Origin of the sequence: Sporichthya brevicatena (assembly GCF_039525035.1) — a bacterium.
Taxonomy (GTDB): domain Bacteria; phylum Actinomycetota; class Actinomycetes; order Sporichthyales; family Sporichthyaceae; genus Sporichthya; species Sporichthya brevicatena.
Genome location: NZ_BAAAHE010000010.1, coordinates 52,400 through 106,436, shown reverse-complemented (window position 1 = coordinate 106,436; position 54,037 = coordinate 52,400). Strand labels below are relative to the sequence as shown.

65 protein-coding genes and 1 pseudogene (1 of these 66 only partly in view) are annotated in these 54,037 nt (G+C 71.1%); 6 read left to right on the top strand and 60 right to left on the bottom strand.

The genetic code is table 11. The features are described 5' to 3' along the window. Positions 1-698, top strand: the 3' portion of a protein-coding gene (locus ABD401_RS07390; RefSeq protein WP_344603148.1) for an isocitrate lyase/PEP mutase family protein. It extends 67 nt beyond the left edge of the window; the window shows 698 of its 765 coding nt (coding positions 68-765); its start codon lies beyond the left edge, outside the window; its stop codon occupies positions 696-698. Positions 699-717: 19 nt separating this feature from the next. Here the strand turns inward: ABD401_RS07390 and ABD401_RS07385 are convergent, their stop codons facing one another. The 7 genes from ABD401_RS07385 to groES all read right to left on the bottom strand — a co-directional run bounded on the left by ABD401_RS07385 (position 718) and on the right by groES (position 8,087). Next, positions 718-1,827 carry a GuaB3 family IMP dehydrogenase-related protein gene (locus ABD401_RS07385; protein WP_344603146.1) on the bottom strand — a complete coding sequence of 370 codons (1,110 nt, stop codon included), beginning with the start codon at positions 1,825-1,827 and terminating at the stop codon, positions 718-720. Positions 1,828-1,830: 3 nt separating this feature from the next. Continuing rightward, the gene (gene guaB / locus ABD401_RS07380) at positions 1,831-3,357 is read right to left on the bottom strand and encodes an IMP dehydrogenase (RefSeq protein ID WP_344603144.1); all 1,527 of its coding nucleotides are present in this window, start codon (positions 3,355-3,357) and stop codon (positions 1,831-1,833) included. A gap of 125 nt (positions 3,358-3,482) precedes the next feature. Continuing rightward, entirely contained in the window at positions 3,483-4,409 is a 927-nt protein-coding gene (locus ABD401_RS07375) for an anti-sigma-D factor RsdA (protein ID WP_344603142.1), read from the bottom strand. After that, the gene (shbA, locus tag ABD401_RS07370) at positions 4,409-5,008 is read right to left on the bottom strand and encodes an RNA polymerase sigma factor ShbA (protein ID WP_344603140.1); all 600 of its coding nucleotides are present in this window, start codon (positions 5,006-5,008) and stop codon (positions 4,409-4,411) included. Before shbA ends, ABD401_RS07375 begins: the two co-directional genes overlap by 1 nt. 51 nt (positions 5,009-5,059) lie before the next feature. After that, positions 5,060-5,671: a response regulator transcription factor gene (locus ABD401_RS07365; protein ID WP_344603138.1), complete on the bottom strand. Its 612-nt coding sequence runs from the start codon at positions 5,669-5,671 to the stop codon at positions 5,060-5,062. Positions 5,672-6,047: 376 nt separating this feature from the next. Further along, complete coding sequence (groL, locus tag ABD401_RS07360) at positions 6,048-7,661, bottom strand: chaperonin GroEL (RefSeq protein WP_344603136.1); 1,614 nt, start codon at positions 7,659-7,661, stop codon at positions 6,048-6,050. Between the two features lie 132 nt (positions 7,662-7,793). After that, complete coding sequence (groES, locus tag ABD401_RS07355; RefSeq protein WP_019875595.1) at positions 7,794-8,087, bottom strand: co-chaperone GroES; 294 nt, start codon at positions 8,085-8,087, stop codon at positions 7,794-7,796. Positions 8,088-8,270: 183 nt separating this feature from the next. On the opposite strand from groES, the gene ABD401_RS07350 reads away from it, so the two are divergent. Continuing rightward, positions 8,271-9,560, top strand: coding sequence for a THUMP-like domain-containing protein (locus ABD401_RS07350; protein ID WP_344603204.1), 1,290 nt, complete (start codon positions 8,271-8,273; stop codon positions 9,558-9,560). Here the strand turns inward: ABD401_RS07350 and rimI are convergent. From rimI to alr, 5 genes are read right to left on the bottom strand one after another with little or no spacing between them, the layout of a single operon-like run. After that, positions 9,523-9,984 carry a ribosomal protein S18-alanine N-acetyltransferase gene (gene rimI / locus ABD401_RS07345; RefSeq protein WP_344603133.1) on the bottom strand — a complete coding sequence of 154 codons (462 nt, stop codon included), beginning with the start codon at positions 9,982-9,984 and terminating at the stop codon, positions 9,523-9,525. The two genes, ABD401_RS07350 and rimI, sit on opposite strands and share 38 nt — an antisense overlap. A 5-nt stretch (positions 9,985-9,989) precedes the next feature. Beyond that, entirely contained in the window at positions 9,990-10,634 is a 645-nt protein-coding gene (tsaB, locus tag ABD401_RS07340; RefSeq protein WP_344603131.1) for a tRNA (adenosine(37)-N6)-threonylcarbamoyltransferase complex dimerization subunit type 1 TsaB, read from the bottom strand. Between the two features lie 15 nt (positions 10,635-10,649). Continuing rightward, the gene (gene tsaE / locus ABD401_RS07335; RefSeq protein WP_344603129.1) at positions 10,650-11,174 is read right to left on the bottom strand and encodes a tRNA (adenosine(37)-N6)-threonylcarbamoyltransferase complex ATPase subunit type 1 TsaE; all 525 of its coding nucleotides are present in this window, start codon (positions 11,172-11,174) and stop codon (positions 10,650-10,652) included. Beyond that, complete coding sequence (locus tag ABD401_RS07330; RefSeq protein ID WP_344603127.1) at positions 11,171-12,313, bottom strand: alpha/beta fold hydrolase; 1,143 nt, start codon at positions 12,311-12,313, stop codon at positions 11,171-11,173. The genes tsaE and ABD401_RS07330 overlap by 4 nt, the downstream gene beginning before the upstream one ends. Beyond that, positions 12,310-13,464, bottom strand: coding sequence for an alanine racemase (gene alr, locus ABD401_RS07325; RefSeq protein ID WP_344603126.1), 1,155 nt, complete (start codon positions 13,462-13,464; stop codon positions 12,310-12,312). Before alr ends, ABD401_RS07330 begins: the two co-directional genes overlap by 4 nt. 266 nt (positions 13,465-13,730) lie before the next feature. On the opposite strand from alr, the gene ABD401_RS07320 reads away from it, so the two are divergent. Continuing rightward, positions 13,731-13,865, top strand: coding sequence for a hypothetical protein (locus ABD401_RS07320; protein ID WP_019875585.1), 135 nt, complete (start codon positions 13,731-13,733; stop codon positions 13,863-13,865). Between the two features lie 27 nt (positions 13,866-13,892). Here ABD401_RS07320 and ABD401_RS07315 read toward each other — a convergent pair whose 3' ends face one another. The 44 genes and pseudogenes from ABD401_RS07315 to ABD401_RS07100 form a co-directional block, all read right to left on the bottom strand. Then, positions 13,893-15,377 carry an NAD(P)H-hydrate dehydratase gene (locus ABD401_RS07315; protein WP_344603124.1) on the bottom strand — a complete coding sequence of 495 codons (1,485 nt, stop codon included), beginning with the start codon at positions 15,375-15,377 and terminating at the stop codon, positions 13,893-13,895. 98 nt (positions 15,378-15,475) lie between these two features. Then, positions 15,476-15,823, bottom strand: a pseudogene (locus ABD401_RS07310) (holo-ACP synthase); the annotation flags it as partial. Positions 15,824-15,940: 117 nt separating this feature from the next. Then, entirely contained in the window at positions 15,941-17,803 is a 1,863-nt protein-coding gene (glmS, locus tag ABD401_RS07305) for a glutamine--fructose-6-phosphate transaminase (isomerizing) (RefSeq protein ID WP_344603122.1), read from the bottom strand. 154 nt (positions 17,804-17,957) lie between these two features. Next, positions 17,958-19,304, bottom strand: coding sequence for a phosphoglucosamine mutase (glmM, locus tag ABD401_RS07300; RefSeq protein ID WP_344603120.1), 1,347 nt, complete (start codon positions 19,302-19,304; stop codon positions 17,958-17,960). Positions 19,305-19,437: 133 nt separating this feature from the next. Continuing rightward, positions 19,438-19,932, bottom strand: a complete 495-nt coding sequence (gene rpsI / locus ABD401_RS07295; protein WP_344603118.1) for a 30S ribosomal protein S9 — start codon at positions 19,930-19,932, stop codon at positions 19,438-19,440. Continuing rightward, positions 19,929-20,372, bottom strand: a complete 444-nt coding sequence (gene rplM, locus ABD401_RS07290) for a 50S ribosomal protein L13 (protein WP_019875579.1) — start codon at positions 20,370-20,372, stop codon at positions 19,929-19,931. The genes rpsI and rplM overlap by 4 nt, the downstream gene beginning before the upstream one ends. Before the next feature lie 148 nt (positions 20,373-20,520). Beyond that, positions 20,521-22,155 carry an ABC-F family ATP-binding cassette domain-containing protein gene (locus tag ABD401_RS07285; RefSeq protein ID WP_344603115.1) on the bottom strand — a complete coding sequence of 545 codons (1,635 nt, stop codon included), beginning with the start codon at positions 22,153-22,155 and terminating at the stop codon, positions 20,521-20,523. Positions 22,156-22,176: 21 nt separating this feature from the next. Continuing rightward, positions 22,177-23,067, bottom strand: a complete 891-nt coding sequence (gene truA, locus ABD401_RS07280; protein WP_344603202.1) for a tRNA pseudouridine(38-40) synthase TruA — start codon at positions 23,065-23,067, stop codon at positions 22,177-22,179. Continuing rightward, entirely contained in the window at positions 23,064-23,657 is a 594-nt protein-coding gene (gene rplQ / locus ABD401_RS07275) for a 50S ribosomal protein L17 (RefSeq protein WP_344603113.1), read from the bottom strand. Before rplQ ends, truA begins: the two co-directional genes overlap by 4 nt. Positions 23,658-23,820: 163 nt before the next feature. Further along, positions 23,821-24,840 carry a DNA-directed RNA polymerase subunit alpha gene (locus tag ABD401_RS07270; RefSeq protein WP_344603111.1) on the bottom strand — a complete coding sequence of 340 codons (1,020 nt, stop codon included), beginning with the start codon at positions 24,838-24,840 and terminating at the stop codon, positions 23,821-23,823. Between the two features lie 76 nt (positions 24,841-24,916). Beyond that, positions 24,917-25,321, bottom strand: a complete 405-nt coding sequence (gene rpsK / locus ABD401_RS07265; RefSeq protein WP_019875574.1) for a 30S ribosomal protein S11 — start codon at positions 25,319-25,321, stop codon at positions 24,917-24,919. A gap of 72 nt (positions 25,322-25,393) precedes the next feature. Beyond that, a complete protein-coding gene (gene rpsM / locus ABD401_RS07260) occupies positions 25,394-25,774 on the bottom strand; it encodes a 30S ribosomal protein S13 (RefSeq protein ID WP_344603108.1) in 381 nt (126 codons plus the stop codon). 120 nt (positions 25,775-25,894) lie between these two features. After that, complete coding sequence (rpmJ, locus tag ABD401_RS07255) at positions 25,895-26,008, bottom strand: 50S ribosomal protein L36 (RefSeq protein ID WP_018682809.1); 114 nt, start codon at positions 26,006-26,008, stop codon at positions 25,895-25,897. A 48-nt stretch (positions 26,009-26,056) separates the two neighbouring features. Then, positions 26,057-26,278, bottom strand: coding sequence for a translation initiation factor IF-1 (gene infA / locus ABD401_RS07250; protein WP_019875571.1), 222 nt, complete (start codon positions 26,276-26,278; stop codon positions 26,057-26,059). Between the two features lie 129 nt (positions 26,279-26,407). Continuing rightward, positions 26,408-27,241: a type I methionyl aminopeptidase gene (gene map, locus ABD401_RS07245; protein WP_344603103.1), complete on the bottom strand. Its 834-nt coding sequence runs from the start codon at positions 27,239-27,241 to the stop codon at positions 26,408-26,410. Positions 27,242-27,250: 9 nt separating this feature from the next. Then, the gene (locus ABD401_RS07240; protein WP_344603101.1) at positions 27,251-27,904 is read right to left on the bottom strand and encodes an adenylate kinase; all 654 of its coding nucleotides are present in this window, start codon (positions 27,902-27,904) and stop codon (positions 27,251-27,253) included. Further along, positions 27,905-29,215 carry a preprotein translocase subunit SecY gene (gene secY, locus ABD401_RS07235; RefSeq protein ID WP_344603099.1) on the bottom strand — a complete coding sequence of 437 codons (1,311 nt, stop codon included), beginning with the start codon at positions 29,213-29,215 and terminating at the stop codon, positions 27,905-27,907. It lies immediately after the preceding gene. A gap of 81 nt (positions 29,216-29,296) precedes the next feature. Beyond that, positions 29,297-29,740, bottom strand: coding sequence for a 50S ribosomal protein L15 (gene rplO / locus ABD401_RS07230; RefSeq protein WP_344603097.1), 444 nt, complete (start codon positions 29,738-29,740; stop codon positions 29,297-29,299). Positions 29,741-29,744: 4 nt separating this feature from the next. Next, entirely contained in the window at positions 29,745-29,924 is a 180-nt protein-coding gene (gene rpmD / locus ABD401_RS07225) for a 50S ribosomal protein L30 (RefSeq protein WP_344603095.1), read from the bottom strand. 1 nt (position 29,925) lies between these two features. Further along, positions 29,926-30,555, bottom strand: a complete 630-nt coding sequence (rpsE, locus tag ABD401_RS07220; protein ID WP_019875565.1) for a 30S ribosomal protein S5 — start codon at positions 30,553-30,555, stop codon at positions 29,926-29,928. Next, positions 30,555-30,938, bottom strand: coding sequence for a 50S ribosomal protein L18 (gene rplR / locus ABD401_RS07215; protein WP_019875564.1), 384 nt, complete (start codon positions 30,936-30,938; stop codon positions 30,555-30,557). Before rplR ends, rpsE begins: the two co-directional genes overlap by 1 nt. A gap of 2 nt (positions 30,939-30,940) precedes the next feature. Then, complete coding sequence (rplF, locus tag ABD401_RS07210) at positions 30,941-31,480, bottom strand: 50S ribosomal protein L6 (RefSeq protein WP_344603092.1); 540 nt, start codon at positions 31,478-31,480, stop codon at positions 30,941-30,943. A gap of 18 nt (positions 31,481-31,498) precedes the next feature. Further along, positions 31,499-31,903, bottom strand: a complete 405-nt coding sequence (gene rpsH / locus ABD401_RS07205; protein ID WP_344603090.1) for a 30S ribosomal protein S8 — start codon at positions 31,901-31,903, stop codon at positions 31,499-31,501. 12 nt (positions 31,904-31,915) lie between these two features. Further along, complete coding sequence (locus tag ABD401_RS07200; protein WP_344603088.1) at positions 31,916-32,101, bottom strand: type Z 30S ribosomal protein S14; 186 nt, start codon at positions 32,099-32,101, stop codon at positions 31,916-31,918. Between the two features lie 12 nt (positions 32,102-32,113). After that, positions 32,114-32,692, bottom strand: coding sequence for a 50S ribosomal protein L5 (rplE, locus tag ABD401_RS07195; RefSeq protein ID WP_344603086.1), 579 nt, complete (start codon positions 32,690-32,692; stop codon positions 32,114-32,116). Further along, positions 32,692-33,009, bottom strand: coding sequence for a 50S ribosomal protein L24 (gene rplX, locus ABD401_RS07190; protein ID WP_019875558.1), 318 nt, complete (start codon positions 33,007-33,009; stop codon positions 32,692-32,694). Before rplX ends, rplE begins: the two co-directional genes overlap by 1 nt. A 3-nt stretch (positions 33,010-33,012) precedes the next feature. Then, positions 33,013-33,381, bottom strand: a complete 369-nt coding sequence (rplN, locus tag ABD401_RS07185; protein WP_344603083.1) for a 50S ribosomal protein L14 — start codon at positions 33,379-33,381, stop codon at positions 33,013-33,015. Positions 33,382-33,479: 98 nt separating this feature from the next. Beyond that, a complete protein-coding gene (gene rpsQ, locus ABD401_RS07180; protein WP_344603081.1) occupies positions 33,480-33,746 on the bottom strand; it encodes a 30S ribosomal protein S17 in 267 nt (88 codons plus the stop codon). Continuing rightward, positions 33,746-33,988 (bottom strand): 50S ribosomal protein L29, encoded by a 243-nt coding sequence (rpmC, locus tag ABD401_RS07175; protein WP_344603079.1) that lies wholly within the window; start codon positions 33,986-33,988, stop codon positions 33,746-33,748. Before rpmC ends, rpsQ begins: the two co-directional genes overlap by 1 nt. Continuing rightward, positions 33,988-34,407, bottom strand: a complete 420-nt coding sequence (gene rplP / locus ABD401_RS07170) for a 50S ribosomal protein L16 (RefSeq protein ID WP_344603077.1) — start codon at positions 34,405-34,407, stop codon at positions 33,988-33,990. The genes rpmC and rplP overlap by 1 nt, the downstream gene beginning before the upstream one ends. Before the next feature lie 3 nt (positions 34,408-34,410). After that, positions 34,411-35,235 (bottom strand): 30S ribosomal protein S3, encoded by an 825-nt coding sequence (gene rpsC, locus ABD401_RS07165; RefSeq protein WP_019875553.1) that lies wholly within the window; start codon positions 35,233-35,235, stop codon positions 34,411-34,413. Then, entirely contained in the window at positions 35,235-35,615 is a 381-nt protein-coding gene (rplV, locus tag ABD401_RS07160) for a 50S ribosomal protein L22 (protein WP_344603074.1), read from the bottom strand. The genes rpsC and rplV overlap by 1 nt, the downstream gene beginning before the upstream one ends. Positions 35,616-35,655: 40 nt before the next feature. Further along, the gene (rpsS, locus tag ABD401_RS07155; RefSeq protein WP_344603072.1) at positions 35,656-35,937 is read right to left on the bottom strand and encodes a 30S ribosomal protein S19; all 282 of its coding nucleotides are present in this window, start codon (positions 35,935-35,937) and stop codon (positions 35,656-35,658) included. Then, positions 35,937-36,776 (bottom strand): 50S ribosomal protein L2, encoded by an 840-nt coding sequence (rplB, locus tag ABD401_RS07150; RefSeq protein WP_344603070.1) that lies wholly within the window; start codon positions 36,774-36,776, stop codon positions 35,937-35,939. Before rplB ends, rpsS begins: the two co-directional genes overlap by 1 nt. A 2-nt stretch (positions 36,777-36,778) precedes the next feature. Beyond that, a complete protein-coding gene (gene rplW / locus ABD401_RS07145) occupies positions 36,779-37,084 on the bottom strand; it encodes a 50S ribosomal protein L23 (protein ID WP_019875549.1) in 306 nt (101 codons plus the stop codon). Beyond that, positions 37,081-37,734: a 50S ribosomal protein L4 gene (rplD, locus tag ABD401_RS07140; protein WP_344603068.1), complete on the bottom strand. Its 654-nt coding sequence runs from the start codon at positions 37,732-37,734 to the stop codon at positions 37,081-37,083. The genes rplW and rplD overlap by 4 nt, the downstream gene beginning before the upstream one ends. Next, complete coding sequence (gene rplC, locus ABD401_RS07135; protein ID WP_344603066.1) at positions 37,731-38,390, bottom strand: 50S ribosomal protein L3; 660 nt, start codon at positions 38,388-38,390, stop codon at positions 37,731-37,733. The genes rplD and rplC overlap by 4 nt, the downstream gene beginning before the upstream one ends. 21 nt (positions 38,391-38,411) lie before the next feature. Next, positions 38,412-38,720, bottom strand: coding sequence for a 30S ribosomal protein S10 (rpsJ, locus tag ABD401_RS07130; RefSeq protein WP_019875546.1), 309 nt, complete (start codon positions 38,718-38,720; stop codon positions 38,412-38,414). 183 nt (positions 38,721-38,903) lie between these two features. Beyond that, on the bottom strand, positions 38,904-40,097 hold the full coding sequence (tuf, locus tag ABD401_RS07125) for an elongation factor Tu (RefSeq protein WP_344603063.1): 1,194 nt from the start codon (positions 40,095-40,097) through the stop codon (positions 38,904-38,906). A gap of 90 nt (positions 40,098-40,187) precedes the next feature. Next, on the bottom strand, positions 40,188-42,290 hold the full coding sequence (gene fusA, locus ABD401_RS07120; protein ID WP_344603061.1) for an elongation factor G: 2,103 nt from the start codon (positions 42,288-42,290) through the stop codon (positions 40,188-40,190). A gap of 18 nt (positions 42,291-42,308) precedes the next feature. Continuing rightward, the gene (gene rpsG / locus ABD401_RS07115; protein WP_019875542.1) at positions 42,309-42,779 is read right to left on the bottom strand and encodes a 30S ribosomal protein S7; all 471 of its coding nucleotides are present in this window, start codon (positions 42,777-42,779) and stop codon (positions 42,309-42,311) included. Further along, complete coding sequence (gene rpsL, locus ABD401_RS07110) at positions 42,779-43,153, bottom strand: 30S ribosomal protein S12 (protein WP_019875540.1); 375 nt, start codon at positions 43,151-43,153, stop codon at positions 42,779-42,781. The genes rpsG and rpsL overlap by 1 nt, the downstream gene beginning before the upstream one ends. A 278-nt stretch (positions 43,154-43,431) precedes the next feature. Continuing rightward, the gene (locus tag ABD401_RS07105) at positions 43,432-45,324 is read right to left on the bottom strand and encodes a hypothetical protein (protein WP_344603058.1); all 1,893 of its coding nucleotides are present in this window, start codon (positions 45,322-45,324) and stop codon (positions 43,432-43,434) included. Between the two features lie 22 nt (positions 45,325-45,346). Then, a complete protein-coding gene (locus ABD401_RS07100; protein ID WP_344603056.1) occupies positions 45,347-46,786 on the bottom strand; it encodes a phospholipid carrier-dependent glycosyltransferase in 1,440 nt (479 codons plus the stop codon). 168 nt (positions 46,787-46,954) lie between these two features. On the opposite strand from ABD401_RS07100, the gene ABD401_RS07095 reads away from it, so the two are divergent. Together ABD401_RS07095 and ABD401_RS07090 are read left to right on the top strand one after the other, a co-directional pair. Next, positions 46,955-48,190 (top strand): bifunctional glycosyltransferase family 2/GtrA family protein, encoded by a 1,236-nt coding sequence (locus tag ABD401_RS07095; RefSeq protein WP_344603054.1) that lies wholly within the window; start codon positions 46,955-46,957, stop codon positions 48,188-48,190. Continuing rightward, positions 48,190-49,332 carry a mannosyltransferase family protein gene (locus ABD401_RS07090; RefSeq protein WP_344603052.1) on the top strand — a complete coding sequence of 381 codons (1,143 nt, stop codon included), beginning with the start codon at positions 48,190-48,192 and terminating at the stop codon, positions 49,330-49,332. The genes ABD401_RS07095 and ABD401_RS07090 overlap by 1 nt, the downstream gene beginning before the upstream one ends. Here the strand turns inward: ABD401_RS07090 and ABD401_RS07085 are convergent. Genes ABD401_RS07085 through ABD401_RS07070 form a run of 4 tightly spaced genes read right to left on the bottom strand, consistent with a single transcriptional unit; the run spans position 49,326 to position 53,140 of the window. Next, positions 49,326-51,260: a hypothetical protein gene (locus ABD401_RS07085; RefSeq protein WP_344603050.1), complete on the bottom strand. Its 1,935-nt coding sequence runs from the start codon at positions 51,258-51,260 to the stop codon at positions 49,326-49,328. The two genes, ABD401_RS07090 and ABD401_RS07085, sit on opposite strands and share 7 nt — an antisense overlap. 3 nt (positions 51,261-51,263) lie before the next feature. After that, positions 51,264-51,626: a hypothetical protein gene (locus tag ABD401_RS07080; RefSeq protein ID WP_344603048.1), complete on the bottom strand. Its 363-nt coding sequence runs from the start codon at positions 51,624-51,626 to the stop codon at positions 51,264-51,266. Next, complete coding sequence (locus ABD401_RS07075; protein WP_344603046.1) at positions 51,611-51,958, bottom strand: DUF4190 domain-containing protein; 348 nt, start codon at positions 51,956-51,958, stop codon at positions 51,611-51,613. The genes ABD401_RS07080 and ABD401_RS07075 overlap by 16 nt, the downstream gene beginning before the upstream one ends. 27 nt (positions 51,959-51,985) lie before the next feature. Continuing rightward, complete coding sequence (locus tag ABD401_RS07070) at positions 51,986-53,140, bottom strand: LLM class flavin-dependent oxidoreductase (RefSeq protein WP_425566079.1); 1,155 nt, start codon at positions 53,138-53,140, stop codon at positions 51,986-51,988. Positions 53,141-53,193: 53 nt separating this feature from the next. On the opposite strand from ABD401_RS07070, the gene ABD401_RS07065 reads away from it, so the two are divergent. Next, positions 53,194-54,027, top strand: a complete 834-nt coding sequence (locus ABD401_RS07065; protein ID WP_344603042.1) for an alpha/beta fold hydrolase — start codon at positions 53,194-53,196, stop codon at positions 54,025-54,027. The last annotated feature ends 10 nt before the right edge of the window (positions 54,028-54,037 follow it).

Sequence of the window (54,037 nt, the reverse complement as noted above, 5' to 3'; positions counted from 1 at the left end):
ACGCCTGGGACGCCGACACGGCCCGGCTCGTCGTCGAGGCGGGCTACCCCGCGGTCGCCACGAGCTCCGGGGCGGTCGCCGCCGCCCTCGGGTTCTCCGACCACGAGGCCGCACCGGCCGACGCCATGCTCGACGCGGCGGCCCGGATCGCGGCCGCCGTCGACGTCCCGGTCACGGTCGACGCCGAGGCCGGGTACGGCCTCGAACCGGAGGTCCTCGCGGACCGCCTGCTCGCCCTCGGCGCGGCCGGGTGCAACCTCGAGGACACCGACCACAAGACCGGCGAGCTGCGCCCGATCGCCGAACAGGCGGCGTTCCTGCGCACCGTGCGCCGTGCTGCCGGGCGGTCGCTGGTGCTGAACGCCCGCATCGACGTCTTCGTCGCGAGCTTCCCCGACCCCGCCGCCGACCAGTCCGCGTTCCTCGGCGACGCCCTGGACCGTGCCGCCGCCTACCTGGACGCCGGCGCCGACTGCGTCTACCCGATCCTCGTCCGGTCCGCGGACCTCGCGGCGCAGTTCGTCAGCGCCGCGAACGCGCCGGTGAACCTGCTCGCGCACCCGATGACGTTCCCGCCGGACGCGGCCCGGGCCGCCGGTGCGGCCCGGATCTCCCTCGGCACCGGTCTGTGGCGGGCCCAGCGCCTCTGGCTCCGCGAGCAGCTCGGGGAGCTCCGCCTCGGCCGCCTGCCGAACTGACCGGTGAGGTGACAGTCCGTCAGGACGAGATGACGACCTCGACGCGCTGGAACTCCTTGAGCTCGGAGTAGCCCGTGGTCGCCATGGCGCGGCGGAGGGCGCCGACGAGATTCATGGAGCCGTCGGGCTGGCGCGCCGGACCCTGGAGGATCTCCTCGAAGGTCCCGATGGTGCCGACGTGCATGCGGGTGCCGCGCGGCAGGGCGGCGTGGTGCGCCTCCGCGCCCCAGTGCCAGCCCTGGCCCGGCGCCTCGACGGCGCGGGCGAGCGGCGAGCCGATCATCACCGCGTCCGCGCCGAGCGCGAGCGCCTTGGTGATCTCGCCCGAGCTCGTCATGCCGCCGTCGGCGATGACGTGGACGTAGCGGCCGCCGGACTCGTCGAGGTAGTCGCGGCGCGCGGCCGCGACGTCGGCGATCGCGGACGCCATCGGCACCGAGATGCCGAGCACCTCCGCGGTCGTGTGCGCCGAACCGCCGCCGAAGCCGACGAGCACGCCGGCGGCGCCGGTGCGCATCAGGTGCAGCGCCGCCTGGTAGGTGGCGCAGCCACCGACGATGACGGGCACGTCGAGCTCGTAGATGAACTGCTTGAGGTTCAGCGGTTCGGCCCGGTGCGAGACGTGTTCGGCGGAGACCGTCGTGCCGCGGATGACGAACAGGTCGACCCCGGCGTCGACGACCGCGCGCCAGTACTGCGCGGTCCGCTGCGGCGAGAGCGCGGCCGCGGTGGTGATGCCGGCGTCGCGCATCGTCTTGATCCGGGCGCCGATCAGTTCTTCCTTGATCGGCTCGGCGTAGATCTGCTGCAGCCGCGCGGTCGCCGCGTGGTCGGGCAGCGAGACGATCTCGGCCAGCAACGCGGCCGGGTCGTCGTAGCGCGTCCACAGACCTTCGAGGTCGAGCACGGCGAGACCGCCGAGGTTGCCGATCCCGATCGCGGTCTCCGGGGAGACCACCGAGTCCATCGGCGCGACCATGATCGGCAGGTCGAAGTGGTACGCGTCGATCTGCCAGGCGACCGAGACCTCTTCGGGGTCGCGGGTCCGCCGGCTCGGCACGATCGCGACCTGGTCCAGACCGTAGGCCACCCGGCCGCGCTTGCCGCGGCCGATCTCAATCTCAGACACAGGTCACCGTGAGTGGTAGTTGGGAGCCTCGACGGTCATCTGCACGTCGTGGGCGTGGCTTTCCTTCAGACCGGCGGAGGTGATCCGCACGAACGTCCCGCGCTCGTGCAGCTCGGACACCGTACGCGCTCCGACGTACCCCATCGACGTCCGCAGGCCGCCGGCGAGCTGGTGCACGACCGCCTCGAGCGGGCCGCGGTAGGGCACCTGACCCTCGACACCCTCGGGGACGAGCTTGTCGTCGGAGTGCACGTCGTCCTGGAAGTACCGGTCCTTCGAGTACGACCGGGTCGCCCCGCGCGTCTGCATGGCGCCGAGCGACCCCATGCCGCGGTAGGACTTGTACTGCTTGCCGTTGATGAACAGGAGCTCGCCGGGGCTCTCCTCGACACCCGCGAGGAGGCTGCCGAGCATCACGGTGTCGGCACCGGCCACCATCGCCTTGGCGATGTCACCGGAGTACTGCAGGCCACCGTCACCGATCAGCGGGACGCCGGCCGGACGCGCCGCGAGCGAGGCCTCGTAGATGGCGGTCACCTGCGGGACGCCGATGCCGGCCACGACGCGCGTGGTGCAGATCGAGCCCGGGCCGATGCCGACCTTGATGCCGTCCGCGCCGGCGTCGATGAGCGCCTGCGCACCCTCGCGGGTGGCGACGTTGCCGCCGACGACGTCGATCTCCGTCGCGCTCGCGTCGAGCTCGCGGCGCAGGCGGGCGACCATCTCCAGGACCGCGCGGGAGTGCCCGTGCGCCGAGTCCACGACGAGGAAGTCGACGCCGGCCTCGACGAGCGCCATCGCGCGCTTGTAGGAGTCCTCGCCGACACCCACCGCGGCACCGACGACCAGCCGGCCGGAGGCGTCCTTGGTCGCGTGCGGGTACTTCTCGGTCTTCGCGAAGTCCTTGACGGTGATCAGGCCCTTGAGGCGGCCCGCGTCGTCGATCAGCGGAAGCTTCTCGATCTTGTGCTCGCGCAGCAGCGCGAAGGCCTCCTGCCGGCCGGTCCCGACCGGGGCCGTGATCAGCGGGGCCTTCGTCATCACGTCGCGGACGAGACGTGTGGAGTCGCTCTCGAAGCGGATGTCGCGGTTGGTCACGATGCCGAGCAGCACGCCGTCGCCGTCGACGACGGGCACCCCGGAGATGCGGTACCGGCCGCACAGCACGTCGACGTCACCGATGGTGGCGTCCGGGCTGATCGTGATCGGCTGCGCGACCATGCCGGCCTCGGAGCGCTTCACGACGTCGACCTGCTCGGCCTGGTCGCTGATCGAGAGGTTGCGGTGCAGCACGCCGACGCCGCCCTGGCGGGCCATCGCGATCGCCATGCGCGCCTCGGTGACGGTGTCCATCGCCGAGGAGATCAGCGGCACCTTGAGCGAGATCCGCCGCGAGAGCCGACTGGTCGTGTCGACGTCGTTCGGCAGGACGTCGGAGGCCCCGGGCAGGAGCAGGACGTCGTCGAAGGTGAGGCCCAACCGCGCGAACTTGGCCGGGTACTGCGTCGAGGGGTCCGAGGGGGAGGTCACGTGGGTGGGCACCTTCTCACTCGCAGCGGGGAGTGCCCTTCATGCTACCCGCGCGGATTTGTCCCCCCGGCCGCGCGCGGTGTGCCCTGGCTTACGGGCCCCACGGTCGGCTGCCGCGATCCGGGCTACTTGTCCCCGCCGAGGATTCCCTCGAGGATCGGCGCCCAGGTCGGCGCGCGCATCTCCTCGATCGGGAGGTCCGGCAGCGGCTCGAGCTTCTGCTCGGCGCGGTCGGCGACCTTGTCCTTCGCCTGCTTCAGGTCTTCCTTGGGTGACGTCGGAAGCTTGTCGGTCGGCTTCACCTGCGGGTCGAGGACGTCGCTGGGCTTGTGGTCCGGGCTGAGCACGCCCTCGCCCGGGACGACGTCGACGCGGTCGCCCTCACGCTCCGCCGGCACGACGGCCCGGTCGGCCTCGGCGGCCTCGTCGGAGAACGCCTGGTGCCAGCGGTCGCGCAGCTCGATCAGGTTGGCGCGCAGCGACGAGAACTTCTGCGGGTCCTCGGCGCCCTCGATGTTGGTGCGGGCCTTCTCCAGCAGGTCACGCGCCTGACGCAGGTCGTGGTCGGCCAGCGCCTTGTCGGCGGCGTTGAGCATGCGCGAGATTCGCTCGGAGTCCGACTTCTGCGGTGTGACCTGCTCGGTCACCGAACCGACGACGCGGCGGATGTTCTCCAGCGGCCCACCGTCGCCGGTGACCGCGGCCGAGACTCCGCCGATCCCGAGGACGAGCGAACCGACGGTGACGACGGCGGCCGCGCGGTGCGCGACGAGGAACTTCGCCCTCGCGCCGCGGCGCGGCAGGACGAGCGGCTCGGCGATCGGCGGCGCCGGCACGAGCGCGGGCGCGGCGGCGAAGATCTCCTCGGCGTGCGCCGGGGTCTCCTCCAGCAGCGTGGTGAGCGGCCCCGGGCGGGAGTCGATCTCGTGGACGTAGGCGGCCAGGAGTCCCGCGATGGGGTCGTCCGTGGTGTCGACACGTTGCCGGGCGCCCAGGGCGTCGAGCAACAGGTCGTCGGCGTGCAGGGCCGCGAACTTCAGTTCCTCGGACATCAGGCCGTGGCCTCCTCGGCGGACCCCTTGGCGGCCTCGTCGGCCGCCAGGGTGCGCAGTCGGTTGAGCGCGCGGTGCTGGGCGACCCGGACGGCACCGGGCGTCATTCCCAGCGCACGGCCGGTCTCCTCGGCGGAGAGCCCGACCGCGACGCGCAGCACGAGCAGTTCCTGGAGGTTCTCGGGCAGGCGCGAGAGCAGGTCGCGGGCGTGGGCGGCGTCGGCGGCCGCCAGCGCTGCCTCCTCGGGCCCGAGCGCGGTGTCCGTGCGCTCGGGGACGTCGGCGGTGGGGGTGGCGGCACGCATGGCGGCCCGCTGGACGTCGGCGACCTTGCGTGCCGCAATGCCGAACACGAAGGCCTCGAACGGGCGGCCCTCGTCCCGGTAGCGCGGCAGTGCGGTCAGCACGGCGATGCAAGCCTCCTGTGCCGCGTCGTCCGCGGCGTACTCGGCGCCGGGCAGGCGACCGAGTCGTCCCCTGCAGTACCGGAGCACCATCGGGCGGATCGTCGCGAGCAGCGCGTCCATGGCGCCGCGGTCTCCCGCAATGGCGGCCGCTGCCAGGTCGCGCAGATCGATCCGATCCGTCCGACTTCCCATCGGATCCGGATCGGACGGCGTTACGCCGGCGACCGCCATGTGACCATTTTGCTACCTCACGAGCCCTCGGCGCAGCGCGATGGCCACAGCGTGGGCCCGATCCGCGGCCCCGAGCTTGCGGAAAAGCCGTCTGGCGTGCGTCTTCACGGTGTCCTCGGACAGATAAAGTCCGCGGCCGATCTCCGCGTTCGACTGCCCCTCGCACATCCCGGCGAGGACCTCGAGCTCACGCTCGGTCAGCGCCGGTGGCGGACTGTGATCACCGTCACCGTCGGTTCCGGCCCCGTTGCTGTGCGGCTCGGTCAGCGCCTGGCCGACGGCGACCCGCACCTCGGCCCGCGAGGCGTCCTTCCGCAGGTAGCCGCGAGCCCCCGCGGCGACGGCCGCGACGACCGCCGCGTCCGGGTCCTCGGGACGCGTCAGCAGCAGCACGCGGGCGGACGGGTCGGCCGCGCGGATCCGGCGCACCGCGCCCGCTCCCCCGCGCTGCGTCAGCGCCGCGTCCACCAGGACGAGGTCCGGCGGCTGCGCCCGGACGTGCTCGATCGCCTCGTCCTCGGTGGCCGCCATGACCACCTTCTCCACACCCTGCACCCCGTTCACCGCGCGCCGCAGCTGCTCGCGGATCAGCGGGGAACCGTCACACACCAGGACAGTCGACATGGCACCTCCTGGGCGGAACGTATCGCCCGGTTCCAGGGGGACACGGGTTATTGCGCCATTCCGGTTAAGGGGTGTTTCGCACTCGGCTACCGGGGATCCGGACAACTCCGGGCGAATCCGGACAAACGCGCAGACCGAATCGGGAGAGTCCGGACTTAACGCAACGACCCGGCCCCCTCCGGGGACCGGGTCATCTGCTGCGGGCCGGGAACGCTGCGAGGGCCGCGGGCCCGCCGCGTGAAGGTCGCCGGCGCCGGAGGAGCGAGCCACTGACCGGGCGTCAGCCCGGCCAGTGCCTCGCGACCGGAGGAGCTGGCGACCGCAACGGCGGCGGCCCCGCGCCCCGAGCGCGACGCGCGCGGAGCGCGCCAATGAATCAGTGGCCGTGGCCGTGGCCGTGGCCACCGGCGTCGGGGGCCTCCTCGGCCGGCTTCTCGGCGACCAGGGTCTCGGTCGTCAGCAGCATGCTGGCGATCGAGGCCGCGTTCTGGACCGCGGAGCGGGTGACCTTGACCGGGTCGATGACGCCCTGCGCGAGCAGGTCGCCGTACTCGCCCGTGGCGGCGTTGAAGCCCTTGCCCGACTCGCGGACCTTGGCGACGACGACGTAGCCCTCGTGGCCGGCGTTCTCGGCGATCCAGCGCAGGGGCTCGTCCACCGCGCGGCGGACGATCTGCACACCGGTTGCCTCGTCGCCGGTCAGGCCGAGGTTGCCGTCGAGCACCGCGGACGCGGTCACCAGCGCCGCGCCACCGCCGGAGATGATGCCCTCCTCGATCGCGGCGCGCGTCGCGGAGACGGCGTCCTCGATGCGGTGCTTGCGCTCCTTGAGCTCGACCTCGGTGGCCGCACCGACGCGGACGACGCAGACGCCGCCGGCGAGCTTCGCGAGGCGCTCCTGGAGCTTCTCGCGGTCCCAGTCGGAGTCGGTGTTCTCGATCTCCGCGCGGATCTGCGAGACCCGGGCGGCGATGTCGTCCTGGTTGCCCTGGCCCTCGACGATCGTGGTGTCCTCCTTGGTCACCACGACGCGGCGGGCCTGGCCGAGCACCTCGAGGCCGACCTGGTCCAGCTTGAGGCCGAGCTCGGGGCTGACGACCTCCGCGCCGGTCAGCACCGCGATGTCTTCGAGCATCGCCTTGCGGCGGTCACCGAAACCGGGCGCCTTGACGGCGACCGAGGTGAACGTGCCGCGGATCTTGTTGACGACGAGCGTCGACAGGGCCTCACCCTCGACGTCCTCGGCCACGATCACCAGCGGCTTGCCGGCCTGTGCGACCTTCTCGAGGATCGGGAGCAGGTCCGCGATCGAGGAGATCTTGCCGGAGTTGAGCAGGATGTAGGCGTCCTCAAGGACGGTCTCCATGCGCTCCGCGTCGGTGACGAAGTACGGCGACAGGTAACCCTTGTCGAACTGCATGCCCTCGGTGAACTCGAGGTCCACGCCCATCGTGTTCGACTCCTCGACGGTGATGACACCGTCCTTGCCGACCTTGTCGAACGCGTCGGCGATCAGGTCACCGACGCTGCGGTCCTGCGCGGAGATCGTGGCCACGTTGGCCATGTCGTCACGGGTGTCGACGCTGCGCGAGTTCTCGAGCAGACGCTCCGAGAGCGCCTTGGTCGCCGCGTCGATGCCCTTCTTCAGGCTCATCGGGTTCACGCCGGCCGCGACGGTGCGCAGACCCTCGTGGACCATCGCCTGCGCGAGCACGGTCGCCGTGGTCGTGCCGTCACCGGCCACGTCGTTGGTCTTGGTGGCGACCTCCTTGGCGAGCTGCGCGCCCAGGTTCTCCCACGGGTCGTCGAGCTCGACCTCACGCGCGACGGTGACGCCGTCGTTGGTGATCGTCGGAGCGCCGAACTTCTTGTCGATGACGACGTTGCGGCCCTTCGGGCCGAGCGTCACCTTGACGGCGTTGGCGAGGGCGTCAACGCCCCGTTCGAGGCTGCGGCGTGCGGCCTCGTCGTACTGCAGGATCTTCGGCATCGCCGGGACTGTCCCCTCTGACTACGTCTGATGTCAGCCCGCCGGACGCGACCGCCCCGGGGCCCGGCGCTTCGAACGGAGCACGGTGGGCCGACCGGGGCGGACGGAGTTCAGCGAACTGGATTGCTGCGACTACTTGCTGATCTTCGCGAGCAGGTCGCGCGCGGAGAGGATCAGGTACTCCTCGCCGCCGTACTTGACCTCGGTGCCGCCGTACTTGCTGTAGAGCACGACGTCGCCGACCGCGACGTCGAGCGGAAGGCGCTGGCCCTCCTCGAAACGACCCGGGCCGACCGCGATGACCTCGCCCTCCTGGGGCTTCTCCTTGGCGGTGTCCGGGATGACGAGGCCCGAAGCGGTCGTGGTCTCAGCCTCGAGCGGCTTGACGACGACGCGGTCCTCGAGCGGAGTGATCTTGGTGGTCATTCCTGCTGACCTTCCCCTTCTTACGAACGTGGGGTCACCTGAATGCGAATGGGTGTCCAGTGGACGCGTTCCGGACTGCCGTCGCGGGGGTCAGGCCGGGGTGCGAATGTGTTGGCAGACTCCAGGGGAGAGTGCCAACGCCGACCCTATGCAAGCGTTAGCACTCAGTCAACTTGAGTGCCAATGCCAGGGCCAAGAAATTCAGCAGGAGGCGTCGCCGTGGATCTCGCCGCGTTCGGCGCCCTGCGAACCCCGGCCGGAGCCGCCGTGCTGGCCGAACTCGCGGCCGCGGGCCCACTTGACGACGCCGCCGCGCTGCGCCTCGGGACGCGGCTGCGGCGCGACCACCCGGCCGAGTTCGTCGCGGCGGCCCTGACCCAGGCCCGACTGCGGGAGCGTGCCGTCGCCAAGTTCGGGCCCGCCGCGGCGCGGATGTGGTTCACCCCCGCCGGACTGGAGCAGGCCACCCACCCGGTCGTCGCCGCGCACCGGGCGGCCCGCGTCGCCGCGGCGCTCGGCCCCGGGGCGACGGTGTTCGACCTGTGCTGCGGGATCGGGACGGACTCGCTCGCCCTGCGCGCCGCGGGCCTGGTCGTCACCGCCGTCGACGCCGACCCCCTCACCGCCGCGGTGGCGGCGGCCAACCTCACCCTCGACTCCCCCACTGGAGATGACATCTCCAGTGCCGGGGTCGTGGTGGGGGACGTCCGGGAGGTCGACCTCGGGGACGCGGCGGTGTTCGTGGACCCGGCCCGGCGGGCGGCGCGGGGCCGGGTGTTCGACCCGGACGCCTACGCGCCGCCGTGGTCGTTCGTGCGGGAGCTGCTGCGCCGGCCGGCGACCGTAGCGAAGGTGGCCCCGGGCATCCCGCACGACCTGCCGGAGCCGGAGGTCGCGATCGAGTGGGTGTCCCTGCGCGGCGAGGTGAAGGAGGCCGCGCTGTACTCCCCCGGGCTCGTGGCCGGTCCGGCCGACGGCGCCCGGCGGCGCGCCACGCTTCTGCCCGGCGGGCACACCCTGAGCGCGGTCGGCCCCGACTCCGCCGACGAGCCGCCCCCGGTCGGCGACCCCGGCCGGTTCCTCTACGAACCCGACGGCGCGGTGATCCGCGCCCACCTGGTCGGCGCCGTCGCTGCCGCCGTCGACGGCCGGCTGCTGGATCCGACGATCGCCTACGTCACCGCGGACGCTCTCGTCCCCACGCCGTTCGCGACGGCGTACGAGGTCACCGACGTCCTGCCGTTCTCGGTGCCGCGGCTGCGGGCGGTTCTGCGCGAGCGCGGGGTGGGTGTCGTGGTCGTGAAGAAGCGCGGGGTGGACGTCCTGCCCGAACAGCTGCGCCGCGACCTGCTGAAGGGATCGCGCGGTTCGGCCGCGGCGACCGTGGTGGTGACCCGACACGGCAAGGGCCGGATCGCGCTGCTGGTGCGGCCGGTCAGCCCGCCGCCGCCGGATCCAGCGCCCGCCGCATGATCAGCGCCCCGACACCGTCGGCGTAGTAACGCGGCCGCTCGGCGATGCGCTCGAACGCACGCTTCTCGTAGAGCCGGATCGCGGCCGGGTTGTCGGCCCGCACCTCGAGCAGGACCTCGGAACATCCGCGGTTCTGAGCCTCCGTCAGCAGAGCGTCGAGCAGGACAGCGCCCAACCCGGCTCCCTGGCGGTCCCGGCGCACCGCAACGGTCTGGACGTCACCGGTGCCGTCGATCGCCGCCAGCCCCACGTAGCCGACGATCTCCTCCCCCTCCACCGCGGCGCGGTACCAGCGGGTCTCGGGGATCCCGGCGAGCTCGCCCCAGAAGGTCTCCGCCGACCACGCGTCCACGCCGAACAGGTCGGCCTCGATCGCCGTGAGCGTCTCCACGTCCCACCAGCGGATCGGGCGCAGGTCCGCCACGGTGGTCAGCCCCCGACGCGCTTGCGGGCCCCGGGCTCGACGGCGTCCGGCTTGCGCAGGTACAGCGGTTCCAGCGGGAGCGTCTCCCGGCCGGCGGCGACGTACTCGGCGACGATCTCGGCCAGGTCGGCCGGGTCGGGGTACAGCGGGGGCCGCGCGCCGGGGAACGCCGCCGGGTACAGCACGCCGCCCTCACCGACGACCGGGCCGGAGTAGGGCACCTCGCCCGGCTTGTCGACCGCCGGGCCGGAGATCCGCTGCCCGTCGGCGTAGGTGGCCCAGTAGACCTCCTTGCGCCGGGCGTCCGTCGCGACGACGAACTCACCGTCGACGGTGCGGGCGGCCGCGCGGGCGAGGACGTCGAGCGAGCAGATCCCGTGCGCCGGGACGCCGAGCGCGTGCGACAGGGCGCGGGCCGTCATCAGCCCGACGCGCAGGCCCGTGTACGGGCCCGGGCCGACGCCCGCGGCGACACCGTCGAGCTGACGGGGCGTCACACCCGCCCGGGCCAGAACGGTCTCGACGTGGACGGCGAGCAGCTCGTTGTGCCGCCGGGCGTCGACGACGGACTCCGCCGCGAGGGTCTCGCCGTTGCGCCAGAGCGCGACCGAGACCGCGGGGGTCGAGGTGTCCAGAGCCAGCAGCAGCACGCGCGCAAGCGTAGGTCAGGCCCCGGACGGCACACACAGCGCCGCCGCGAGGTCGGTCCCGGCCCACCGGTCGCCCACTGCCGTGACCGTCACCGTGCGGATCGCGGCGCTCGGGTCGTCGGGGTCGGCGCCGGGCGGCGGCTCGGCCTGTCGCGTGAGCACGATCTCCAGCCGGTCGGCCGAGAGCTCCTCGACCAGCCCTGCGCCCCACTCGACGACGGTGACCGAGTCCGCCAGTGAGTACTCGAGGTCGAGGTCGGCGACCTCGAGGGCGTCAGCCATCCGGTAGGTGTCGACGTGGACGAGCGCCGGGCCGTCCCCGTCGGCGGGGTGCACCCGGGAGATCACGAACGTCGGCGACGCCACGCGGCCACGGACGCCGAGGGCGGCCCCGAGCCCCTGCGTCAGCGTCGTCTTGCCCGCGCCGAGGTCGCCGGTGAGTACCAGCAGGTCCCCGGCCCGCAGCACCGTCGCCAGCCGGGCCCCGAAGGCCTGCATGTCGGCCGCGGTCGGGATCTCGAGCACGAGGGGCGAGGTCATGAGGACGATCCTGACGCAGGCCGGCGCCGCTTGCCCGTCGGGGCAGCGGTCAGGCGCACCCGCTCCAGCAGTCGGCGCAGCGCGGCGTTGACCTCCTCCGGGTCCTCGAGCTGCACGAGGTGCCCGGACTCGGGGAGCACGAGCAGCTCCGCCTCCGGCAGCAGGTGCGCCATCGCGCGGCTGTGGTCCGCGGGCGTGAGCATGTCGCGCTCGGCCGCCACGATCAGCGTCGGGCAGGTCGAGAAGACCGGGATCGCGGCCTCCTTGTCGTGCCGGTCGAACTCGGCGAAGAACTCGGCGAACACGTCCAACGGCGTCGAGGAGAGCAGCCGGCCCGCGAACCGCACCAGCGAGGTCGGGGCGTCCGCGCGGCCGAACGAGAGGCGGCGGGTGATCATCAGCCCGATGCCGCGGTCGGCCTTCATCCCGCGGCGCACCGCCAGCGGGTTGGTGGCGACGCGATTCACGACGGTGGGGGCGACGGGCCAGAGCCGCTGCACGATCGCGGCCGGCAGGCCGAGCGTCATCTCCGCGAGCCGGCCCGGCGAGGTGGCGAGCAGCGCGACCCCGACGATCCGGTCACCGAACAGCTTCGGGTGCGCGTCGGCGTAGCCCATGACGACCATCCCGCCGAGCGAGTGCCCGACGAGGACCACCGGGCCGTTCGGCGCCACGGCCTGCAGCACGGAGTGGAGGTCGTCCGCGAGCTGCTCGATCGTGGCGTGCTCGGGCGCCCCGCGACCGGACCGGCCGTGCGCACGCTGGTCGTAGAAGACCAGGCGGCCCAGGTCGCGCAGGTCGCGGCGCTGGAAGTGCCAGCAGTCCATCGGCAGGCAGAAGCCCGGGAGGAAGACGACCGTCGGTGCGCCCGCGGGCGCACCCTCGGGCTCCTCGACCTCGACGACGAGCTCGACCCCGTCGTTCGCGGTCACGACGATCGGGTCGGTGTGCAGCGACCCGAAGGGTTCGTTGCGCAGCGGGTCCGGACGGGCGGCGGCACGCGCCCGGGCGTAGCGGCGGGCCCCGGCCGTGGCGAGAGCACCACCCGCCATGAGACCGGCACTGACCGCCCAGCGCAGCGCACCTGACCCAGCGTCAGCTGCGGTGTCGGTCATGCCGAGCGGTTCGGTCGAACTCATGCGCCGGTGTACACCCGCGGGATCCGCGCCCCGATCCCGGTGACGACCTCGTAGGTGATCGTGCCGATCGTGTCGGCCCACTCCTGGACCGTGGGCTCGCCGCGGTCGCCGGGGCCGAACACGAGCACCTCGTCGCCGGCGGCGACGTCGAGGTCACCGAGGTCGAGCACGACCTGGTCCATGCAGACGCGGCCGGCGATCGCCACGCGCCGTCCGCCGACCAGCATCGGGCCGCGGCTGCTGGCGGTCCGCGGAATGCCGTCCGCGTAGCCGATCGGCACGATGCCGAGCCGCGTCGGCCGGTCGGTGACGTAGGTGTGGCCGTAGGAGACGCCCTGCCCGGCCGGGACGGCCTTGGTGAGCAGCAGGCGCGCGGCGAGCGTCATCGCCGGCCGCAGGCCGAAGTGCGCGGAGTCGCCGAGCTCGGGAATCGGCGAGAAGCCGTAGGCCGCGATGCCGGGGCGGACGAGGTCGAAGTGGGTCTCGGGCAGGTTCACGACGGCCGCGGAGTTCGCGAGGTGCCGCACCTCCGGCCGGACGCCGGCGCGCTCGGCCGCGCGGACCGCGGCGGTGAACGCCTCGACCTGGGCCGCGATGCTCGGGTGTCCCGGTTCGTCGGAGCACGCGAGGTGCGACCAGATCCCGACGACCTGGACGCGGCCGGCCGCCTGTTCCTTGAGGGCGGCCGCGACGAGGTCGTCCCAGTCGGCCGCCGTGGCGCCGCCGCGACCCAGCCCGCTGTCGATCTTCAGGTGCAGCCGGGCGGTCCGGCCGGCGGACTCCGCGGCCGCGGCGACCTGCTCGACGGCCCACACAGCGTTGGCGGACAGGTCGACGTCCGCGGCGACCGCCGGCTCAAGGTCCGCCCCCGGCGCGATCAGCCAGCACAGCACCCGGGCGTCGTCGGGGCCGATCCCGGCCGCGCGCAGCCCGAGGGCCTCCTCCAGCACGGCCGCCCCGAGCCAGGTCGCGCCGCCGGCGATCGCCGCCCGCGCGACGGGGACCATGCCGTGGCCGTAGGCGTCGGCCTTGACCACGGCCATGACCTCGGCCGCACCCGCGTGACCACGCAGCGCGACGACGTTCGAGCGCACGGCGGCCAGGTCGACACGGGCCTGCGCGTTCCCGAGGGGCGGACTGGAGTCGCTCATCGCTCCCCATCCTTGCACCGCGACACGCCGGGCGCTGGGCGGCGGGGGCTCGCACCGGACAAATGCGCCGGGGGCGAACCGGACACTCCACCGCATCCCCGGACAGAAACACGAAAGCAGATCACGTTTCTGTCACGGGAGACCCTCATCCGTTTGAAGGATGTCCAAATCATCCGAACGCCGCGCAACCGTGACCCAGGTCATGTCGTCTCATGGTGCACAGAGCGGACGGTAACCGTCCGCCCCCTTGGGGAGGGGGTTCGGCCATGGCGCAGAACCAGATCCGAATCGAGCGCAAGACCCTGGCCAAGAAGGGCAAGGGGACCAGCGCCCAGCAGTCGCGCCGCGACCCGAGCTCGCTCGATCTCCGCAGTCCGTCCGGGCGCAAGCTCCCGTACTAGTCCGTCCACCGGCGCCGCCGGGGTCGTTCAGGCCCCGGCCACGTGCCGCCAGGCGGCCGGCAGGGCCGCCACGATGTCCGTTGCCGTGACCGGCCCCGGGGCCACCAGGTCCGCCTCGGCACCGTCCGGCTCCGCCGCGAGGCGGGCCGCCAGCCCGTGCAGGTAGGCGGCCGTCGCCGCCGCGTCCACCGGCTCCCGGCCCGCGGCGAGCAGGGTTCCGGCCAGGCCGGCCAGCACGTCACCGCTCCCGGCGGTCGCCAGGCGCGGCGTCCCGGTCGGGTTCACGCGGACCGGGCCGTCCGGGGGGACGACCACCGTCGTCGAGCCCTTGAGCAGCACCGTCGCCCCGTACCGGGCGGCTGCGCGCCGTGCGTGTGTCAGTCGCGCGGCCTCGACCGCGGCCGGTCCGACCTGCAGCAGGCGTCCGAGCTCCCCCGCGTGGGGCGTCAGCAGCGTCGGGGCCGATCGTTCCGACCCGCCGGCCTCGGCGAGCAGCGTGAGGCCGTCCGCGTCGACGAGGACGGGCACGTCGCTGTCCAGGACCTCGGCCAGGCGCCGCCGGGCCTTCTTGTCCGTGCCCAGCCCCGGCCCGACGACCCACGCCTGGACCCGCCCGGCCTCGCTCGGCAGCCCGTCGGTCACGACCGCCTCCGGCCAGGCCGCGCGGACGGCGTCCGCGACCCGCCCCGGCCCGGCGAACCGCACCATGCCCGCGCCGGCGCGCAGGGCCCCGCCGACGGCGAGCACCGCGGCGCCGGGATAGGTCTTCGAACCCGCGACGACGCCGACGACACCGCGGCGGTACTTGTCGGCGGTCGGCAGCAGCCACCCGAACGGCACCAGGACGTCGGCGTCCTGCAGCGCGCACGCCGCCGGGTCCGGCAGGTGGTCGCCGAGACCGATGTCCACCAGCGTCGCTGCCCCGGCGTGACTCGCGCCGGGGTCGATCAGCAGGCCGGGCTTCCAGGTCCCGAACGTGACGGTCACGTCGGCGTGCACCGCGGCGCCGACGACCTCGCCGGTGTCCGCGTCCACGCCGCTGGGGAGGTCGACGGCCACGATCAGCCCGCCACCGAGCTCGGCCCGGAGCACCAGCTCGGCCGCGTCGGGCCGCAGGCCGCCCGAGCCGCCGATGCCGACGATCCCGTCGAGGACGAGGTCGGCCCGGTCGAGGACCTCCGCGTCGCCGGCCACGCGCCCGCCCGCGCCGCGGAACGCCGCGAGCCCCCGGGCGTGAGCGCGGTCCGGGTTCAGCAGCAGCGCGTCCACCCGCGCGCCGCGGCGCGCCAGCTGGGCACCGGCGTACAGCGCGTCCCCGCCGTTGTCGCCGCTGCCGACGAGCAGGACGACCCGGGCGGCGTAGACCCGGCCGAGCAGACCCGCGCACGCGGTCGCGAGCCCGGTCGCGGCCCGGTTCATCAGGACGTCCTCGCCCGGCCCGGTCCTGCGCAGCTCGGCGATCAGGGCCGCCTCGGCGGCTCGGACGTCGGCGACGGAGTGCGCGGTCCGCATGACTACTCCTGGGTCGGGTTCTCGGGGATGTCCGAGGGCGGCGCGAACGGCGGCCCGAGTCCGGTCGAGGCGGCGGCACCGATCGGCGGGGTCCCCCACCCCTCGGCGACCACCATCGCGGAGGCGACCCCGGCGTCGTGGGAGAGCGAGATGTGCCAGGCGGAGACCCCGAGCAGTCGTGCCCGCTCAGCGACGGTCCCGCGGACGGTCAGCGTCGGCCGGCCGCTGCGGTCGGACAGGATCTCCGCGTCGTGCCACTGGAGCCCGCTCGGGGCGCCGAGGGCCTTCGCGATCGCCTCCTTCGCCGCGAACCGGGCCGCGAGCGAGGCCGTCCCCCGCGTCAGCTCGGCCGGGGTGAACAACCGGGGCCCGAGCCCCGGTGTCCGCGCCATCGCGGTGGCGAACCGGCCGATGTCGCAGACATCGATGCCGACTCCCACGATCACAACGCGAACCCTAGTGGCGTGCTCCTGCGGGATGACGTCCCTGGTGCGCGACTGTCAGCCCGTGGGAGGGCTGACACCCGCCCCTGCGGGACGTCATCCCGCAGGGGTGGCCGGGCGCTACTCGACGGTGACGGACTTGGCCAGGTTGCGGGGCTGGTCGACGTCGTAGCCCTTGACCGTGGCCATCTCGCAGGCGAAGACCTGCAGCGGGACGGTGGAGACCAGCGGCTGCAGCAGCGTCGGGACCTGCGGGATGCGGATCAGGGTGTTCGCGTACGGGACGACGGCCTCGTCGCCCTCCTCGGCGATGACGATCGTGTGGGCGCCACGGGCGCGGACCTCCTGGATCGAGGACACGATCTTGTCGTGGAGGCGGTGCCGCGCCGACGGGGACGGGACGGTGACGACGACCGGCACGCCCTCCTCGATCAGCGCGATCGGGCCGTGCTTGAGCTCGCCGGCGGCGAAGCCCTCGGCGTGCATGTACGCGAGCTCCTTGAGCTTGAGCGCACCCTCGAGCGCCACCGGGTACCCGACGTGGCGGCCGAGGAACAGCACCGACTTCTTGTCCTTGAGCGTGCGGGCGAGCGCGCGCACCGGCTCGATGGTCTCGAGGACCTTCTCGACCGCGGCGGGCATCTCGTTGATCTGGTCCATGACGGTGGCGATCTCGTCACCGAACTTCGTGCCGCGGACCTGCGCCAGGTACAGCCCGACGACGTAGCAGGCGACGATCTGCGCGAGGAACGCCTTCGTCGACGCGACCGCGATCTCCGGGCCGGCGTGGGTGTAGACGACCGCGTCGGACTCGCGCGGGATCGTCGAGCCGTTGGTGTTGCAGATCGCGAGCACCCGCGAGCGCTGCTCGCGCGCGTGCCGGACGGCCATCAGGGTGTCCGCGGTCTCGCCGGACTGCGAGATCGCGATGACCAGCGTCGAGCGGGACAGGATCGGGTCGCGGTAGCGGAACTCGCTCGCGAGCTCGACCTCGCACGGGATGCGGGTCCAGTGCTCGATCGCGTACTTGGCGATCAGGCCGGCGTGGAAAGACGTGCCGCAGGAGACGATGACGACCTTGTCGACCTCGCGGAGCTCCTCGTCCGACAGGCGCATCTCGTCGAGGACGAGCTGCCCGTCGAGACCGACGCGGCCGAGCAGGGTGTCGGCGATCGCCTTCGGCTGCTCGGCGATCTCCTTGAGCATGAAGTAGTCGTAGCCGCCCTTCTCGGCGGCGGCGGCGTCCCAGTCGACGTGGAACTGGCGCACGGCGGCCGGGGTCCCGTCGAAGTTGGTGACGGTGACGCCCTCGCGGCGCAGCTCGACGACCTGGTCCTGGCCCAGCTCGAGCGCCTCCCGCGTGTAGGCGATGAACGCGGCGACGTCCGAGGCGAGGAAGTTCTCGCCCTCCCCCAGACCGACGACGAGCGGGGAGTTCCGGCGGGCACCGACGACGACGTCCGGCAGGTCCGCGTGGACGGCGACGAGGGTGAACGCGCCCTCCAGCCGCTGGCAGACGCGACGCATCGCCTCGGCGAGGTTCCGGCCCGCGCCCTCGAACTCCTGCGAGAGCAGGTGCGCGACGGTCTCGGTGTCGGTGTCCGAGCTCAGCTCGCAGCCCGCGGACTCCAGCTCGTCCCGGAGCTGGGCGAAGTTCTCGATGATCCCGTTGTGGATCACCGCGACCTTGCCGGTGCAGTCCCGGTGCGGGTGGGCGTTGCGGTCGGTCGGGCCACCGTGGGTCGCCCAGCGGGTGTGTCCCATCGCCGTCTGCGACGCCGGCAGCGGCTCCTCCGCGAGCAGCGCGACGAGATTGCCGAGCTTGCCCGCCTTGCGGGCGACGCTCAGCTCACCGTCCGCCACCAGGGCCACGCCGGCCGAGTCGTAGCCCCGGTACTCCAGGCGCTTGAGCCCGGCGAGCACCACGTCGAGCGCATCCCGACCGACGGACTCGCCGCCGACATACCCCACGATCCCGCACATGATGATCAGCGTAGAGGCAGACGCCGCGCGGGACGGGCCGAACGACTCCAGCCGGGGCGCCGGACCCGCGCGCGACGGACCGAGCGGTCCGGGATGTCCGACTCGTCCCGCCCGATCGGGGGACCGGTCCGAGAAACCGCCGGAGCGACCCGGGTCAGGGCAACGGCAGGTGGAGCCGGACGGCGTCCGCGAGCCGGTCCGCGACCGTCTGCGCCTGCTCGGCGGAGGCGGCCTCGACCATCACGCGGACGACGGGCTCGGTGCCGCTCGGCCGCAGCAGGACGCGGCCGCTGGTGCCGAGTTCGGCCTCCGCGGCCGCGACGGCCTCGGCCAGGCCGGCGCTGTCCCCGATCCCGGCCCGGTTCACGCCCCGAACGTTGACCAGCACCTGCGGGAGCCGGGTCATCACCGCGGCGAGGTCGGCCAGGGACTGCCCGGTGTCCGCGATCCGGGCGAGCAGGTGCAGCCCGGTGAGGACGCCGTCCCCGGTGGTCGCGTGCTCGAGCATCACGACGTGGCCGGACTGCTCGCCGCCGAGGGTGAAGCTGGAGGCGCGCATCGCCTCCAGGACGTACCGGTCCCCCACCGCGGTGTCGACGACCTTGATCCCGGCGTCGGACATCGCCAGCCGGAACCCGAGGTTGCTCATCACGGTGACGACGACGGTGTCGTCGGCGAGCCGGCCGGCCTCCTTCATGGCGAGGCCGAGGATCGCGAGGATCTGGTCGCCGTCGACGAGGTTGCCCGCGGCGTCGACCGCCAGGCACCGGTCGGCGTCGCCGTCGAAGGCGAGGCCGGCCACGGCGCCGTGGGCGACGACCGCCGCCTGCAGGTCCTCCGGGTGGGTCGAGCCGCAGGCCTCGTTGATGTTCAGGCCGTCCGGGTCGCTGTGCAGCGTCACGACCTCGGCGCCGGCGGCGCGCAGCAGCGCCGGGGCGACCTCGGAGGCCGCGCCGTTCGCGCAGTCGATGACGACCTTCACGCCGTCGAGCCGGTTCGGCGCGGTGGTCAGCAGGAAGTCGAGGTAGCGGCGCAGGGCGTCGGCCTCGTCGCGCACCCGGCCGACGTCCCCGCCCGTCGGGCGCGTCCAGTCGGCGTCGAGGAGGGCGGCGATCTCGTCCTCGGTCGCGTCGGGGAGCTTGTGGCCGCCGCGCGCGAAGAACTTGATGCCGTTGTCCGGCGCCGGGTTGTGCGAGGCGGACAGCATGACGCCGAGGTCGGCCTCCAGGGCAGCCGTCAGGTGCGCGACGCCGGGCGTCGGCAGCACACCGACCCGGACGACGTCCGCCCCGGCGCTCGCGAGCCCGGCCACGACCGCGGCCTCAAGGAACTCCCCCGACGCGCGCGGGTCCCGGCCGACGACCGCCAGGGGGCGGCCCCCCGCCGCGCGCTGCGCCGAGAGCACCCGGGCTGCCGCGGCGGACAGATCCAGGGCCAGCTCCGCCGTCAGGTCGACGTTCGCGACCCCGCGGACGCCGTCCGTCCCGAACAACCGACCCATCTCGTACCCCTTGCGTGCGCGCGTGCCTGCGGCCGAACCCGGCCATGATCGCGTACACGATGGCGCACGGGGCCGGAAACGCACACGACCCGCGCCCCATCTCGGGGACACGGGTCGTGACGAAACGCTCGAATTACCGCTTCGAGTACTGCGGAGCCTTGCGGGCCTTCTTCAGGCCGTACTTCTTGCGCTCGGTGGCGCGAGGGTCACGGGTGAGGAAGCCGGCCTTCTTCAGCGTCGGGCGGTTGTGCTCGGCGTCGGCCTCGTTCAGCGAGCGGGCGACGCCGAGGCGCAGCGCGCCGGCCTGGCCGGAGACGCCGCCGCCGTGGATCCGGGCGAAGACGTCGTAGCTGTTCTCGAGCCCGAGGCTGACCAGCGGCTCCTTGACGATCTGCTGGTGGACCTTGTTCGGGAAGTAGTTCTCGAGGTCGCGACCGTTGATCTTCCACTTGCCGGTGCCGGGCACGATGCGGACGCGGGCGACCGCCTCCTTGCGACGACCGGTCGCCGCGCCGGGCTCGATGTTCGAGACCGGGGTGATCGTGGGCGCGGACTCGGTCGTGTAGGACTCGGGCGCGTTCTCCTCGAGGTCGGCGACCTCGGGGGTCTCGGCGGCTTCGGTGCTCACTGGCTCACCTGCGTGATCTCGAACGGAACGGGCTGCTGCGCCTGGTGCGGGTGCTCCGGCCCGGCGTAGACCTTCAGCTTGCGGAGCTGGGCGCGGCCCAGCGAGTTGTGCGGGAGCATGCCCTTGACGGCCTTCTCGACGGCCTTGCGGGGGCTGGTCTCCAGGAGCTCGGAGTAGGCGACGCCGCGGATACCGCCCGGGTACCCGGAGTGGCGCCACGCCTTCTTCTGGTTGAGCTTGTCGCCGGAGAGCGAGACCTTCGCCGCGTTGATGATCACGACGAAGTCACCGGTGTCGACGTGCGGCGCGAAGGTCGGCTTGTGCTTCCCGCGCAGCAGCTGGGCGGTCTGGCTGGCCAGCCGGCCGAGCACGACGTCCGTGGCGTCGATGACGTGCCACTGGCGCTGAATCTCGCCGGGCTTAGGGCTGTACGTGCGCACGTGAAAAGCCTTCGGTTCGCGGGGTCGGAGTCGGGTCCTACCGGACCCACCGGTGGTGCGGCGCCACAGAGAACTACAGGCGCTCCGCAACGACGGGCCAGCCTACCCGGCGGCTGCGCCCCGAGCAAAACCGGGGACCGCCCCGCGCTCAGCGGGCACGGACCACCCGGGCCTCGTCCCAGACCGGCTCCGCCGACTCGTGGACGACGCCGTCCGATCCGAAGACCAGAAAACGGTCGAACGAGCGGGCGAACCAGCGGTCGTGCGTGACCGACACCACGGTGCCCGAGTAGCTCGCCAGCCCCTCCTCCAGGGCCTCCGCCGAGTCCACGTCGAGGTTGTCGGTGGGCTCGTCGAGCAGCAGGAGCGTGGCCCCGGCGAGCTCCAGCAGCAGGATCTGGAACCGGGCCTTCTGGCCGCCCGAGAGCGTCCGGAACAGCTGGTCACCGGCCTGGTGCAGCTCGTAGCGGCGCAGCGCCCCCATCGCCTCGCCCCGGGGCAGGGCCTGCTCGGCAAGAATCTCCACGAGCGTGCGGGCGGCGAACTCCGGGTGGTCGGAGGTCTGGGAGAAGTGCCCGGGCACGACCCGCGCGCCGAGCCGGGCGACGCCGGTGTGCGCGACGCCGCCGTCCCCGTCGGGCAGCGCCCCCAGCAGCCGCAGGAAGTGCGACTTGCCGGACCCGTTGGACCCGAGGACCGCGATCCGCTCGCCGTAGCAGAACTCGGCGTCGAACGGGCGCATCAGCCCGGTCAGCTCCAGGCGCTCGCAGATCACAGCACGGACGCCGGTCCGGCCGCCGCGCAGGCGCATCGTGACGTTCTGCTCGCGGGGGCGTTCCTCCGGCGGGCCGGCCGCGTCGAAGCGCTCCAGACGCTTGATCGCGGCCTGGTACCGGCTGGCCATGTCGGAGTTGTAGGCCGCCTTGTTCTTGTAGAACAGCATCTGCTGGCGCAGCCGCTCGCGCTGCTCGTCCCAGCGGCGGCGGAGCTCGTCGAGCCGGGTGTGCCGGTCCAGCCGGGCCTGGTGATAACTGTCGAAGCCGCCGCCGTGCACCCACGCCGAGCCGCCCTCGACCGTGACGATCCGGTTCGCCGTCCGCGCCAGCAGCTCACGGTCGTGGCTGACGAACAGGACGGTCTTCGCCGTCGCGGCCAGCTGGTCCTCCAGCCAGCGCTTGCCGGGCACGTCGAGGTAGTTGTCGGGCTCGTCGAGCAGCAGGACCTCGTCCGGGCCGCGCAGCAGCGCCTCCAGGGCCAGGCGCTTCTGCTCACCGCCGCTCAGCGTCGCGAGATCCCGCCACTGGGCCCGTTCGTACGGCGTCCCGAGCGCCGCCTGGGTGCAGACGTCCCAGAGCACCTCGGCCTCGTAGCCGCCCGCGTCGGCCCAGTCCGCGAGGGCCTGGGCGTAGCGCAGCTGGGTCCGTTCGTCGTCGCGCTCCATCATGAGCAGCTCGGCGGCGTCGAGCTCGGCGGCGGCCGCGCGCACCCGGGGCGGCGAGACCGAGACCAGCAGGTCCCGCACCGTGGTGCCGGCGCCGTCCTCCGCACGGTCGCGATGGCCGATGAACTGCCGCATCACCCCGAGCCCGCCGCTGCGCGTGACCGTGCCCGCCTGGGGGTCGAGGTCCCCGGCGATCAGGTTCATCAGCGTCGTCTTGCCGGAACCGTTGGCCCCGACCAGCGCCACCTTCGCCCCGTCACCGACGCGGAAGGAGACCTCGTCGAGCAGCAGCCGCCCGTCGGGCAGGCGGTGCTGGAGGCGGCTGACGTCGACGTGTCCCACAGCGCGCAGTCTGGCGGACCGTCAGCCCCGCGGGCGACGGGTTTCTGCGACGCGGGCGGCGAGGTCGGCGTCCGCGGGGTAGCGGACCTCCTCCAGCGTCAGCCCGTGCGGGGGGACGACCTGGACCGCGGAGTCCTTCTCCCCCGACGCGAGCACCGCGGCCGGCCACTCGACGGGGCGGCGGCCCTCCCCCACGGCGAAGCTGGCCCCCACGAGCGCGCGGACCATGTGGTGGCAGAACGCGTCCGCCTCGACGTCGGCGACGAGCAGCCCGGCCTCGGGCCCCTCGGTCACGCGGGACCAGCCGAACCGGATCAGGCGGCGCACCGTCGACTGACCCTCGCGCAGCTTGCAGAACGCGGCGAAGTCGTGCTCCCCCGTCAGATGCCGCGCGGCCGCGTCCATCGCCGCGACGTCGAGCTCCCGCGGGTGCCAGAGCACGTCGAGCCGGCGCAGCGGGTCGACGCCGCCGGGGGCGTCCCCCACGCGGTAGGCGTAGCGGCGGGAGAGCGCGCCGAAGCGGGCGTCGAAGCCGGGCGGGGCGGGCGCAGCCGCGAAGACGCGGACGTCGTGGGGCAGCAGTCCCGCCAGCCGCCGGACCAGGGCCTCGCCGGGCGTGGCCCGCATCCGGCCCGGGACGGCTTCCCAGGTGGCGACCGGCACGTCCACGTGGGCGACCTGGCCCCGGGCGTGCACCCCCGCGTCGGTGCGGCCGGCGACGGTCAGCAGCGGCGGAGCCGGCAGGCGCAGCACGGTCGCCAGGGCGCCCGCGAGCACCCCGGCGACGGTGCGCCGGCCGTCCTGCACCGCCCAGCCGGAGAAGTCCGTGCCGTCGTAGGCGATCGCGAGCCGAACGCGAACGCCCCCACCCTCGGAGAGGGCGGGGGCGTCGGCGGCGTTCGTCTGGGTCAGGACTTGTCCTCGGCGGTGGCGTCGTCGTCGCCCTCGGCCTGCGCGGTCTCGTCCGCGGCCGCGACCTGGTCCGAGGTCTCGCCCTCGGCCGGGGTCTCGTCGGCCTCGACCACCGGAGTCTCCTCCGCCGCGGTCTCCTCGACCGCCGGCGCCGGAGCCGGGGCAGCCGCCTTCTCCTTGGCCGCGCGCTTGGTCGCGCCCTCGGCCTCGCCCACCGCGGTCTGAGCCACCGTCAGCGGCTCGACGAGCTCGATGACCGCCATGGGGGCGTTGTCACCCTTGCGCGGACCGAGCTTGGTGATGCGGGTGTAGCCACCCGGCCGGTTCTCGTAGCGCGGACCGATCTCGGTGAGCAGCACGTGCGCGACGGACTTGTCGCGGATGGTGCGCATGACCAGACGGCGGTTGTGGAGGTCGCCGCGCTTCGCCTTGGTGATCAGGCGCTCCGCGACCGGGCGCAGCCGACGCGCCTTCGCCTCGGTGGTGGTGATCCGGCCGTGCTCGAACAGCGCGGTCGCGAGGTTCGCGAGGAGCGCCTTCTCGTGCGACGCGCTGCCGCCGAAGCGGGGACCCTTGGTCGGCTGAGGCATGTTCTTCTGCTTTCACTCGGAGGGATTACGCCCCACGCCGCTCCACGGGCCGTGGGGGTGGCGGGATGTGCCCGCCGGTGGTGCTTGGTGCGAACTTACCGGTGTTGCGAGCCGCGGAGACGGCCGCGCCGCTCGCGCGACGCGGCCGCAGGCCGCAATGTGACTAGTACTGCTCGGTTTCCGCGTAGCCCTGGTCGTCGTCGTCCAGCGAGAAGTCGGAGACGACGGTGCTCGGGTCGAACCCGGGCGGGCTGTCCTTGAGAGCAAGACCCATGCCGTGGAGCTTGGCCTTGACCTCGTCGATGGACTTGGCACCGAAGTTGCGGATGTCGAGGAGGTCCGCCTCGGAGCGGGAGACGAGCTCGCCGACCGAGTGGATGCCCTCGCGCTTCAGGCAGTTGTACGACCGGACCGTCAGCTCGAGCTCCTCGATCGGGAGCGCGAGGTCGGCGGCCAGGGCGGCGTCCGTCGGGGACGGGCCCATGTCGATGCCCTCGGCGTCGACGTTCAGCTCGCGGGCGAGGCCGAACAGCTCGACGAGGGTCTTACCGGCGGACGCCATCGCGTCGCGCGGCAGCATCGACGGCTTGGTCTCGACGTCGACGATCAGCCGGTCGAAGTCCGTGCGCTGCTCGACACGGGTCGCCTCGACCTTGTACGTGACCTTGAGGACCGGCGAGTAGATCGAGTCGACCGGGATGCGGCCGATCTCCTGGCCCGCCTGCTTGTTCTGCTGCGCCGAGATGTAGCCACGACCGCGCTCGACGGTGAGCTCCATGTCGAGCTTGCCCTTGCCGTTGAGCGTGGCGAGCGCGAGCTCGGGGTTGTGGACCTCGACGCCGGCCGGCGGCTGGATGTCACCGGCGGTGACGTCGCCCGGGCCCTGCTTGCGCAGGTACATGACGACCGGCTCGTCGTGCTCGGAGGAGACGACCAGTTCCTTGATGTTCAGGATCAGGTCGGTGACGTCCTCCTTGACCCCCGGCACCGTCGTGAACTCGTGGAGCACGCCGTCGATGCGGATGCTCGTCACGGCCGCCCCCGGGATGGAGGACAGCAGCGTGCGGCGCAGGGAGTTGCCGAGGGTGTAGCCGAAGCCCGGCTCCAGCGGCTCGATGACGAACCGGGAGCGGTGCTCGGAGACGACCTCTTCGGAGAGGGTGGGGCGCTGTGCGATCAGCATGGGTACTGCCTTTCCGCGACGACCGCTATATGAAGTCGCGAACTAGGTGGTGCTGTGACAGCCGCGTGACGGGATGTCAGACGCGGCGACGCTTCGGCGGGCGGCAGCCGTTGTGGGGCGACGGCGTGACGTCCTGGATCGAGCCGACCTCGAGGCCGGTGGCCTGGAGCGAACGGATCGCGGTCTCGCGGCCCGAGCCCGGGCCCTTCACGAACACGTCGACCTTGCGCATGCCGTGCTCCTGCGCGCGACGGGCGGCCGACTCGGCGGCCATCTGCGCGGCGAACGGCGTCGACTTGCGCGAGCCCTTGAAGCCCACGTGGCCGGCGCTGGCCCAGGAGATCACGTTCCCGTTCGGGTCGGTGATCGAGACGATCGTGTTGTTGAACGTGCTCTTGATGTGGGCGTGCCCGTGAGCGACGTTCTTCTTCTCCTTGCGCCGGACCTTCTTGGCGCCCTGCTTGCGTGACTGGGGTGGCACTGAATGCTCCTACGAGGACTGGGAATCGAGGCTGAGGAAGCCGGGGGGCGTGGGGGCGGAGCCCCCACTGTCCTACTTCTTTCCGGGCTTCTTCTTGCCGGCGATGGCGCGGCGCGGGCCCTTACGGGTACGGGCGTTGGTGTGCGTGCGCTGGCCGTGCACGGGCAGGCCGCGGCGGTGCCGGAGCCCCTGGTAGCAACCGATCTCCACCTTGCGACGGATGTCGGCGGCAACCTCACGACGGAGGTCACCCTCGGTCTTGTAGTTCGCCTCGATCCAGTCGCGGAGCTTCACCAGCTCCTCGTCGCCGAGGTCCTTGGCGCGCATGTTCGGGTCGATGCCCGTGCCGGCGCAGGTCTGCTGCGCGCGGGTGCGGCCGATGCCGTAGATGTAGGTGAGCGCGATCTCCAGACGCTTCTCGCGTGGGAGGTCGACGCCGACAAGGCGTGCCACGAGGTACTTCCTTCAACTTCGACGGAGGTCTGAGCACATCGGTCCGGGTGGAAGTCCCGGCCCCGGCCTCCGTGCCGGGGGTTCAGCGACTGGGTCGCCGTCGATGCGCAGCGGGGTGAATCAGCCCTGGCGCTGCTTGTGGCGCAGGTTCTCGCAGATGACCATGACGCGACCGTGCCGGCGGATCACCTTGCACTTGTCGCAGATCTTCTTCACGCTCGGGTTGACCTTCATGGCCTCTGTTCGTCCTTCGGGGGTTGTCCGGGGCAGCGCCCCCGACGGTTACTTGTAGCGGTAGACAATCCGACCCCGGGTCAGGTCGTAGGGCGAGAGCTCCACGACAACCCGGTCGTCCGGCAGGATCCGGATGTAGTGCATCCGCATCTTGCCGCTGATGTGCGCCAGGACCTTGTGGCCGTTGTCCAACTCGACCCGGAACATGGCGTTCGGGAGCGACTCGACAACCGTGCCCTCGATCTCGATGGCACCATCCTTCTTCGGCATAGCCTCCGCGTTTCGGTCTCGTACTTGGGTGCTGTCACGCATGAACAGCCCACGGCAGTGATCGTTCCGGGGGCCGACGGGCGAGTCTACGTCACTCGTGTCGGCAGGGCGAAATCGGGCCGGTGCCGGTCAGGCGGGAGCGGCCGCCCGAATTGCACCGATTCGTTCCTTTCCCCCGTCGAGGGCGGTCAACACCCACGGCCCGTCGTCGGTGACGGTGAACGTGTGTTCGAAGTGGGCGGAGAACTTCCCGTCGACGGTGCTGACGGTCCAGCCGTCCGCGAGCGTCCGGGTCCGGCGGTCCCCGAGGTTGATCATGGGCTCGACGGCGAGGACCAGACCCGGACGGATCTTCTCCAGCTTGTCGGCCACGGAGTAGTTCGGCACCTGGGGCGCCATGTGCATCTCGCTGCCGATGCCGTGACCGACGTACTCCTCGACGATCCCGTAGTCGCCCTGGCTCTCGACGTAGTCCTGGATCGCGTCACCGATGTCGTTGATCCGGCCGGTGAGGGTGGCCGCCGCCATCCCCCGCCACAGCGACTCCTCGCACACGCGCAGCAGCTCGAGGTGCTCCGGCGCCACGTCCCCGACCGGGATCGTGATCGCCGCGTCGCCGTGCCAGCCGTCGACGATCGCGCCGCAGTCGATCGAGACGACGTCGCCGTCCCGGATCACCCGCGGGCCCGGGATGCCGTGGACGACCTCGTCGTTGACCGAGGTGCACAGCGTCGCCGGGAAGTCCGGGACCCCGGGACCACCCGGGACCCCGATGAAGGACGGGATGCCGCCCGCGGAGCGGATGTTCTTCTCCGCGATCGCGTCGAGGTCCTTGGTCGTCATGCCCGGCTCGATGCTGCTGCGCAGCAGCTCGAGGGTCTCCCCCACGAGCAGGCCGGCCACCCGCATCTTCTGGATCTGCTCAGGCGTCTTGTACTCGATGGCGCGTCGCCGTCGGAACACGTCGGCCCCTCAGCTCTCCATGCGGTGCAGCGCGCCGATCGCTCGCTCGGTGACGTCCTCGACCGTGCCGGTCGCGTCGACCCCGACGAGGATCGAGCGGTCGGCGTAGTAGTCGACGATCGGCGCGGTCTGCTCGTTGTAGACCTCCAGCCGGTGCCGGATGGTCGCTTCCTTGTCGTCGTCGCGCTGGAACAGCTCGCCCGAGCACCGGTCGCAGACGTCCTCGACGGCGGGCGGGTCGAACTCGACGTGCCAGATCTGACCGCAGTCCCGGCAGGTGCGTCGCCCGGCGAGGCGGCGGACGACCTCCTCGTCGTCGACGACGAGCTCCATGACCATGTCCAGGCCACTGCCCATGTCGTCGAGCATCGCGTCGAGGACCTTGGCCTGGGCGACGTTCCGCGGGAACCCGTCGAGCAGGTACCCGTTCACCGCGTCCGGCTCGCTGATGCGGTCCTTCACCATGGCGATGGTGATCTCGTCCGGGACGAGGTCACCGGCATCCATGTACTTCTTGGCCTCGGCGCCGAGCGGCGTCCCCTGGCTGACGTTCTTGCGGAAGATGTCGCCCGTCGAGATCTTCGGAATCGACAGGTGTGCCGCGATGAACTCCGCCTGGGTGCCTTTCCCCGCTCCTGGGGGACCCACAAGGACGATGCGCATCTACCGCAGGAATCCCTCGTAATTGCGCTGCTGCAGCTGGCTCTGGATCTGCTTCACGGTGTCCAGGCCGACCCCGACGATGATGAGGATGCTCGCACCACCGAACGGGAACTGCTGCGTCGCGCTGCTGCCGAGAATGCCGATCGCCACCATCGGGATGAGCGCGATGACGCCCAGGTAGAGCGCACCCGCGGTGGTGATCCGGTTGAGCACGTAGTCGAGGTACTCCTCGGTCGGGCGGCCGGCCCGGATGCCGGGGATGAAGCCGCCGTACTTCTTCATGTTGTCCGCGAGCTCCTTCGGGTTGAAGGTGATCGCGACGTAGAAGAAGGCGAAGAAGACGATCAGGATGAAGAACGAGGCCATGTACAGCGGGTGGTCCCCGGTCGTGAAGTACTTCTGGATCCAGAGGGCCCAGCCGCTGTTCTTGTCGTCCGAGATCTGGGTCGCCAGCGCCGGCAGGTAGAGCAGCGACGAGGCGAAGATGACCGGGATGATGCCGGCCTGGTTGACCTTGAGCGGGATGTAGGTGCTGGTCCCGCCGTACATGCGGCGGCCGATCATCCGCTTGGCGTACTGCACCGGGATGCGGCGTTGCGCCTGCTCGACGAACACGACCGCGGCGACGAGCACGAGGCCGGCGGCGCAGACGCAGATGAAGACGAACCAGCCCTCGACGACCTTGATCTGCCACAGCTGCTGCGGGAAGGTCGCGGCGATCTGCGTGAAGATCAGGACGGACATGCCGTTGCCGACGCCCTTGTCCGTGATCATCTCGCCCATCCACATGATCACGCCGGTGCCGGCGGTCATGATCGAGACCATCGTGACGATCCCGAACCAGCCGATGTCCTCGTGGATCAGCGGCAGGTCACAGCCCTGGAGCAGTCGCCCGGGCTGACGCGCGATCGCGATCAGGGCGGTGGACTGCAGGATCGCGAGCGCGATCGTGAGGTACCGGGTGTACTGCGTGAGCTTCGCGGTGCCGGCCTGGCCCTCCTTCTTGAGGGTCTCCAGGCGTGGGATGACCACGACGAGCAGCTGGATGATGATGCTCGCCGTGATGTACGGCATGATCCCGAGCGCGAAGATGGCGAGCTGCAGCAGCGCGCCACCCGAGAACAGGTTGATCAGGCCGTAGATCCCGCCCTCGTCCAGCGCCGGTTCCAGGCAGGTGTTGATGGCCTGGGTGTCCACCCCCGGCGTCGGCACCTGCGAACCCAGCCGGAACAGCAGGATGATGCCGAGGGTGAACAACAGCTTCTTGCGCAGGTCAGGCGTACGGAACGCCTGCGCGAACGCGGTGAGCACGTTTCCTCCTGCGCGGACTTACGGGGCGGGTGTGCGGCCTGGCGGGGTCGGGACTCGTACGGAGGCTAACTCACGGACCGCTCAGGCGAGCGGCGTGACCGTGCCGCCGGCGCCCGTGATCTTCTCGCGAGCCGAACCCGAGACCGCGTGCACCGTCACCTGCAGCGCCACGGAGACCTCCCCTGTTCCCAGAATCTTGACCGGGGAGTTCTTCCGGACCGCACCCTTGGCGACCAGGTCCTCGACCGTGACCTCGCCGCCGGACGGGTAGAGCGCCGCCAGCTTGTCGAGGTTGACGACCTGGTACTCGGTGCGGAACGGGTTGGTGAAGCCGCGCAGCTTGGGCAGCCGCATGTGCAGCGGCATCTGCCCACCCTCGAACCGGGCCGGAACCTGGTAGCGGGCCTTGGTGCCCTTGGTGCCGCGACCGGCCGTCTTGCCCTTGGAGCCCTCACCGCGACCCACGCGGGTCTTCGGCTTGTGGGCACCCGGGGCCGGGCGCAGGTGGTGAACCTTGAGCGTCATGGACCTAGACCTTCTCTACCGTGACGAGGTGCCGCACGGCGTTGATCATGCCGAGCGTGACGGGGTCGTCCTCGCGGATGACCTCCTGGGAGATCTTGCGGAGGCCGAGCGAGCGCAGGGTGTCGCGCTGGTTCTGCTTGCCGCCGATGGCGGAGCGGACCTGGGTGATCTTCAGCTGAGCCATCTCAGGCCCCCGTTCCCGCCGCCCGGGCGCGGAGCATCGCCGGCGGGGCGACGTCCTCCAGGGGCAGGCCACGACGGGCCGCCACCGCCTCCGGCTTCTCCAGCCGGCGCAGCGCGTCGACCGTTGCGTGAACGATGTTGATCGAGTTGTCCGACCCCAGCGACTTGCTCAGGATGTCGTGGACCCCGGCGCACTCCAGGACGGCGCGGACCGCACCGCCGGCGATGACGCCGGTACCCGGGCTGGCCGGACGCAGCATGACCACGCCGGCGGCCTTCTCACCCTGGACGGGGTGCGGGATGGTGCCCTGGATCCGCGGGACCTTGAAGAAGTTCTTCTTGGCCTCCTCGACACCCTTGGCGATCGCCGCGGGCACCTCCTTGGCCTTGCCGTAGCCGACGCCCACGGTGCCGTCACCGTCGCCGACGACGACCAGCGCGGTGAAGCTGAAGCGCCGGCCACCCTTCACGACCTTGGCGACACGGTTGATGTCGACGACGCGCTCGACGAACGCGCTCTTCTCCTGCGAGCCGCCGCCGCGACGGTCGTCGCGACGGTCGCGACGGTCGCCGCCACCGCCCTGGCCGCCGCCGGCCCCGCCACCGGGGCCTCGACGCTGTTGACCGGGCATCAGAACTCCAATCCAGACTCGCGGGCACCGTCGGCGAGCGCGGCGATCCGGCCGTGGTAGCGGTTGCCACCCCGGTCGAAGACCACCGCAGAGACTCCCGCGGCCTTCGCGCGCTCGGCGACGAGCTCGCCGACCTTGCGCGCCTTTTCCGTCTTGTCGCCGGCTGCGGTCCGCAGCGAGGCGTCCATGGTCGACGCCGACGCCAGGGTCACGCCGGCGGTGTCGTCCACCACCTGCGCCACCATGTGGCGGCTGGACCGGTTCACGACGAGACGCGGACGCGTCGCCGTGCCGGAAACCTTCTTGCGGACCCGAAGGTGACGGCGCTTGCGGGCCACCCCCTTGCGGGAGATGCCCTTGCCGATCTTGACGCTGACAGCCATGGCTACTTGCCAGCCTTTCCGACCTTGCGGCGAATGACCTCGCCGGCGTAGCGCACACCCTTGCCCTTGTACGGGTCGGGCTTGCGCAGCTTGCGGATGTTCGCGGCGACCTCACCGACGAGCTGCTTGTCGATGCCCGCGACCGAGAACTTGGTCGGGGACTCGACGGCGAAGGTGATGCCGGGAGGCGCCTCGACGGGGACCGGGTGGCTGTAGCCCAGCGCGAACTCCAGACCGGAGCCCTTCGGCTGGACGCGGTAGCCGACGCCCGCGATCTCCATCTTCTTCTCGTAGCCCTGGGTCACGCCGATCACCATGTTGTTGATCAGCGTGCGGGTCAGACCGTGCCGGGACCGCGAGTCCCGGTTGTCGTCCGGGCGCGTGACGGTGAGGACGCCGTCCTCACCCTTCTCGACCGTGATGGGCGAGACCACGGTGTGCGTGAGGGTGCCCTTGGGGCCCTTCACCGTGATCTCCGAGCCCGCGATGGTCACCTCGACGCCGGACGGGACCGGGATCGGAAGCCTGCCGATTCGCGACATGTGGTGCTCCTCCTCCCGTTACCAGACGTAGGCGAGGACTTCCCCGCCCACACCCTGCTTGACGGCCTGCTTGTCGGTCAGCAGGCCGGACGACGTCGAAATGATGGCCACGCCGAGGCCACCGAGGACCTTGGGCATGTTCGTCGACTTGGCGTACACGCGCAGGCCCGGCTTCGAGATGCGGCGCAGGCCGGCGATCGCACGCTCCCGGCTCGGGCCGTACTTCAGCTCGAGCGTGAGGCGCTTGCCGGGGACGCCCTCGACCTCGTCGACGGTCCAGCCGGCGATGTAGCCCTGCTGCTGCAGGATCTCGGCGATGTGCGCCTTGATCTTGCTGTAGGGCATCGACACGGTGTCGTGGTACGCGGTGTTCGCGTTGCGCAGGCGCGCGAGCATGTCCGCGATCGGGTCAGTCATCGTCATGTCGGCTCCCCCTTACCAGCTGCTCTTGGTGACGCCGGGCAGCTCACCGCGGTGCGCCATGTTGCGCAGGCACACGCGGCAGAGGCCGAACTTGCGGTACACGGAGTGCGGGCGCCCGCAGCGCTGGCAGCGGGTGTAGCCACGCACGGCGAACTTCGGCTTGCGCGCCGCCTTCGCGATCAAAGACTTCTTGGCCATGGGTCGGTCTCCTTACCGCGACTCGGCGAACGGGAAGCCGAGGTGACGCAGCAGTGCGCGACCCTCGTCGTCGTTGGTGGCGGTCGTGACCACCGTGATGTCCATGCCGCGCACGCGGTCCGTCTTGTCCTGGTCGATCTCGTGGAACATCGACTGCTCGTTCAGACCGAACGTGTAGTTGCCGCGGCCGTCGAACTGCTTCGGCGACAGACCGCGGAAGTCGCGGATGCGGGGCAGCGCGATCGACAGCAGGCGGTCGGTGAACTCCCACATGCGGTCGCCGCGCAGCGTGACGTGCGCGCCGATCGGCATGCCCTCGCGGAGCTTGAACTGCGCGATCGACTTGCGGGCCTTGGTGACCTGCGGCTTCTGGCCGGTGATGGCCTCGAGGTCGCGGACGGCGCCGTCGATCAGCTTGGAGTCGCGAGCGGCCTCGCCGACGCCCATGTTCACCACGACCTTGACCAGCCGCGGGATCTGCATGACGTTCGCGTAGCCGAACTCGCTCTGCAGCGCCGGGACGATCTCCTCGCGGTACCGCAGCTTGAGGCGGGCCGGAATCTTCTCGACGCGCTCTTCGGTGGCCGTCATCAGATGTCCTTCCCCGTGCGCTTGGAGACCCGGACCTTGCGGCCCTCCTCGTCGCGGCGGTAGCCGACGCGGGTGGGCAGGTGGTCCTCGGGGTCGACGAGCATCACGTTGGAGACGTGGATCGGTGCCTCCTGCGTGACGATGCCGCCGCTCTGCGCGCCGCGGAGACCGGTGGTCACCTTGGTGTGCTTCTTGATGCGGTTCACGCCCTCGACGAGGACCTTGTCAGCCTCGGGGTAGGCCTGGATGACCCGGCCGCGGACGCCGCGGTCCTTGCCCGAGATCACCTGGACGGTGTCGCCCTTCTTGATCTTCATAGGTCAGAGCACCTCCGGAGCGAGCGAGATGATGCGCATGAAGCGCTTGTCCCGCAGCTCGCGCCCGACCGGGCCGAAGATGCGGGTGCCGCGCGGGTCCCCGCCGTCCTTGATGATCACGGCCGCGTTCTCGTCGAAGCGGATGTAGGAGCCGTCGCCACGGCGACGCTCCTTGGTGGTCCGGACGACGACCGCCTTCACGACCTCGCCCTTCTTCACCCCGCCGCCCGGGATCGCGTCCTTGACGGTGGCGACGATGATGTCGCCGATGCCCGCGTAGCGCCGACCGGAGCCACCGAGAACGCGGATGCAGAGAAGTTCCTTCGCACCCGTGTTGTCGGCGACGCGCAGTCGCGACTCCTGCTGGATCACTGCCTACTCCTGGTTGTCGCGCTGGTTCTCGGCGTGCTGCCGAGCCTTGCGGAACTGGCTTGCTGGTGGCTTGCGGTGGGCCTTGCTGCCGTGCGCGCTTACTTGGCCTTCTCGAGGATCTCGACCACGCGCCACCGCTTGGTGGCGGACAGCGGCCGGGTCTCGGCGAGGAGAACGCGGTCGCCGACGCCGGCCTCGTCGTTCTCGTCGTGGGCCTTCAGCTTGTTGGTGCGGCGGATGACCTTGCCGTAGAGCGGGTGCTTGACCCGGTCCTCGACGGCGACGACGACGGTCTTCTGCATCTTGTCGCTGACCACGAGGCCCTCACGGACCTTGCGGAAGCCGCGCTGGGTGGACTCACTCATCAGGCAACGCCCTCGAACGTCGTGATGCCGAGCTCGCGCTCCCGCATCGTCGTGTAGATCCGCGCGATCTCCTTCTTGATCGCACGCAGCCGGCCGTGGCTCTCGAGCTGACCGGTGGCGGCCTGGAAGCGGAGGTTGAACAGCTCCTCCTTGGCCTCCTTGAGCTTGCTGAGCAGCTCGGCGTCGTCGAGCTCACGCAGCGCGGCGGCGGCCTTGTTGGTGACCTGCTTCTCGTCAGCCATCAGCCCTGCACCCCCTCGCGGGTGACGAACCGGCACTTCATCGGAAGCTTGTGGATCGCGCGGCGCATGGCCTCGCGAGCGACGGGCTCCGGAACACCGGACAGCTCGAACATGACACGACCCGGCTTGATGTTCGCGACCCACCACTCCGGCGAACCCTTACCGGAACCCATGCGGGTCTCGGCGGGCTTCTTGGTGAGCGGGCGGTCCGGGTAGATGTTGATCCAGACCTTGCCGCCACGCTTGATGTGACGGGTCATCGCGATACGGGCCGACTCGATCTGGCGGTTGGTCACGTAGGCCGGCTCGAGAGCCTGGATGCCGAAGTCACCGAACGCGATCGTGTTGCCGCCCTTGGACGCGCCGTGGCGGTCCGGGTGGTGCTGCTTACGGTGCTTGACGCGACGTGGGATCAGCACGGTTCAGCTCTCCCCTCCCGCGCCCTCGGGCGCGGACGCGGCCTCGGCCGGAGCCGTGGTGGTGGCAGTGGGCTCGGTGGCGGGCGCCGACTCGACGGCCGGGCCACGGCCGGGACGCTCGCCGCGGCGCGGACGACGGTCCGGGCGGCTACGGGCACCGGCGGCGGCCGCGGCGCGCTGCTGGGCCTCGCGCTCGGCGCGGGTGCCGGTGACGTCACCCTTGTAGATCCACACCTTGACGCCGATGCGGCCGAAGGTCGTGCGCGCCTCGAAGAAGCCGTAGTCGATGTCCGCGCGCAGCGTGTGCAGCGGGACGCGACCCTCGCGGTAGAACTCCGAGCGCGACATCTCGGCGCCACCGAGACGGCCCGAGCACTGCACCCGGATGCCCTTGGCGCCGGCCTTGGTGGCCGACTGCAGCGCCTTGCGCATCGCACGACGGAACGCGACGCGGGAGGCGAGCTGCTCGGCCACACCCTGCGCGACGAGCTGCGCGTCGACCTCGGGGTTCTTCACCTCGAGGATGTTGAGCTGAACCTGCTTCGAGGTGAGGTTCTCCAGACGCGTGCGGATGTTGTCCGCCTCCGCGCCCTTACGGCCGATGACGATGCCCGGACGCGCGGTGTGGATGTCGACGCGGACCCGGTCGCGGGTGCGCTCGATCTCGACCTTGGAGATGCCGGCCCGCTCCATGCCCTTGGTGAGCATGCGGCGGATCGCCACGTCCTCCTTCACGTAGTCCGCGTAGAGCTTGTCGGCGTACCAGCGGCTCTTGAACTCGCTGGTGATGCCGAGCCGGAACCCGTGCGGATTGACCTTCTGGCCCACTATCGGGTCCCTCCCTTGGACTCGGACGTGACGACGATCGTCACGTGCGAGCTGCGCTTGCGGATGCGGTAGGCGCGGCCCTGGGCGCGCGGCCGGAACCGCTTCATCGTCGGGCCCTCATCCACGTACGCCTCGCTGATCACCAGCGTCCGCGGGTCGAGGTTGAAGTTGTTCTGCGCGTTCGCGATGGCGCTGGCGAGCACCTTGCCGACCGGCTCGCTCGCGGCCTGCGGCGAGAACGCGAGCAGCGCCTGCGCCTCGGCGGCCGGGAGCCCGCGAATCATGTCGACGACACGACGAGTCTTCATCGGCGCGATTCGCAGGTGCCGGACGCGCGCAACCGCGCTGTCGGGCCTGCCCCCACTCAATGTGGATGCCATCGCTATCCCTCAGTTCTCTCTACTCAGCTCTCGGCGGTTCTTAGCGGCGGCGGGACTTGCGGTCGTCCTTCTCGTGACCGCGGAACGTCCGGGTCGGCGCGAACTCGCCGAGCTTGTGACCGACCATCGACTCGGTGACGAAGACCGGGACGTGCTTCCGGCCGTCGTGCACGGCGATCGTGTGACCGAGCATCTCGGGCACGATCATCGACCGGCGCGACCAGGTCTTGATGACGTTCTTGGTGCCCTTCTCGTTCTGCACCTCGACCTTCTTGGCGAGGTGGCCGTCGACGAAGGGGCCCTTCTTCAGGCTGCGGGGCATTACTTACGACCCTTTCCGGTCTTGCGACGACGGACGATCATCGAGTCGCTGGCCTTCTTGTCGGCGCGGGTACGGCCCTCGGGCTTGCCCCACGGGCTGACCGGGTGGCGACCACCGGAGGTCTTGCCCTCACCACCACCGTGCGGGTGGTCGACCGGGTTCATCACGACACCACGGACGGTCGGGCGCTTGCCCTTCCACCGCATGCGGCCGGCCTTGCCCCAGTTGATGTTCGACTGCTCGGCGTTGCCGACCTCGCCGACGGTCGCGCGGCAGCGCGCGTCGACGTTGCGGATCTCGCCCGACGGCATGCGGAGCTGCGCGAAGCGCCCCTCCTTGGCCACGAGCTGGACGCTGGTCCCGGCCGAGCGGGCGATCTTCGCGCCGCCGCCGGGCCGGAGCTCGATGGCGTGGATGACCGTACCGACGGGGATGTTGCGCAGCGGCAGGTTGTTGCCGGGCTTGATGTCCGCCCCGGGACCGGTCTCGATGCGGTCGCCCTGGCTGAGCTTGGTCGGGCAGATGATGTAGCGCTTCTCCCCGTCCGCGTAGTGCAGCAGCGCGATGCGCGCGGTGCGGTTCGGGTCGTACTCGATGTGCGCGACCTTGGCCGGCACGCCGTCCTTGTCGGCCCGACGGAAGTCGATGACGCGGTAGGCGCGCTTGTGGCCGCCACCCTGGTGCCGGGTGGTGATCCGGCCGGCGTTGTTGCGGCCGCCCTTGCTGTGCAGCGGGCGGACCAGCGACTTCTCCGGCGTGGAGCGCGTGATCTCGACGAAGTCGGCGACGGAGGCGCCGCGGCGACCCGGCGTGGTCGGCTTGTACTTACGGATACCCATGGCTAGCTGACCGGCCCTCCGAAGATGTCGATCCGGTCGCCCTCGGCAACCGTCACGATCGCGCGGCGGGTGGCGTTGCGCTGGCCGTAGCCGAAGCGGGTGCGCTTGCGCTTGCCCTGCCGGTTGATGGTGTTGACCCCGGTCACCTTGACGCCGAAGACCTTCTCGACCGAGATCTTGATCTCGGTCTTGTTGGCGTCCGGGTGCACCAGGAACGTGTACTTGTTCTCGTCGAGAAGGCCGTAGCTCTTCTCGGAGATCACGGGCGCGAGCAGGATGTCGCGCGGGTCCTTGTAGGTCGAGCTCATGCCGACGCCTCCTTCTTCCCGCCCGCGAGGAACGCCTCGAGGGCGCCCTGCGTGAAGACGATGTCGTCCGCGCAGAGGACGTCGTAGGTGTTCAGCTGGTCCGGGGCGATGACGTGGACGCCGGGGACGTTGCGAACGCTCTTCCAGCCGACCAGGTCGGTGCGCTCGACGACCACCAGCGCCTTGCCGGCGTCACCCACGTGGGAGAGGGCCTCGACCGCGGCGCGGGTCGACGGGGTCTCCCCCGCGACGAGCGAGGAGAGGACGTGCACCTTGCCGCCGCGGGCCCGGTCGGTGAGGGCACCGCGCAGGGCGGCGGCCTTCATCTTCTTCGGGGTCCGCTGCGAGTAGTCCCGCGGCACGGGACCGTGCACGACGCCACCGCCGGTGAACTGCGGCGCGCGGGTCGAGCCCTGACGGGCGCGACCGGTGCCCTTCTGGCGGTACGGCTTCTTGCCACCACCGGAGACCTCGCCGCGGGTCTTGGTCTTGTGCGTGCCCTGACGCGCGGCGGCCTGCTGCGCCACCACGACCTGGTGGATCAGCGGGATGTTCACGGTGACGTCGAAGATCTCCGCAGGGAGTTCGACGCTGCCGGACTTGCTGCCGTCCGGCGAGACGACATCAACGGACTGGGTGCCGGAGCTCACTTCAGCTCACCCTTCGAGGGGTTGCCCTTGGCGGGCGTCTTGACGAGCACGAGGCCGCCGGCGGGACCGGGGACCGCGCCCTTGACGAGGATCAGGTTGTTCTCGGGGTCGACCGAGTGCACGGTCAGGTTCTGGGTGGTGGTCCGGACGTTGCCCATCCGGCCGGCCATCCGCAGGCCCTTGAACACGCGCGCCGGGGTGGCGCAGGCGCCGATCGAACCCGGCGAGCGGTGCTTGCGCTGCGTGCCGTGGGAGCTCCCCAGGCCGCGGAAGCCGTGCCGCTTCATGACACCGGCGGTGCCCTTGCCCTTGCTGGTGCCGACGATGTCGACCAGCGCGCCCTCGGCGAAGACCTCGACGGTCAGCTCCTGGCCGACCTCGTAGCTGCCCGCGTCGTCGGTGCGGATCTCGGCCACGTGCCGGCGCGGGGTGACCCCGGCCTTGCGGAAGTGACCGCCCTCCGGCTTGTTCACCTTGCGCGGGTCGACCTCCCCGAAGCCCAGCTGGACCGCGGAGTAGCCGTCACCCTCCGGGGAACGGACGGCGGTGACCACGCACGGGCCCGCCTTGACCACGGTGACGGGGACGACCCGCCCGCGGGCGTCGAAGACCTGGGTCATGCCCAGCTTCTCGCCCAGCAGTCCGCGAACGTTCATGGTGATGCCTCCCCTCCGGGTCTAAAGCTTGATCTCGATGTCGACGCCGGCCGGCAGGTCGAGCCGCATGAGCGAGTCGACGGTCTTCGGCGTCGGGTCGAGGATGTCGATGAGGCGCTTGTGCGTGCGCATCTCGAAGTGCTCGCGCGAGTCCTTGTACTTGTGCGGCGACCGAATCACGCAGAACACGTTCTTCTCGGTCGGCAACGGCACCGGGCCGGCCACGTGCGCACCAGTACGCGTCACCGTGTCGACGATCTTGCGCGCCGAGGAATCGATGACCTCGTGGTCATAGGCCTTGAGCCGAATGCGGATCTTCTGTCCCGCCATGGCAGGGTCGCCGTCCTTCAGTCTGCTGTACGTGCGAAAAGTCGAGGTTGCCGACCCCCGCGGTCGGGTGTGTCGGGGCGCGGGCAACCTGCGTAGTCTGCCCGATGCGCCCGCCAGCACCAAATCGAGGCGGGTCGTACATGCTCCGGGGCCCGCAGAGAGCGCGGGCCCCGGAGCGAAGTACTACTTGAGGATCTTGATGACCTTGCCGGCGCCCACGGTGCGGCCACCCTCGCGGATCGCGAAGTTGAGGCCCTCCTCCATGGCGATCGGCTGGATCAGCGTCACCTTCATCTGGGTGTTGTCACCCGGCATGACCATCTCGGTGCCCTCGGGCAGCTCGACGACGCCGGTGACGTCCGTGGTGCGGAAGTAGAACTGCGGCCGGTAGTTCTGGAAGAACGGCGTGTGCCGGCCACCCTCGTCCTTGCTCAGGATGTAGACCTGGGCCTCGAACTCGGTGTGCGGGGTCGTGCTGCCCGGCTTGATGATGACCTGGCCGCGCTCGACGTCCTCGCGCTTGATGCCGCGGAGGAGCAGACCGACGTTCTCACCGGCCTGGCCCTCGTCGAGCAGCTTGCGGAACATCTCGATACCGGTGACGGTCGTCGACTGCTTCTCCGGCCGGATGCCGATGATGTCGACCTGCTCGTTGACCTTGAGCACGCCACGCTCGATGCGACCGGTGACGACGGTGCCGCGACCGGTGATGGTGAAGACGTCCTCGACGGGCATGAGGAACGGCTTGTCGATCTCGCGCTCCGGCTGCGGGATCGACTCGTCGACCGCCTTCATCAGGTTCTGGACGCTCTCGACCCACTTCGGGTCGCCCTCGAGGGCCTTGAGCGCCGAGACCGGAACCACCGGGAGGTTGTCGCCGTCGAACTCGTAGGTCGACAGGAGCTCGCGGACCTCGAGCTCGACGAGCTCCATGATCTCGGGGTCGTCGACCATGTCGGACTTGTTGAGGGCGACGACGATCGCCGGGACACCGACCTGGCGGGCCAGGAGCACGTGCTCCTTGGTCTGCGGCATCGGGCCGTCGGTGGCGGCGACGACGAGGATCGCGCCGTCCATCTGGGCCGCACCGGTGATCATGTTCTTGATGTAGTCGGCGTGGCCGGGGCAGTCGACGTGCGCGTAGTGGCGAGCGTCGGTCTGGTACTCGACGTGGGCGATCGAGATTGTGATGCCGCGGGCCTTCTCCTCCGGCGCCTTGTCGATCTCGTCGAACGGCGTGTACGGGTTCAGGTCCGGGTACTGGTCGTGCAGCACCTTGGTGATCGCCGCGGTCAGAGTCGTCTTCCCGTGGTCGATGTGGCCGATCGTGCCGATGTTGACGTGAGGCTTGGTCCGCTCGAACTTGGCCTTCGCCACTGGACTCTCCTTCAGGACTTGTTCTTCAGGTACGTGCGCACTGTCTTCGGGGGTGCACGGAGGGCCGGAGCCTCCCGTGGGTCGGGCTACTTACTCGCCGCGAGCCTTCTTCACAATCTCGTCCGCCACGTTGCGCGGCACTTCGGCGTACGAGTCGAACTGCATCGTGTAGTTCGCACGCCCCTGGGTCTTGCTCCGGAGATCCCCGACGTAGCCGAACATCTCCGACAACGGCACGAGCGCACGAACGACGCGCATGCCGAAGGCTTCCTCCATGGCCTGGATCTGGCCACGGCGGGAATTCAGGTCGCCGATGACGTCGCCCATGTAGTCCTCGGGCGTACGCACCTCGACGCTCATCATCGGCTCAAGGAGAACCGGGTCGGCCTTGCGGGCGGCCTCCTTGAAGGCCATCGAACCCGCGATCTTGAAGGCCATTTCCGAGGAGTCGACCTCGTGGTAGCCACCGTCGAGCAGGGTCACCTTGACGTCGACCATCGGGTAGCCGGCGAGCACGCCGAACTCCATGGCCTCCTGGCAACCGGCGTCGACCGAGGGGATGTACTCCCGCGGGATGCGGCCACCGGTGACCTTGTTCTCGAACTCGTACCCACCGTCGCCGCCGCCGGTCGGCTCGATCGCGATCTGCACCTTCGCGAACTGGCCGGAACCACCGGTCTGCTTCTTGTGGGTGTAGTCGTAGCGCTCGACCGGCTTGCGGATGGTCTCGCGGTAGGCGACCTGCGGCTTGCCGACGTTGGCCTCGACCTTGAACTCGCGGCGCATGCGGTCGACCAGCACCTCGAGGTGCAGCTCGCCCATGCCGGCGATGATCGTCTGGCCGGTGTCCTCGTCGGTCCGGACCTGGAAGGTCGGGTCCTCCTCGGCCAGGCGCTGGATGGCGACACCCAGCTTCTCCTGGTCGCCCTTGGACTTCGGCTCGATCGCGACCGAGATGACCGGGGCCGGGAAGGTCATCGACTCCAGGATCACCGGGGCCTCGGGGCCGCACAGCGTGTCACCGGTCGTCGTGTTCTTCAGACCCATGACCGCGACGATGTGGCCGGCGGTGACCTTCTCGATCTCCTCACGCTTGTTCGCGTGCATCTGGTAGATCTTGCCGATCCGCTCCTTGTTCCCCTTGGTGCTGTTCAGCACCTGGGTGCCCGCGGTGAGCGTGCCGGAGTAGACGCGGATGTAGGTCAGCTTGCCGAGGTGCGGGTCGCTCATGATCTTGAACGCCAGCGCCGAGAGCGGAGCGTCGTTCGCCGGCTCGCGCTCGAGAACCTCGTCCTCCTTGCCGACCGCGTGGCCCTGGACGGCCCCGATGTCGAGCGGCGAGGGGAGGTAGCGGACGACCGCGTCGAGCATGGGCTGCACGCCCTTGTTCTTGAACGCGGTGCCGCACACGACCGGGGTCAGGTTGCCGGCGATCGTCGCGCGGCGGGTGCCGGCGATGATCTGCTCCTCGGTGGGCTCGGTGCCCTCGAGGTACAGCTCCATGATCGCGTCGTCACCCTCGGCCAGGGTCTCGATGAGCCGGTCGCGCCACTCGCGCGCAGCCTCGAGGTGGGTGTCCGGGATGTCGACGGTCTCGTACATCTCGCCCTTGGCGGCCTCTTCCGGCCACACGAGGGCCTTCATGCCGACGAGGTCGATGACGCCCTTGAAGTCCGCCTCGGCGCCGATCGGGAGCTGCAGGACCAGCGGGGTCGCGTTCAGCCGCGAGACCAGCATGTCGACGCAGCGGTGGAACTCCGCGCCGACGCGGTCGAGCTTGTTGATGAAGCAGATGCGCGGGACGCCGTAGCGGTCCGCCTGACGCCACACGGTCTCGGACTGGGGCTCGACACCGGCGACACCGTCGAACACCGCGACCGCGCCGTCGAGGACGCGAAGGCTGCGCTCCACCTCGACGGTGAAGTCGACGTGGCCCGGGGTGTCGATGATGTTGATGGTGTGGCCGTCCCACTGGCAGGTGGTGGCCGCGGAGGTGATGGTGATCCCCCGCTCCTGCTCCTGCTCCATCCAGTCCATGACGGCGGCGCCCTCATGGACCTCACCGATCTTGTAGGTGATGCCCGTGTAGAACAGGATGCGCTCGGTCGTCGTGGTCTTGCCCGCGTCGATGTGCGCCATGATCCCGATGTTGCGGACCGAGGCGAGGTCGACGCCGGCGGTGCTGACTGCCACTTGAGTTCGTTCCCCCTACTACCAGCGGTAGTGCGCGAAGGCCTTGTTGGACTCCGCCATCTTGTGCGTGTCCTCGCGCCGCTTGACGCTCGCGCCCAGGCCGTTGCTGGCGTCGAGAATCTCGTTCATCAGGCGCTCGGTCATGGTCTTCTCGCGGCGCGCGCGGGAGTACGTGATCAGCCAGCGCAGCGCGAGGGTGTTGGACCGGCCGGCCTTGACCTCGACCGGGACCTGGTAGGTCGCGCCACCGACGCGGCGGCTGCGGACCTCGAGGGTCGGCTTGACGTTGTCGAGCGCGCGCTTGAGCGTGACGACCGGGTCGTTGCCGGTCTTCGCGCGGCAACCCTCGAGAGCGCCGTAGACGGTGCGCTCGGCGACCGAGCGCTTGCCCGAGAGCAGCACCTTGTTGACCAGCTGGGTGACCAGCGGCGACTGGTAGACCGGGTCGACGATGACCGGGCGCTTAGGCGCAGGGCCCTTACGCGGCATTAGGACTTCTCCTTCTTCGCGCCGTAGCGGCTGCGCGCCTGCTTGCGGTTCTTCACGCCCTGGGTGTCGAGCGAGCCGCGGATGATCTTGTAGCGCACACCCGGGAGGTCCTTCACACGGCCGCCGCGCACGAGCACGATCGAGTGCTCCTGCAGGTTGTGGCCGACGCCGGGGATGTACGCCGTGACCTCGATCTGGCTGGTCAGGCGGACACGAGCCACCTTGCGCAGCGCGGAGTTCGGCTTCTTCGGGGTCGTGGTGTAGACGCGGGTGCACACGCCGCGACGCTGGGGACAACCCTTCAGCGCAGGGGTCTTGGTCTTGGAGACCTTGTCCTGCCGGCCCTTCCGGACCAGTTGCTGGATGGTGGGCACCGCTTCTCCGTCTTCTTCGAGGTGTAGAGCTCATCGCGGTCGCGGTCCGAACGGAGGCGACCCCCGCGGTCGGGTGTGTCGAACCCGTCCACACGTCCCTGCCGGAAAGAAAATCGACCGGGATGCGGTCCTGGCGACGAAGGCCGGCCGGACCGGAGACCGCGCAGGACGATGGACGCACGCGCGCATGCCTGGGCGAGGCCCAGACACGAGGGGAGACCTTACCACCACGCGGGAAGCGGTCCAAAAGTGAATACCGCTTCGGCTCTGAAGGGCCCTCACGGGAGCCGGTAGATCGTCCATCCGGCGTTGGCGTAGGCGACCCGACCGGCGTCCGCGAGGGCGTCCAGGGCGTCGGTGTCGACCGTCCACTCCGGGCCCTCCTGCGCCTGCACGGCCAGGTAGTCGGGCGCGAACTTGCGCACGAGCGGGTCGTCCACGCGGCCGGCGAGCGCCGCGCGCACGGCCGCCAGCCGTTCCTCGTACGGGATCGAGAAGTTGTAGAGCCAGCCGATGTAGCCGGTGACGATCGGGCGGCCACCGAGTGCCGAGATCGGGTTGTTCGGCCGGTCAGTGGTGAGAAACACGTCGTCGGGTTCGGTGTGCTCCCGGACCCAGGCGGCCACCGCCTCGTCCTCCGGGCTCGCGAACCGGTCGTGCAGCCCGAACTCGTAGGTGATGGAGAGGGCCCCGGGGGCGGCGATCACGACCGCGAGCGGAACCGCGGCCAGCAGCGTCCACCGGGAGGCCCGGTAGGCCAGCACCGCGAGGTACCCGGCGAACAGCGCACCCATGAAGTACACGTAGTAGAGGAGCTTGAGGTTGTCGTACTCGAACGGCTGGAACGCGTAGACCTGCGTCACGACCAGCACGGCGAGGAACGGGACGCACCAGACCAGCAGGCCGATCTCCCGCCGCCGGAGCAGCACGAGCGGGACGACGAGGAACAGCAGGCCCATCAGGCCGAAGTTGTGCCACCAGAACTCGCCGACGAGCTGGCCCTCGGGCTTGACCCACACCCAGTGGAAGCGGCCGCCGGTCCCGTGGTCGTTGGCGAGCTGCTGCCAGGCGAGCTGCGGCAGGGCGAGGACCAGGGCGAGGCCGAGCGCCGCCAGGTGCGGCCGGGGCAGTCCGCGACGGGCCAGGGCCGCCTCCCCCGTCAGCACGACCAGCACGCCCAGGCACACGAGGAAGCTGTGTGGGTGCGCCATCGGCAGCAGGCCCACCGCACCGCCGGCGAGCAGGAGCAGCCGGGTGCTGACCGGCGAGGCCCCGCCGATGCGGGAGGCCTGCAGCAGGCGGAACACCACCAGCGCCACACCCAGGCCGAACAGGATCGTCCGCTGCGGGAGCAGGGCGTGCGCCACCAGGTTGGTCACCTCGGCCCCGCGGTCGGACAGCGTCGTGTAGTCGCGCGGGAGGTCGCCGAGGAACTCGAACAGGCCCTGGTCGCTGTCGCGCCAGTCCGACCACGCCTCGCTCAGACCCAGCGCGCTGCCGGTGCAGAGGAACAGCACCAGCGTCGTGACGGCCGCCCCGAGGTGGTCGAACAGGCGGAGCGAGAACCCGAGGACCAGCTGGCAGATCGCGAGCGCGAGCAGGACCCCGGGCAGGAAGAAGCTCAGGTGCAGGCTCAGGCCGGACCGCATCAGCAGCCCGGAGAGCAGGTCGATCAGGAAGGGGTAGGTCAGCCGCTCACCGCTCGCGATCGGCAGGTCCATCGTCAGGGAGTCGGACTCCGCGACGTTGCTCGCGATCGCCGCGTGCACGCCGTAGTCGGCCCACGAGGAGCCGGCGCTGTAGATGCCGTCGGACTCGCTGATCAGGCTGTGGGTCCAGAACAGCCGGCCCAGCCCGACGACCGTGACCGCCGTGACCGCGCCCCAGAGCAGGCGGTCGCCGCGGGAGGTCAGGCGGGCGAACCCCTCCGCGCGGGGCCGCCGGGGCCAAACCAGCGCGACGGCGCCGGCGGTCGCGACGACGGTGGTGACGACGATCGCCGGGACGATCGGCAGGACGAGGGCGACCAGGAACGCCAGCCAGGTCCAGCCGACGAGGCCGACCACGACGCTCGTGGCGACGTACTCGAAGGCGTAGAACCGCAGCGGCAGACGCCAGGCGGCGGCCGCCCCGAGGGCGAGTGCAGAGGCGAGGAGCAGCAGCGCCGTCATCGCCGCCCCCGGGCCGGGCGGCTCACCGCCACGTGCTCAGCCACATGCGGTCCTGGAGCTCGGCGTCGGTCAGCGGGAAGCCGTAGGTCAACGGCGAGAACCACAGGAACACCAGCAGGGCGAGCGTGATCACGCCGGCGTAACCGACCAGCGACGCCCGGGAGGCGAAGCGCCAGGCCCGGTCGTCGGGCTCGTCCACCACCGCCGAGTTCACATTGCTCCGCGCCTCGACGGGGACCGGGTCGGGCGCCCAGCGGGCGAGGATCCCGACGCCGTAGACCGCGAAGGCCAGACTGAACAGCAGCGGGAAGAAGTAGTGGTACAGGAACATCGGCCGGTCGATGAAGGCGAACGGCAGGTAGCTCCCGACGTACGCGACGACGAGCATCGCCAGCCGCCGCCGGTGCGGCCGGTACAGCGCCGGCATCAGGGCCCAGGCGACGACGGTCCCCGCCACCCCGACGAGCGTTCCCCACCACACGACGGGGTTGCCGATCAGGTAGAGGTAGCGGTGCTTGCCGCCGTCCTCCTCCGGGCCCAGGTAGTAGTAGATCGAGCGCTTCTCGATCGGCCAGACCTTCCAGTCCGACTGGTAGGGGTGCGTCCGGTCCTTGAGCGCCTTCTCGTACTCGTGGGTGGCGCGCTGCATCTCGAAGAAGCTCGCGACCATCCCCATCGAGGCGTCGGGGTCGTAGTTCGGGTTGCCCTTGAGCGTGGCCTGGAACTCCTCCGACATGAACCGGTCCCCGTCGCCGCTGTTCGGCAGCAGCGGCGTGTGGATCGCGTAGGAGCCGAAGAACACCGCGAACGGCACGACGACCAGGACGGCGGCCTGGGCCAGCCAGCGCCGCCAGGGCACCCGGTGCTGGACCGTCGTGACCAAACCGATCACCCCGACCGCCCCGAGGATGCAGAGCCCGGTCACCTTCGTGGACACGCAGGCGCCGATCAGCAGCGCCGCGACCGTCAGCAGGATCCAGTGCTTGCGTCCCGTGCTGCGCCGCGCCGCGAGGAAGACGGTGATGCCCGCCATCCCGAAGAACAGCAGCATCGAGTCGAGCAGGATCAGCCGCGACTCCAGCGCGAGGGCGTTGTCGAGCAGCAGCGCACTCGCCCCGAGGGTGGCGACCTTCCGTCCGGCCCCGATTTCCTTGAGGAAGTAGTAGAAGACGACGATCAGCGCCGCGCCCGCCAGCGCCGGGAGCACCCGCAGCGCCACCGCCGGGTCGAGCGACTCCGGGGTGGGTGTCGCGCCGTCGGGCACGTCGTGCGCCGCGTCGATGCCCAGGAGCTTGGCCCACCCCGCCAGCAGCAGCTTCGCGAGCGGAGGATGCGGGTCGAAGTAGTACGAACCGTCCGCGTACCGCAGGGCGGCGTCGCGGAAGTACACCTCGTCGAAGACGATCGCCCGCGGCCGGGTCAGCCACACGAAGCGCGTGAGCACCGCAAGACCGGCGAGCACGTAGATTTCAGTCGGGACGCGCAGCAACCGAGAAAGAATTCGGGCCGGGAATCCCTCGGCCGGTGATGCCGTCGACCGGGGGGTGGAAGCGTGCACCGACCCTCCTTCGCCCCGGCGTCGACACCGGAGGGCGCGTTGGACAGACTTCACGACCGGCATCCGCACCGGATGTCCGCCATTCTTAAGGACAGCCGACCGCAACCGAACGAGGGGGGCCTGTTGACGTCGCCGGCCCCCGTGCTCGACGTGGTCGTGCCGGTCTACAACGAGGAGATCGACCTCGAGCCGTGCGTCCGCCGACTGCACGGGCACCTGGTCGAGAACCTGCCGTACACCTTCCGGATCACGGTCGCGGACAACGCGAGCACCGACACCACCCTTGAGCAGGCCGAGCGACTGGCCGCCGAGTACCCGCACGTGCGGGTGGTCCATCTCCCCGAGAAGGGGCGCGGCCGGGCGCTGCGGCAGGTCTGGCTCTCCTCCGACGCCCAGGTCCTCGCGTACATGGACGTGGACCTGTCGACCGACCTCGCCGGTCTGCTGCCCCTGATCGCACCGCTGGTCTCCGGGCACTCCGACGTCGCGATCGGCACCCGGCTGCACCCGGGCTCGCGCGTCGTCCGCGGGGCGAAGCGGGAGTTCATCTCCCGCAGCTACAACCTGATGCTCCGCCACACCCTCTCGGCGAAGTTCAGCGACGCCCAGTGCGGGTTCAAGGCGATCCGCCACGACGTCGCCCAGGCCCTGCTCCCCCACGTGGAGGACAACGCCTGGTTCTTCGACACCGAGCTGCTCGTGCTCGCCGAGCGCGCCGGCCTGCGCATCCACGAGGTCCCGGTCGACTGGGTGGACGACCCGAACTCGACCGTCCACATCTACACGACGGCCCGCGACGACATCCGGGGCATCCTCCGGCTGATCCGGGCCTTCGCCCGCGGCACGGTGCCGCTGCACGACCTGAGCGTCCAGCTCGGGCGGTCGCCGCTGGAGCCCGTCACGCCGGGCGTGCCCACCGGGTTGACCCGGCAGCTCGTCCGGTTCGCGGCCGTCGGGGTGCTCTCCACGCTCGCCTACATCCTGCTGTTCCTCGCCCTGCACTCGCCGTTGGGCGGCCAGGGCGCGAACGCGACCGCGCTGCTCATCACCGCCGTCGGCAACACGGCGCTGAACCGGCGGTTCACCTTCGGCATCCGCGGCCGGGCCCGGCAGGCCCAGCACCAGGCCCAGGGCCTGATCGTGTTCGCGCTCGCCCTCGGGCTGACCAGCGGCACCCTCGCGCTGCTCCACGCGACGACCACCGATCCCGGGCGCAACCTCGAACTCGCCGTCACCGTGACGGCGAACGCGGTCGCCACCCTGATGCGGTTCCTGCTGCTCCGCCGCTGGGTGTTCCGCCGCACCTGATGGCGCTCGAGGGGCTCCGCGACCGCACCACCGCCGCACCGGGGGTGCGGGAGCTCCTCCTCCGCTGCACCCTGCTGTGCCTGGCCGCGCGCACCGTCCTGCAGGTGATCGGGGTCGTGTCCGTCGACCGGCACGGCGGCGACGGGGTGGGCAACTTCTTCACGCTCTGGTCGGCGTGGGACGCCCCGCACTACCTGCGGCTGGCCGAGGTCGGGTACCGCCCCGAGGGCAGCGGCGGTGACGACCCGCTGTTCATCGTCTTCTTCCCCGGCTACCCCGCCGCCGTGGCCGTCGTGCACGTGGTGGTGCGCGACCTCGTGCTCGCGGGGCTGACCGTCTCGTTCGCCGCCGCGGTCGCCGCCTGCTACCTGCTGCACCGGGTCACCTTCGACTACGCCGGCCGGGCCGCGGCCGACCGGGCCGTCCTGCTGCTGCTCGCCTCCCCGACGGCGTTCTTCCTGTTCGCGCCGTACACCGAGTCCCTGTTCCTCGTCGGGGCGCTCGGCGCCGCCCACGCGCTCCGCTCCGGGCGGTGGCCGCTCGCGGCCGCAGCCGGGGCGCTGGCCACCGGCACGCGGGTGGTGGGCGTCGCGGTACCGGCGGCGATGGCGTTCCGTGCCCTCCGCGCGGGCGGACCGCCCGGCGTCCGGTGGCGCCGACTCGCCTGGAGCGCCACGGGCGGCGCCGGCCTGCTCGTCTACCTGAGCATCAATCAGATCGTGCACGGCAGCCCGTTCCACTTCCTGGACGTCCAGCGGGAGCACTGGCACCAGGAACGGGTCTGGCCGTGGGTCCCGATCTCCGACGCGGTCGAGGGCCTCACCACCGAGGGCAACGGCTACCTGCAGTTCGTCCTCGTCAGCCGGTTGGTGGCCGCGGCCGTCGTCGTCCTGCTCCTCGCGCTCGGCGCCCGGGCGCTGCGCGCCGACGACCTGCTCTACACCGTCGTCGCCTTCGGCATCACGATGTCGGCGGCCTGGCTGATCAGCCTCCCCCGCTACGCCCTCGTGCTCTGGCCCCTGTTCGTCGTGCTCGCGCTGCGCACCTCCTCCCGCCGCGTCCTCGCGCCGGTGCTGGCGGGAAGTGTCCTGGTGCAGGGGTGGCTCTTCTACCGCTACGCCGGAGGTCAGTTCACCTACTGACCCGGCTCCGGGCACGACCGCGCCACGTCGTAGAACGCGTACACCTCGTCGCGGTAGACCTCGACGAAGTCCCCCGGGAACAGGTCGGGGTTGGCGTCGAACGCGGTGGTGCCGAGCTCGGCCGGGCCGACCTCGACGTAGTCGACCCCGGTCCCCGCCAACGCCCGGCAGGCGGCGGCGCGGTCCGCCGCGCCGTAGACGGCGGCGATCCGCTGCTCGCGCGGGAGGTGGTCGTAGCCCATGATCTCGGCCCACGGCCGGAAGCCGGCGAGGTACACCTTCCGCCCGGCCAGCGTCGGGGTCGTGTACACCTCGCCGAACGCCGTCAGGAACACCGCGTCGGGCGCGGTCCGCTCGCGGATCCACTCCAGGGCCGCGGCCCGGTCCCCCACCACCTCGTAGCGCGGGTCGTTCTTCAGCGTCAGGTAGTCCAGGACACCCGAGGCGAGGAGCAGGACGCCGGCGAGGCCCGCGGCCACCATCGCGGCCGGCCGCGCGAGGCCCCACAACCAGGTCACGAGGCGCACGAAGGCGTAGGCGACGAACAGGTTGACCAGCAGCTCCCACAGGTTGAAGACCTTGTGGTTGTGGCCGCCCAGCTCCCGACCGAACGCGACGACGTTGCCGACCAGGAACACCGACATCACCGCGACGAACACCCGGCGCTCGCGCGGTCGGCACAACACGGCCCCCGCGACCAGCAGCGGGAGCGCGACGCCGAGGTTGAGCCACCAGTAGCGCAGGAAGTCCCACCACGACCGGGGGTCGACCGGGTGGAAGTCCTCGACGAGGTAGCCGAGGTGGAACGACACCGACCCGCCGGTGCCGAACCCCCCGTTCAGCCAGACGAGCTGCGGGAGGGCCACGACCGCCCCGGCCACCAGGAACGGCAAAGACCCACGCAGCTCCCGGTGGAGCAGGCACAACGCGCCGGCCAGGCCGAGCGCGACCACCACGACGATGCCGTTGAACCAGAACGCCCCACCGAGCAGCAGCCCGAGACCGATCGCCGCCGTCCGACCCGCCGGCCGGCCGGTGCCCGGGCCGTCGCCCCGCAGGTCCGTCAGCAGCACGAGGACGGCGAACAGCACGACGACCAGCGCCACCATCAGATGCGTCTGCGTCAGATACGGGTTCAGCGTCATGAAGATGGAGATCTCGTCGCCGTTGTACGGCCCGCCGCCGTCGTAGCCGACGTGGTCCCAGAGCGTGCCCGGCCGGAGCCCGTCCGCGCCCTCGGCCTCGAAGTAGCGCAGGAACGCCAACGAGGAGTTCGTGGCGAAGAGCACCGCCGCGATCACGCCCACCGCACTCGACCGCCACAGCAGCCGCCCGAACTCGACGAGCAGGACGCAGATCGCCGCGAACGCGACGGCGCCGGGGACGTTGAACGCGAGCCCGATCGGCAGGCCCGCCCGCTCCAGCGTCCCGGCGTAGAAGTCGAACCCGAAGTGGTAGCGGATCGGCTCGCCCGCGAAGATCGGCAGCTCCGGCGGGAAGTTCGCGCCCTCCGAGAACGACCGGGCGATGCCCACGTGCAACGACGTGTCGCCCCAGGTGTTCAGCGACACCGCGAGCGGGTCGCCGGAGAGCCGCGCCCGCATCACCCAGGCCGCGACGCTCAGGACGACGGTGAGGCCGAGCAGATCGGGCCACCGCATCCGCACCGCGGTCGGCCGCAGTCCCCGCCAGCCCGCGGCGACGAGCCCCGCGTCGACCGCGGCCGCGACCCAGACCCCGACGCCGGTCGCGTCGTCGGACCCGAGCCCGTGGGCGGTCCACGCGGCCGCGAACGCGACCCAGGCGGTGATCACGGTCCCGGCCGCGAAGGCGCCGGCCAGCCGGGCCAGGACCGGCAGGTGCGGCCAGAGCCGGTGCACGACGGCGAGGCCGCCGAGCCAGGTGAGCGTGAGGTAGAGCACGAACACGCGTCAGTCGCCGTTGTGCTCGCGCGCGTAGTCGATCAGCCAGTTCCACGCGAGCACGAGCCCGACCGTCATCAGCAGGGCGATCACGAGGCTGATGACACTGCAGATCCGCGCCGCCCGGATCAGGCCGAGACCGCCGAACCGGCCGTGGGAGTCCACGACCTGCCGCCGGGCCGACGGCGCGAGCGCAAGCGCGAGGACCGCCATCGGCGTCCCCAGTCCGCAGAACAGCATTCCCGGCAGCGACCCGACGCCGAGCATCCCGACCACCGCCGCGGACCGCGCCGTCGGGAGCGCCTCGGTCTCGACGGCCTCCGGGTACTCGTCGTGGTCCGGTCCGTCGACCTCGGTCACGTGCTGCTCCACTCGATCGACTCCCCGATCGACCACTCCCACGCCGACAGGAACAACACGAAAGCGATCACCGCCAGGACGGTCAGGCCGATGGTGATCCAGCTGCAGACCACCCCGGCCCGGATCAGCCCGTCGCCGGTGAGGTTCTCGTCGGTGGTTGCGAGTTCGCGCCGTGCGCCCGGGGCCAGGCAGAGCGACACGATCGCCGGCACGATCCCGAGGCAGCACATGAAGAACCCGACGATCGACCCGATGCCGGTGACCGCCACCCACACCGACCGTTGGGAGGTGCGCGGCGGCATCGGGAAGGCCGGGCCGACCGGCTGTGGGGGTACGTCCGCCATGGGCCCATCCTGCCGAACCAGCCGCTGTCAGCCCTTTGCGGTCTCGGCGGCGTAGCGCGCCGTCGACGCGGCGACGGCGTCGAGGTTGGACTGCGCGAGCTCCGGCCGCACCGCCGCCGCCCGGGCGGCCGCCTCCCGGGTGCTGTAGGCCTGACCCTGGAACTCCGGCATCACGTGACGGGCGAACAGCTCGTAGCTGTTGGCCTTCCGCGCGGGGTTCGCCCAGTCGTGGTTGAGCTGCAGGTAGGCGCCGAAGCCGCCGTTCGACTGCTTCCACAGCCGCTCGATCTGCTCCCCCGCCTCGTCGGGGGTGCCGATCACGCCGATGCCGGAGGAGTTGACGAAGTCGATGTGGTCGCGCACCGAGGCACCGTCACCGACATCCATCTGCGGGAAGGCGGCCACCTTCTGGAAGTAGTGGAACCACTTCATAATTCCGTGCTCGACGTCGGCGTAGGCCTGCTCCTTGGTCTCGGCCAGGTGCATCAGTCCGACCAGGCGCCAGGCGGAGCGGTCGACGGTCGTCCCGTAGTGCGCCGCCCGCTCCTCCATGACGTCCCAGTGGTGGGCGAGGACGTCGAACCCGGCGGCCATCGTGGCCCCGATCGAGAGCAGGCCCAGGCCGTAGCGGCCGGCCAACCGCGGACCGGACGGGGACGCGACCGCGGCGATGGCGATCTCGAGGTCGCTGTAGGGCCGCAGGTGCAGCCGGGCGTCGCGCAGGGTCCAGCGGTCGTTGGTGAAGTTCACCGGTTCGTCGCTGCGCAGCAGCCGCACGATCAGGTCGGTCGCCTCGTCGAGCAGCTCGCGGGTGCGGGGCATGTCGAGCCCGATCATCGCCGCGTCCGACGGGAGCGACCCGGGGCCGAGGCCGAGCATGAACCGACCCCGCGTCAGGTGGTCGAGCAGCACCGCGCGCTCCGCCACCCACAGCGGGTGGTGGTACGACGCGGAGATGACACCCGTGCCCAGCTTGATGCGGCGGGTGCGCTCGGCGGCGGTGGCGATGAAGATCTCCGGGGACGCGATGATCTCGCTGCCCGCCGAGTGATGCTCGCCGATCCAGGCCTCGTCGTAACCGAGGCGGTCGAGCCACTCGACCGTCGCCAGGTCACCCTCGAGCAGCAGCGTGGGGTTCTCCCCCGGCGGGTGGAAGGGCGCCATGAAGATTCCGAATCGCATCCGCCGATCGCGCATCGCAGGCCTCCTGTCGGGTTTCTGAGACCGTATTCCCCATGACAAGCGTCACACGCGGACCTTGCACCTTTCGGACCTCGGCGTCGGGGCCCGCGGACGGCGAGGTCGTGCTGCTCCTGCACGGGTTCCCGCAGCACGCGGACTGCTGGGACCGCGTCGTCCCGCTGTTGAACGCCGCCGGCTACCGGACGGTGACGTTCGACCAGCGCGGGTACACGCCCGAGGCCCGGCCGCCTCGCCGGCGCGACTACGTGATCGGCGAGCTCACCGCCGACGCGGCCGCCGTGGTGGAGGCGTACGGCGGACGGGCCCACGTCGTCGGCCACGACTGGGGCGCGATCGTGGCGTGGTTCCTCGCGACCGACCATCCCGAGCGGGCCGCGACGGTGGCGTCGGTGTCGGTACCGCACCCACGGGCGTTCCTCGCCTCGATGGGCACGAGCCGACAGGTGCTCTCCTCCTGGTACATCCTGTTCTTCCAGCTGCCCTGGCTCCCCGAGCGGGCACTGCGCGCCCGGTGGACCTGGTTCCTCTCCGACTACGCGGGCCAGACGCCGGAGGGGGCGCGGCGCGACCTCGCCGGCTTCCCGGACGCGGAGTCACTGCGCGGCGCGATCCACTGGTACCGCGGGCTCCCGCTGGTCAACCTCTGGAGGCGCTCCGGCGCCCGGGTGCAGCAACCCACGCTCTTCGTGTGGAGCGATCACGACGTCGCGCTCAAGCGGAAGGGCGCGGAGACCACCGAACGGTACGTCGACGGCCCGTACACCTTCGAGATCCTGCCCGGCGTCAGCCACTGGATCCCCGAGGCCGCCCCCGAGCGCTTCACCGAGCTGCTCGTCGCCCACCTGCGCGCGCACCCGCTGGAATAAGCAGAAACGG

What these genes read in the sequence shown, in the direction of transcription:
- ABD401_RS07375 (WP_344603142.1), bottom strand. Translation starts at nt 4,409, where the DNA reads ATGTCCGAGGAACTGAAGTTCGCGGCCCTGCACGCCGACGACCTGTTG.
- shbA (WP_344603140.1), bottom strand. Translation starts at nt 5,008, where the DNA reads ATGGGAAGTCGGACGGATCGGATCGATCTGCGCGACCTGGCAGCGGCC.
- ABD401_RS07365 (WP_344603138.1), bottom strand. Translation starts at nt 5,671, where the DNA reads ATGTCGACTGTCCTGGTGTGTGACGGTTCCCCGCTGATCCGCGAGCAG.
- groL (WP_344603136.1), bottom strand. Translation starts at nt 7,661, where the DNA reads ATGCCGAAGATCCTGCAGTACGACGAGGCCGCACGCCGCAGCCTCGAA.
- groES (WP_019875595.1), bottom strand. Translation starts at nt 8,087, where the DNA reads ATGACCACCAAGATCACTCCGCTCGAGGACCGCGTCGTCGTCAAGCCG.
- ABD401_RS07350 (WP_344603204.1), top strand. Translation starts at nt 8,271, where the DNA reads ATGCCAGGGCCAAGAAATTCAGCAGGAGGCGTCGCCGTGGATCTCGCC.
- tsaE (WP_344603129.1), bottom strand. Translation starts at nt 11,174, where the DNA reads ATGACCTCGCCCCTCGTGCTCGAGATCCCGACCGCGGCCGACATGCAG.
- ABD401_RS07330 (WP_344603127.1), bottom strand. Translation starts at nt 12,313, where the DNA reads ATGAGTTCGACCGAACCGCTCGGCATGACCGACACCGCAGCTGACGCT.
- alr (WP_344603126.1), bottom strand. Translation starts at nt 13,464, where the DNA reads ATGAGCGACTCCAGTCCGCCCCTCGGGAACGCGCAGGCCCGTGTCGAC.
- ABD401_RS07320 (WP_019875585.1), top strand. Translation starts at nt 13,731, where the DNA reads ATGGCGCAGAACCAGATCCGAATCGAGCGCAAGACCCTGGCCAAGAAG.
- ABD401_RS07315 (WP_344603124.1), bottom strand. Translation starts at nt 15,377, where the DNA reads ATGCGGACCGCGCACTCCGTCGCCGACGTCCGAGCCGCCGAGGCGGCC.
- glmS (WP_344603122.1), bottom strand. Translation starts at nt 17,803, where the DNA reads ATGTGCGGGATCGTGGGGTATGTCGGCGGCGAGTCCGTCGGTCGGGAT.
- glmM (WP_344603120.1), bottom strand. Translation starts at nt 19,304, where the DNA reads ATGGGTCGGTTGTTCGGGACGGACGGCGTCCGCGGGGTCGCGAACGTC.
- rplQ (WP_344603113.1), bottom strand. Translation starts at nt 23,657, where the DNA reads ATGCCTCAGCCGACCAAGGGTCCCCGCTTCGGCGGCAGCGCGTCGCAC.
- ABD401_RS07270 (WP_344603111.1), bottom strand. Translation starts at nt 24,840, where the DNA reads ATGCTGATCGCACAGCGCCCCACCCTCTCCGAAGAGGTCGTCTCCGAG.
- rpmJ (WP_018682809.1), bottom strand. Translation starts at nt 26,008, where the DNA reads ATGAAGGTCAACCCGAGCGTGAAGAAGATCTGCGACAAGTGCAAGGTG.
- infA (WP_019875571.1), bottom strand. Translation starts at nt 26,278, where the DNA reads ATGCCGAAGAAGGATGGTGCCATCGAGATCGAGGGCACGGTTGTCGAG.
- ABD401_RS07240 (WP_344603101.1), bottom strand. Translation starts at nt 27,904, where the DNA reads ATGCGCATCGTCCTTGTGGGTCCCCCAGGAGCGGGGAAAGGCACCCAG.
- rplO (WP_344603097.1), bottom strand. Translation starts at nt 29,740, where the DNA reads ATGACGCTCAAGGTTCACCACCTGCGCCCGGCCCCGGGTGCCCACAAG.
- rpmD (WP_344603095.1), bottom strand. Translation starts at nt 29,924, where the DNA reads ATGGCTCAGCTGAAGATCACCCAGGTCCGCTCCGCCATCGGCGGCAAG.
- rpsE (WP_019875565.1), bottom strand. Translation starts at nt 30,555, where the DNA reads ATGCCCGGTCAACAGCGTCGAGGCCCCGGTGGCGGGGCCGGCGGCGGC.
- rplR (WP_019875564.1), bottom strand. Translation starts at nt 30,938, where the DNA reads ATGGCTGTCAGCGTCAAGATCGGCAAGGGCATCTCCCGCAAGGGGGTG.
- rplF (WP_344603092.1), bottom strand. Translation starts at nt 31,480, where the DNA reads ATGTCGCGAATCGGCAGGCTTCCGATCCCGGTCCCGTCCGGCGTCGAG.
- rpsH (WP_344603090.1), bottom strand. Translation starts at nt 31,903, where the DNA reads ATGACGATGACTGACCCGATCGCGGACATGCTCGCGCGCCTGCGCAAC.
- ABD401_RS07200 (WP_344603088.1), bottom strand. Translation starts at nt 32,101, where the DNA reads ATGGCCAAGAAGTCTTTGATCGCGAAGGCGGCGCGCAAGCCGAAGTTC.
- rplE (WP_344603086.1), bottom strand. Translation starts at nt 32,692, where the DNA reads ATGACGGCCACCGAAGAGCGCGTCGAGAAGATTCCGGCCCGCCTCAAG.
- rplX (WP_019875558.1), bottom strand. Translation starts at nt 33,009, where the DNA reads ATGAAGATCAAGAAGGGCGACACCGTCCAGGTGATCTCGGGCAAGGAC.
- rpsQ (WP_344603081.1), bottom strand. Translation starts at nt 33,746, where the DNA reads ATGAGTGAGTCCACCCAGCGCGGCTTCCGCAAGGTCCGTGAGGGCCTC.
- rpmC (WP_344603079.1), bottom strand. Translation starts at nt 33,988, where the DNA reads ATGGCTGACGAGAAGCAGGTCACCAACAAGGCCGCCGCCGCGCTGCGT.
- rplV (WP_344603074.1), bottom strand. Translation starts at nt 35,615, where the DNA reads ATGGCATCCACATTGAGTGGGGGCAGGCCCGACAGCGCGGTTGCGCGC.
- rpsS (WP_344603072.1), bottom strand. Translation starts at nt 35,937, where the DNA reads ATGCCCCGCAGCCTGAAGAAGGGCCCCTTCGTCGACGGCCACCTCGCC.
- rplB (WP_344603070.1), bottom strand. Translation starts at nt 36,776, where the DNA reads ATGGGTATCCGTAAGTACAAGCCGACCACGCCGGGTCGCCGCGGCGCC.
- rplW (WP_019875549.1), bottom strand. Translation starts at nt 37,084, where the DNA reads ATGAGCTCGACCTACAAGGACCCGCGCGACATCCTGCTCGCGCCCGTG.
- rplC (WP_344603066.1), bottom strand. Translation starts at nt 38,390, where the DNA reads ATGAACGTTCGCGGACTGCTGGGCGAGAAGCTGGGCATGACCCAGGTC.
- rpsJ (WP_019875546.1), bottom strand. Translation starts at nt 38,720, where the DNA reads ATGGCGGGACAGAAGATCCGCATTCGGCTCAAGGCCTATGACCACGAG.
- rpsG (WP_019875542.1), bottom strand. Translation starts at nt 42,779, where the DNA reads ATGCCGCGTAAGGGCCCTGCGCCTAAGCGCCCGGTCATCGTCGACCCG.
- ABD401_RS07105 (WP_344603058.1), bottom strand. Translation starts at nt 45,324, where the DNA reads ATGACGGCGCTGCTGCTCCTCGCCTCTGCACTCGCCCTCGGGGCGGCC.
- ABD401_RS07095 (WP_344603054.1), top strand. Translation starts at nt 46,955, where the DNA reads ATGTCCGCCATTCTTAAGGACAGCCGACCGCAACCGAACGAGGGGGGC.
- ABD401_RS07090 (WP_344603052.1), top strand. Translation starts at nt 48,190, where the DNA reads ATGGCGCTCGAGGGGCTCCGCGACCGCACCACCGCCGCACCGGGGGTG.
- ABD401_RS07075 (WP_344603046.1), bottom strand. Translation starts at nt 51,958, where the DNA reads ATGGCGGACGTACCCCCACAGCCGGTCGGCCCGGCCTTCCCGATGCCG.
- ABD401_RS07070 (WP_425566079.1), bottom strand. Translation starts at nt 53,140, where the DNA reads ATGCGATTCGGAATCTTCATGGCGCCCTTCCACCCGCCGGGGGAGAAC.
- ABD401_RS07065 (WP_344603042.1), top strand. Translation starts at nt 53,194, where the DNA reads ATGACAAGCGTCACACGCGGACCTTGCACCTTTCGGACCTCGGCGTCG.